This is a genomic window from Loktanella sp. D2R18, assembly GCF_003318235.1.
GTDB lineage: Bacteria > Pseudomonadota > Alphaproteobacteria > Rhodobacterales > Rhodobacteraceae > Yoonia.
Genome location: NZ_QOCG01000006.1, coordinates 1 through 57,671, shown reverse-complemented (window position 1 = coordinate 57,671; position 57,671 = coordinate 1). Strand labels below are relative to the sequence as shown.

Here is a 57,671-nt window from a genome sequence, read left to right as displayed (position 1 = left end):
CGCCCGAGGGAAAGGCCGTGGCGTTCAACCCGTCGACGGTGGCGCGCGCACCTGCACCGCCAGAGTTAAAGGCAAGAACCTCCGACCGCACGCCATCGTGCCCCGGTGCGGGGCGCAGGCTGACTTGGAAATTGCACAGGCACCCTGCCCCTTCGGCGGGCACCGTTGCGGGCAGGATTTTGTCAAGCGCATCATATACCGTGTCCGGGATCATGTGCCCTATGATATGGCGCAGCGCGACAGGAGCCGGATGCACCGCATTGACGATACTGTTGACCGGGGCCGTGACCTCAAACGGGGCAAGCGAAGCCGCATTATTCGGGATTTCGGGTGCCACCGCGCATTTGAGCGCATAACACGCATAGGCCTTTGTATAGACCAGCGGCACGTTGATCCCTTTTTTATCAAGCCCCGAAGTCCCTGCGAAATCGCAAATCATCCGATCTTTTTCGATGGTCAACTTGACCCGCAAATCAATCGGCGTATCAAACCCATCAATCGTCATGCCGCCATCCGCGCTGTCCTGTGGCAGAGCCGCGATTTTTTCAAGCGTTGCACGGCGCGAGTTGTCCAAGATAAACGCGCCGATCCCGTCCAAATCAACAAGTGCAAATTCGTCCATCATTTCGGCAAGCCGCCGCTGACCGATCTCATTGCAGGTGGCCAACGCGTACAGATCACCAATCAGTTGATCAGGTTCACGCACATTGCCACGCAACATATGGATCAAGGTTTGATCCACCGCGCCGCGATCCGCGAATTTCATGATTGGTATATAGATGCCTTCTTCATAGACGCTGGCTGCATCCGCGCCAAACCCACGCCCGCCGATATCGACGACATGGGCAGTGCAAGCAAAGAAACCCACGTGGTTGCCATTATGAAACGACGGGGTGACGACCGTGATATCATGCAGATGCCCGGTACCCTCCCATGGGTCATTGGTGATATAGACATCGCCTTCGCAGATATTATCGCGCCCGATACGCCGGATAAAGTGCGCGACAGCATCAGCCATCGCGTTCACATGCCCCGGCGTGCCTGTCACCGCTTGGGCCAACATCAATCCATCGGCGTTATAGACGCCAGCGGACAGATCGCCAGCCTCTCGGACGCTGGTGGAAAACGCGGTGCGCACAAGGGCCTGCGCCTGTTCCTCGACCACCGAAATCAGGCGATTCCACATGACTTGGTAAGCGACGGCTAAAGGCGTTGTCATTGAGCGGGCTCCTTTACAGTGATGTCCACGCAACCATCGGGTTGGATGACGGCCTGACGGCTACCGGGGATGATGATTGTGGTTTCGGGTTCGGTGATTTTTCCGGGGAAGGTGATGTGATCGCCAGGTGCCAATCTGGTGCGGTCGTAGCTGTAGCCATGCAAGAAGCAGTCATGCGCGGGGTCAAAGACAGAGCATTTTCCACTTATCACGGCGGTTCTCCGGGTTATGACCTCTTTGGTGCGGGTGGCTGGCTCTGGCGGGGTTGTGGCGTTGACGGACCAGACGGTGATTTCGATGTCCATGCCCGCGACGGTGCGCGAAAAGAGCTTGGCGTATTCGTCCTCAAAGCGTTGTTTGAAGGTGGCGGCGTCGGGGTTTTGTGCCTGTTCCTCTGTCAGTGTGATAGGGATTTCCCAGCCTTGCCCTGTGTAGCGCATGTAGACTTTGAATTCCGACAGGATCGGGCTTTCGGCGTCGCAGCTGCGCACGAAACCGGTGGCCTCGCCCTGCAGATCGGCGAGCAGGGCGGTGATGGCGGCGGGGTCGAAATCGGCGAGGCGTATGTAGACGGAGCGGTTTGCCTCGAAGGAAAAGGGTGCCCGCAGGAAGCCGATTGCGCTTCCAACGCCTGCGCCCGGCGGGACGAGCAGGCGGTCAATGCCAAGCTTTTCGCACAGGCGCGCGGCATGGAGGGGAGCCGCGCCGCCAAAGGCGATCATGGTATATTCTGAGAGATCTTCACCGTTTTCGACGGCGTGCACACGGGCGGCGTTGGCCATGTTTTCATCCACAACCTCAGACAGGCCATGGGCAGCCTCGCGCGCGTCCATCGACAGGGTGTCGCCGATGTGGGATTTAAGGGCGGCCTCGCAGGCGGTGCGGTCCAGCGTCATGGTGCCGCCAGCAAAATCCTTGGCATCAAGGCGGCCAAGGATCAGGTCCGCATCGGTGACGGCGGGGCGCGCGCCACCGCGCCCGTAGCAGGCCGGGCCGGGTTCTGACCCGGCGCTTTCGGGGCCAACTCGGATTTGGTGCATCGCATCGACATGGGCAAGACTGCCGCCCCCGGCACCAATTTCAACCATGTCGATCACCGGGATGGAAATCGGCATACCGGACCCTTTTTTGAACCGATAGGTGCGCGCGACCTCAAATACACGACTGGTTTTGGGGGTCTGGTTCTTGATCAGGCAAATCTTGGCGGTGGTGCCGCCCATGTCAAACGACAGCACCTTGTCCAGCCCATAACGTGCTGCGATGTTCGCTGCGAACACAGCGCCGCCAGCGGGCCCGGATTCAACCAAACGCACAGGGAACTCTGCCGCGCTTTCGAGGCTAATAATTCCGCCGCCTGAATGCATCAAAAAGATTGGACACTCCGCCCCTTCCTCAGCCAACCGCCCTTTAAGCCGCCCAAGGTATGATTTCATCAAAGGCTTGATATAGGCATTCGCCACGGTCGTGTTGAACCGTTCATATTCGCGCATCTGCGGTGAAACCTCCGACGAAATAGACACCATCACATTTGGCAGTTTTTCCGCAAGCACCTCGCGGATCATCTGTTCATGCGAGTCATTCAAATAGGCATGGATCAACCCAACCGCGATGCTTTCAAACCCCATTGGTGCAATCTGATCAGCAAGGGCTTCGACATCCGCACGTTCAAGCGGAATCAACACATTGCCTTGCGCGTCCATCCGTTCAGACAAGGTGAACCGATGCTGGCGCGGCAGTAGCGGTTCGGGCAGTTGCAAATTCAGATCATATTGCTCAAACCGACTTTCGGTACGCATCTCAATCACGTCGCGAAAGCCTTCGGTGGTGATCAAGGCGGTCTTAGCTCCGCGCCGTTCAATCAACGCATTTGTCGCCAAAGTCGTGCCGTGAATGATCTGAGAAATCGCACCGGGAGCGATCCCCGCCTTGGCACAAACTTGATGCATCCCGTCGATAATCGCGTCCTCGGGGGCTGCGTAGGTGGTCAAAACTTTGGTCGAAAACTGCGCTGTGCCGCGCTCGAGCACGACATCTGTGAATGTGCCGCCGATATCGACGCCTAGCCTGATGTTATGTTGCATAAACGACGGGTCCCAAACTGTTGTTTAAGAGAATGCTAGCCGTAACGATAAATCACCACAAATTGTTTAATACGATCATAAGGATAACATTTTTTTATCATACGCTTGCGCAGTTTCCGCCGCGATTGCGGCGCATTGGGCTACGACACAGGGTGCCTTTTCGGCATCAAATCGGGCATAAAAATCCAACGGCGTCGGCGCCCAGTCATAGGTCATTTTTTGCAGCGCCCCGCACGCGATTTCGGCGGCCACCATCGCCGCTGGGAGCGTCGCAATGCCCATCCCATCAAGTGTCATATGCAAACAAGCCGCAAGATTACTGGAAGGCACCAAATGCACATTCAAATCACGCCGCTGTGCAAAATGTGCGGCAACCTGATCAAAAAGGCGGGTATTGCGCGCATGTGTCAGGATCGGATGGCGCGCCAAATCATCCATACAAGCCGGGCCTGTCACGGCAACATCGGGCGCAGCAACCCAGATCATGTCATAGGAACCAAGCGGGGTTTCACCGCTGGAAAGTCGTTGGAACGGCCCGTTTTGCACAGTCAAATCTAGTGTCCGTTCTTCAAGGCCACGTTCAAGATTGGCGGAAAGGTCCACGGTCAACTCGACCGATAGATTCGGGTAGCCCTCTTTGAGCGCACGCAAATAGTCACGCAACCACGTATGCACGATCATTTCGGTTACCCCAAGCCGCAACGTCCCTGACACCAGTTGCTTTTGATCGGCAGCCACAACCATCGCATCCGCCGCGTCCATGACACGCCGCGCGTGCACCAATAGGTCGCGCCCTTTGTCCGTAAGATGCACTGACCCCGCGTCGCGTGTCATCAATTGCGTGTTCAACACCGCCTCAAGCCGCGCAATACGTGCCGAGATATTCGGCTGCGTCGTATTCAACCGATCAGCCGCACGCCGAAAGCTTTGCATATCCGCAACCCAAATGAAGGCTTCAAGCTGTTTGAGGTTCAACCGCATCTTCGTCCGATCCTTGATTCATTCGCATCGCGAAATACTGCGTCTTGGTGCAGCAAATCGCCAAATAGCGGATGGGCCACCGCCAATGAAAACCGAAAGCAGCCATCCCCCAGATCGTGATGCCCAACCACTACTTTGCCCGGACTAAACACGTGCGGCAAGCGGAACCTGCGCCCGCCAATCTGTAGAAAGAAGTGGTCGCTTTTGAACAGCAACGCATCGTCAGTGGCTTCCACCTGCAAGGCCATCCCAACCCCATAGCCGATGTATTCCTCTAGCCCGGTCACGCCCGCAAACCGCTTTGAGCTATGCACAACTTGCGGAAATCCATGCGCGCGGCCGTATTGACGCATCCAAAACTGGCCATCGCTTGCCCTGTCTTCGGTCACGACAACCACGGCGGGCTGGTGTAAGCTACTGCGGTCAAACGGAAACGGCGCACCTATCACACGTGCCGCCTGCGCAAGGACCCAACCCGCCGCATTCATTTTCATTGCGGTCACGACGCCTTGGTAAGCGACGCTTTGTCCGGCGCAAAGACGTTTGCCGAAACGCTTTTGAATGGCCGCGGGCAACCGTGCCCAAGCGCGTGCGCCCAAAAGATTGCGAAACCGTAGATCGGTAGTTTGCGGGTCGATGCAGATTGGGGTTTGCTTGACCTTAGGCGCAATATGGATCGATGGCATGATGCTTCCTTCCAAATCTTCGATAATCTATCAGCGGGCTATTTCCGTTTTCCACCCGCAAAATTCAGTAGTTTAATGACCCTATCGCCAAGCCCGACCAACCGGACGAGCTGCGCCTTGGGAACTCCACGCATTTGATCATACCACCGCGTCGTATTGTCCAAAAATCCTTGCATTTCGGTCAAACGTTGCAGGACTTCGGGCGCGACAGATTGATCGTCTTGTGCAAGCTCAACACATTCTGCGATGGCTGAAATGGCGGGATCAATCTCACGCTCACGTCGCCCCTGAGCAATGCGCAAAGCCATTTCCCAAACGTCGACCTCGGCCACAAAATATTCGCGGCGATCCCCCGCGATTGGCACCCGCCGGATTAGCCTCCACGCGACCAATTCCTTGAGCGAATTCGACACATTTGAACGGGCAATCCCCAAGCATTCGGAAATCTGTTCGGCATTCATTGGATCGACGGCCAAATACAAAAGCGCGTGCACCTGCGCGACCGAACGATTAACGCCCCACTGCCCGCCCATATCACCCCAATACAGAATAAACTGATCAATTGCCTGCGTGCGTTTTATGTCTGTAATTTCTGTCATAACAGAAATATAGAAAATAGGCGACGCTATTGCAAGCCTAATCAGGCAGCGCGCGCCGAAAACCGACGTTTCCCCTCAATGGCCGAACGCGACTTCGGGTGACGCTTGCGACGATGAGACAGCGGCATGACCCACAAGTAACAACGGCAACCAAGCATCTTGCGTCGATCCGAACATGTCACAGCCCCCTTCACCTTGCGGTCCAACCGTCCAATATGGGTGTGATAATGCTGGCAAATGTTTGCGACACCATTCCTGCCAAGACTATTTCACAACCTAAGATTTTTTGGCCTTGTTTCTCAGGTTTCACGCACTTATACGCGTCGGCGGAGACGTGGCCGAGTGGTCGAAGGCGCTCCCCTGCTAAGGGAGTAGGCGGGAAACCGTCTCGAGGGTTCGAATCCCTTCGTCTCCGCCAGAGACCTAAAAGTGTTTATTAACAAGCACTTAAGGGGCTCCACTGACCAAAACTGACCACCATCACTGACCAATCAAAAATGCGATCACGCCACATGCCTGAACTAAGCAGCGCCGTTTTGAGTGTGGGCTAATAAGACAACTTCAGTTGCAAACCCAGCGTAAGCAAATACCGATCTTGCTAACTTGGCCGCCTCCTTGTCAAAAGTAACGAATACCTCGCAACGTGACGCCTCCTCAATATGCTGTGTATCCCTGAGTTGGGATCTAAACTCTCGCTGTTTACGACCAGTAAATTCTCCCTTATTCTTAGTAAGCCCCATACCAAACAACGCTAATGCAAAGCCCGCCAGCTCTCCATTTTCCAGAAGCCTGTTGGCTGCAAAGTTTTTTGGGTACGTCTCCACAAATCCTTGCCGCTCCTTATCGCTGAGCAGTGATATCAGAAAATCAACTTTTTGGATGGGGTGCATGTCCCTCATTGGGTCGCCATGCCTTGCTTCTTTCACTAGGGGGTCTATGCGCCCCCACCCACCTTCAAAATCAACGTCACGTAAACCATCAATGATTTCATCAACTTCCCCACCCATTTTCCGCAACGATTCGTTAAAGGTCACGGGCAAATTTTCTATTGGCAGGTTCTCAAGCGTATCCTTTATGTGGGTCTCTGCTGAGTTCGCTATAATCTCAATTCCGTCTTCTCTAATGCCCCCCATAAAGTGCTGGAGTGTTAGCATGATTGGGGTCATCATTTCATATGAAGACCTCTCTTCATATTGCTCTAACAGCCTAAGGGATGCCTTACCCTCTTCAACTGAACAGATCGGATGATAATAACCATCCTCACCCCCGGAATTTTGGATAAACACTGTGTCGAGATCATCCAACAACTCTCCATATTCACCGCGCTTGCTCTGCATTTCTATGATATGCACTTGCGAGAATGCTAAGCGGTCATTTGATCGGGCGAACAGAGCACGTGTTTCCGCGAATTCGGGTTCAAGAAGGCGGCTGTATACGCAATTATCTAAATATATTAAAGACTGACGCTTCATCCTGAGCAGCTACCCCCGATCTATTTGTTTTAATTAAGAAGCCGAATCCCCCGAGGGCTTCAACCTAAAGCATACCGAACTGCGCCCACATTCACTCTAAGAAAAAACCGATACACCGCATCGCTTACGTTTCACCAAAATATAAGTCAGCAATATTGACATAATCGAAAAACACTATGCAGCAAGCCGCTCAATTGTCCGCTTAACCTGCGATGCCTGCCATTCGCCACCTCTCGCAGTCTTCACACCAGCTTTATTCAACTCAGCGGCAATCTCTCGCAGGCTCTTTCCGGCGTCCCTTAACGGCTCAATAATACCCTGCACCTTCTCTGCCCTTGCCTTGGCGTTCGCCTGCACCGCTGCATTGCGTTTCATGGTCTTGTCACGGGCACCGCCCAGCTTAACGCCACGGGCCTTGGCCTCTTTCAACGCTGCCTTAGTTCTAATCGAAATGAACTCTCTCTCCTGCTCAGCAAGGGCTGCATAGATGTGCAATTGGAACTTGTCGGCATGCGGCATTGAGGCAACCCGAAGGTTCACCTTGCGGTCATCCATAAGGGTCGCGATGAATGACACCTTGCGGGAAAGGCGATCTAGCTTGGCAACAAGCAACTCAGCGCCATGCGAACGGGCCATGTTAAGGGCTTTGGTCAACTCTGGTCGATTGTCATCAGTCGCTGTGGCAACCTCCAAGAACTCACCAATGATCTCGTAAGGCTGTTCGCTGTATCCATCCAGATAAAGCCGGATGTCTCTGTCTTGGGCCTCCAAGCCTAAGCCTGACTTGCCCTGCTCAGTTGTCGATACACGACGATAGATCACATACTGTTTCATGGTCACCCCTTTCGATTGCGGGTGAGATAGCCACGACCGTTGCAAATGTCAACGAACGTTGTGAGTGTTACAAAAACTTTTACAGTTCCCCACCACTGGAAAAGATTGGGTGATGACCAACGGTGGAGAGAAAGTGTGTGTGAAGGTGTGTGTGAGGGAATGCGACCCACCCCATGTCTGGCCTTAAATGCTATCAAAGGAGCGGCATCAAACCGCGACAGGTCCAGCTTGTTATCGTTAGCCCAAATCACTGTGACAGGTCGATCAACATAGGCGTTCGCGTGACTGTTTCGTTCTCGAATTGGCTGCAAGCAGTAAGAAGCACCCCCCCCCTACAATTTACTATCTAATCACTGGCGCTTTTCGTAGCGCGGTCGGTGTCATGTCATACTGCTGGCGAAAGGCGCGGCTCATGGCGCTGGTGTTCTCATAGCCGCAGCGCGCTGCGATTTCCGTGATCGAGAGCGTCGTATTTTCGATCAGGCTGCGCACCGCGATAAGCCGCCGATACCGGTACACTTGGCCCGGTGGTGCGCCAAGGTCTGCGATAAACCGCCGGTGTAGCGCTTTCGCTGAACACCCTAGTTGCTGGGCGATGGCCGTGACCGCGAGAGGTTCTTCGATGTTTTCGTTCATCAAGACCAAGGCCCGCACAACCAGCTTTGATTGGACTGGTGCGATGCCAACCTCCCCAAAGGCTTGGTGCGCCTGATGCAAAAATAAGGCGGCAACATCCAGACGGATCGCCTCGCCGCATTGCGCCCCGATCAGGTTCAGCACCAGATCAAACGACGCCATGGCACCGCCGCAGGTAATCCGATCACCATCAATGACAAACCTTTCTTTGCGGGTATCCACCTGCGTGAACGCTTCGGTGAAACTGTCAAAAATATCCGCGTGGATGGTTGCAGCCCTACCGTCAAGCAACCCAGCCGCCGCGAGAAGCCAAGACCCGGTATCCATGCCGACAACGCATTTCGCTTTGCCACACAGAACCCGCAGCCCCGATAATAGTTTGCTTTGGCTCAATGCCTGATGACCGTAACTCGCAACGACCATCAAATAGTCGCAATCCCAATCGGCGCCGGTTGCCGCATGGGTTTCCACCAACATGTCGCTCGACGATCGCACCAACCCGCCGGCCAAAGACAGCAGTTGCCACTGGTATAGCTTGTGCCCCGACACCGTGTTTGCGGCGCGAAAGGGCTCTAACGTGTTGGCCAGGCAATGGTTCGAGAACCCATCAAAAAGCAAAACGACAATTTTGGTGGTGCCCGATGATCTTTTTGTCCATTTTTGCATATTTTCGTCTAACACAGCACATCATGGCGTTTCAATCCTTGTAGGCTTTTGCGAAATCGCAAAGGAAATCAATATGCCATTGGAAATGACCTCCGACGTTTTCATCACCTGTGCCGTGACTGGGTCCGGCAGCAGCCAAGACCGTTCACCCCATGTGCCCCGCAGCCCTGAACAGATCGCAAATTCCGCGATTGCCGCCGCCAAGGCCGGTGCTGCAATTGTGCATTGTCACGTGCGCGATCCTGAAACCGGGGTGCCGTCACGCGATCCAAAGCTATACCGCGAAGTGACCGACCGTATCCGCGATGCAGATGTTGATGTGGTTTTGAACCTTACAGCAGGCATGGGAGGCGACATGGTCTTTGGCCCCCCATCCGCCCCCCTGCCCTTAAGTGACGCAACCGATATGGTCAGCGCCGAGGAGCGCCTTGTCCATATCGAAGAATGCCGCCCTGAAATTTGCACCCTTGACTGCGGAACAATGAACTTTGCCGAAGCAGATTACGTCATGACCAACACGCCCGGGATGCTGACAGCGATGGGCGCACGTATGGAAGAATTAGGCGTAAAGCCGGAGGTCGAAGCATTTGATACAGGCCATCTTTGGTATGCAAAACAACTGGTGAAGGACGGCGTATTGTCGTCGCCCGCGCTGATCCAGCTTTGCATGGGCATCCCTTGGGGTGCGCCGAACGATCTGAATACATTTATGGCGATGGTCAACAACGTCCCAGATGATTGGAACTGGTCTGCCTTTTCGATTGGACGTGATGAGATGGCATATGTAGCCGCCTCTGTCCTAGCTGGCGGTAACGTGCGCGTTGGTTTGGAAGACAATCTATGGCTTGCAAAGGGCGAACTGGCGACAAACGAGGCGCTTGTCGCGCGCGCGGTGACCATTATCGAAGCCATGGGCGCTAAGATCATGGGCCCCGCCGCCGTTCGCGAAAAACTAGGTCTTACAAAGCAGGCCGCGCAATGACCAAATTAGCAGCAATCATCGGCGGTGGTGTTATTGGCGGCGGTTGGGCCGCGCGATTTGCGTTGTCCGGCTGGGACGTCCAAATATTTGACCCCGATCCCGAAGCCGAACGTAAAATTAGCGAAGTGCTGGCCAACGCCCGGCGGTCTTTGCCAGCCTTGTCAGAGGTTGCGTTGCCATCTGAGGGACAAATCAAAATCGTTCCAACAATTGCAGAGGCGGTGTCTGGCGCTGATTGGATTCAAGAAAGCGCACCAGAACGCCTTGAGATGAAGCACAGCATCTTGAAAGACGTTCAAACGTACTGTCGTGAAGACGCGTTGATCGGGTCGTCGACATCTGGCTTTAAACCATCCGAGCTACAGCAAGGGGCCCTGCGCCCGGCGCAAATTTTCGTCGCACACCCTTTTAACCCGGTGTATCTGCTGCCGCTAATCGAATTGGTCGGCGACGACGCGACAACGACACGCGCGCATGAAATGTTGACCGACATCGGCATGAAGCCGTTGAAGGTGCGCAAAGAAATCGACGCGCATATTGCGGATCGTTTCCTAGAAGCCGTCTGGCGCGAGGCCCTGTGGTTGATCAAAGACGGCATTGCGACAACCGAAGAAATCGATGACGCGATCCGCTTTGGCTTTGGTCTGCGCTGGGGGCAAATGGGGTTGTTTGAAACCTACCGCGTTGCGGGCGGCGAAGCGGGCATGGCCCATTTCATCGCGCAATTTGGACCTTGCCTGCAATGGCCTTGGACCAAGTTGATGGATGTGCCAGAGCTGACGGATGAATTGGTGACAATGATCGCAGATCAGTCTGACGCCCAATCCGGCGCACACTCTATCCGTGAATTGGAACGAATTCGCGACGACAATTTGGTGTCCATGATGCGGGCTCTTAAGGGGCGCGATTGGGGGGCTGGCGCGTTGCTGAATGAACATGATGTACGGCTTAGCGCCCAAACGGCACCTGATTTCACCAAGCCAATTATCAGCGTCGCACGCGCGATCCCAATTGACTGGACCGATTACAACGGCCACATGAACGAAAGCCGCTATGGGCAGGTGTGGTCTGACGCCGCCGATGCGTTGATGACTTTGATTGGGGCAGATGCTGACTACATCAAATCTGGGCTTAGCTATTTCACCGTCGATACCCACACGAAATTTCTTGATGAATGCCATGCGGGCGACACGATCACTGTAACCACCCACATTCTTGAAGGGGCAGGCAAAAAGCTGCGGCTGTTCCACGAAATGAAAAATGCGCGCGGCGATGTCGTTGCGACCTGCAATCAATTCTTGCTGCACGTCAGCTTGGAAACACGCAAATCCTGCGATCCAGCCCCACATGTTGCCGAAAAACTAGCAACGATCATCGCGGCCCAAGCCGCCCTGCCCAAGCCGGAGATTAACTGATGCATTTTGGTTTAACCGAAGAACAAGAAATGATCGTTTCTACCGTGCGCTCATTCGTTGAAAACGAAATTTATCCACACGAGTCAGAAGTCGAACGCACAGGTGAAGTCCCCACAGACGTTGCTGAGGCGATTAAACAAAAGACGTTAGATCTGGGTTTTTACGCCTGTAACTTTCCAGAAAGCGCCGGTGGCGCCGGTCTATCCCATCTTGAATTTGCGCTGGTAGAGCGCGAATTGGGACGTGGTTCAATGGCGTTGAACCATTTCTTTGGACGTCCCCAAAATATCTTGATGGCCTGCAAAGATGATCAGATCGAACGCTATCTGACCCCAGCTGTGCGCGGCGAAAAAATGGATGCGCTGGCGATGACCGAACCTGATGCGGGATCGGACGTGCGCGGCATGAAGTGTTCCGCCAAACGCGACGGCGGCGATTGGGTTTTGAACGGAACCAAGCACTTCATTTCGGGCGCTGAACACGCTGATTTCATTATCGTTTTTGTAGCCACAGGCGAAGATGACACGCCGCGCGGCCCGAAAAAACGGATCACAACATTTTTGGTCGATCGGGGCACTCCCGGCTTTACCATCCGCGATGGTTACAAATCCGTATCGCACCGTGGCTATAAGAATATGATCTTGGAATTCGACAATTGCCGCCTACCCGACGCACAAGTGCTTGGCGAAGTCGACGGTGGCTTTGCCGTGATGAACGAATGGCTTTACGCGACGCGGATCACCGTCGCCACCATGTCAGTTGGGCGCGCGCGCCGCTGCTTTGAGATGGCTTTAGATTATGCGGCCGAGCGTAAGCAATTCGGTCAGCCGATTGGTAAATTTCAAGGGATTAGCTTTCAACTGGCTGATATGATCACCGAGATTGACGCCGCAGATCATCTAACAATGGCTGCCGCGTGGCGATTGGATCAAGGGCTTCCAGCAAACCGCGAAATCGCGAGTGCAAAGCTGTATGCATCTGAAATGCTGGCGCGGGTAACCGATGCCACGCTTCAGATTTATGGCGGTATGGGGTTGATGGATGATTTCCCGATTGAACGCTTCTGGCGCGACGCGCGGGTCGAACGGATCTGGGACGGCACATCCGAAATTCAACGCCACATCATCAGCCGTGATCTATTACGTCCGCTTGGCGCGTAAGGGGCGACAATGACTGATCTTGAACGCCTGTTGCGTCCCAAAACCATCGCCGTTGTCGGCGGTGGGGCCTGGTGCGAAGCTGTCATCGCACAGAACCAGAAAATCGGATTTTCCGGCGAGATTTGGCCGGTACACCAAAAAAAAGATACGGTCGCTGGCCTGACCGCCTTTCGCAGCTTGGCAGATCTGCCCGCCGCGCCTGATGCGACCTTTATCGGCGTCAACCGCAATGCCACGATCACATTGGTTGGTGAATTGCACGAATTGGGTGCTGGTGGTGCGGTTTGTTTTGCCAGTGGGTTTAAAGAAACCGATGATGGTCAGGTTTTGAACGACCAACTGTTGGCCGCCGCGGGCGATATGCCCATTCTCGGGCCAAATTGTTACGGCGTTCTGAATGCGGTTGATCAGGTGGCCCTTTGGCCGGATCAGCACGGTCTTAGCCCGGTTGAAACAGGCGTCGCGATCCTGACCCAATCATCGAATATCGCGATTAACTTGACGATGCAGAAACGCGGTCTACCAATCACCTATGTGATCACAGCGGGCAATCAGGCACAACAAGGGTTGGCACATATTGCGCAGACGGTGATCCGTGACGAACGGGTAACGGCGCTTGGACTTTATATCGAAAGCTTTGGCGACGTGTTGGCGTTTGAAGAATTGGCGCGATTGTCACAAGAATTAAATAAACCAATCGTCGCGTTGAAGGTTGGACGATCTACTGAATCGCAAATCGCGACCATATCGCATACCGCGTCGCTTGCGGGCAGCAGCGCTGGGTCGGACGCCTTACTCGCACGACTTGGCATTGCCAGCGTGGCATCGCCTGTCGCACTGCTTGAGACGCTCAAAATACTGCATTGTCACGGCCCATTGTCCGGTCGACGGATCGCGTCGCTTAGCTGTTCGGGCGGCGAAGCAAGTGTAATGGCAGATACTGCCGCAGAGTTTGGGGTAACCTTTCCACCATTGCAGCCGCATCAAGCAACTGCGTTGGACAAGCACCTTAGCTCGCTTGTACATCTGGCGAATCCGCTGGATTACCATACTCAAATTTGGCGCGACAAAGCCGCAATGACGGCGGTCTATGCCGCGATGACCGGCGACGATATCGATCTGACGGTCATCGTGCTTGATTTCCCCCGGCTCGACATTTGTGAGGCCGATGAATGGATGATCGCGATAGAGGCCATCGAAGATGCCGCGCAACAAACAGGCCGTCCATTCGCTGTGCTCGCGTCGATAGCGGAGAATTTACCTGAAACGATTGCAAAGCGTTTGTTCGCCGCCGGGATCGTGCCACTATGTGATTTCGGGACAAGCTGTGAAGCCATTTCTGCGGCGGCGGCGGTTGGGGCTGGCGCCCATAGCCCGTTACTGACCGCACCGATTTTTGACGCGACAACCGCCCAAAGCGAAGGCGACGCAAAACGCGCCCTTGCAGGTTACGGACTGGACATTCCGCAAAGCGCAGGCGGGCTCGCATTGTCGGCGTTGACTGAACAAGCCGAAAAAATCGGGTTTCCCTTAGTTTTAAAGGGCGAAGGTATCGCACATAAAACCGAAGCCGGTGCTGTTGTGCTGAATATCATGGACAACGATCAGTTGCTTCGGGCGGCGCAGGCAATGCCTACAACCAGCTTTCTGGTCGAAGAAATGATCACCAGCACGATTGCAGAACTGTTGATCGGTGTCGTCGCTGATCCCGCACATGGGTTCGTCCTGACCTTGGCTGCGGGGGGAACCTTGACCGAATTGCTTGATGATCGACAATCGCTTTTGCTGCCGACAACAGATGGTGACATACGACGGGCGTTGGCAAAGCTCAAAATCAATACGCTTTTGACTGGCTTTCGTGGCGCTGCGCCGGCCAATCTGGACGCGATTGTAGACGCGGTTCTGCGCTTACAAACCTATGTGATCGCGCACGCTGATCAGATCGCAGAAATCGAAATCAATCCATTGATATGTACAAAAGACCGCGCAATCATTGCCGACACGCTTTTGGTGAAAGGAACATCATGACAAGCCCCGTAAAAACCCGCCGCGACGGCGCGATTTTAGAGGTGATCTTGGATCGCCCCAAAGCCAACGCCATTGATCTGCAAACCAGCCGTATCTTGGGTGAGACATTTGCCCAGTTTCGCGATGATCCCGAATTGCGGGTCGCCATTGTCACAGGTGCTGGCGAAAAATTCTTTTGCCCCGGCTGGGATCTGAAAGCAGCCGCTGACGGCGATGAGGTCGATGGGGATTACGGGGTTGGCGGCTTTGGCGGCCTACAAGAACTGCGTGACATGAACAAACCGGTCATTGCGGCCGTAAACGGCATTTGCTGTGGTGGCGGGCTTGAATTGGCCCTGTCCGCGGACATTATTTTAGCGGCAGATCATGCCAGCTTTGCCTTGCCAGAAATCACGTCAGGGACTGTTGCTGATGCCGCATCGGTGAAACTGCCAAAACGTATCCCCTATCACATCGCGATGGAAATGCTGTTCACGGGCAGGTGGTTGGATGCCGAAGAAGCCCACCGTTGGGGTTTTGTGAACCATATCCACCCAGCAGGCGATTTGATGGCACAGGCTTGGGAGATGGCCCGCACATTGGCATCAGGGCCGCCGCTGGTTTATGCTGCTATCAAGGAAATCGTGCGCGATGCCGAAGATAGCAAATTCCAAGACGCGATGAACCGCATCACTAAACGCCAACTGAAAACAGTCGACGTACTGTATGGGTCCGACGACAACGCCGAAGGCGCGCGCGCATTTGCCGAAAAGCGCGATCCTGTATGGAAAGGGTGTTAGCCCGTCCACCACAGCGAGCTACAGCGCACGAGGTCATCAAAAGTACGGCCCGCATTCTGCACATGCGGGCCATATTCAGGATCAAGCGTTGGGCGTTTCGGGCACGTCTGATACTGGTTTACTGCGCCCCCCACCGGCCCAGTTGACTGCGCGTTCGCCCAACGTTTTGAATTTTTTGGAAGCGCCATCCAGTTTGGCTTCCCATTCTGGATTTGGCGTTTGGCCATCGGTCACCTTAAAAAATGCCTGCAAAAGACAGGCAATCGCAAAGGGCTCGATCACGGCAACCTTCACGGCCCAAGCAAACAAAAGCGCAAAGCCCATGCCGCCCGCCGACCACGCGCCCGGCATCGCGTAAACAATCGCCGCTGCAGGTGCCAACATCACCAAAAACACAACCAGCGACAGCCCCCATGTGAACAGCGTCAGCCAAGCTGCATTGATCAACATTGGCTTGGCGTTTTGTCCGTAAAGCACCAGCGCCTCTTTGGCCGACGCATAGGGGTTTTCGGCGCGGGTGCGCAATCCGTGGGCCAAGATCACCTCGTCCACCAGACCTACGGCGAGTCTCAAATAGGCGCGGACCAAGGCCATCACCTTATCAAGCCCCGGAATCGGTACTATTGAAAGCAGGCCTTGGATCAACCCGGTGACGGCCCGCACCACACCTTTGATCAGCTGATCAATGCCAAACAGCACCGAGGCTTCACCAAACCGTTCTGTGATGATTGTTTTTGCATAGGCGATTTGCCCCTGCCCGTTTGGTAGTTCGCGGCCATCCAAGGCCTCAACCATCACGGCAATATGGCCTGCTTTGACGATATAAAGCAGGTATTCGCGCATCAAATAAAGCACTGTCGCCGTCGCGCCAAATCCGATCGCACCGCCCCACATTGTCGTGCTCGCTTGAAAATCATCGTCACCGAACCCACCAACGCCATAACCAATCCCTGCACCGGTCCCCGTCGCCAGAATATAGGCAAGGGCGATGCCAAAATAGACAACGATCCGAAACAACAGGAACGGCGCCGTCTTGCGCATCAATCCCAGCGCAGTTCCCATACTAAAATCCCACATGGTATATGTCCTTATTATAAAAATATCTTCAATAGGCTCAGTTATACGCGCACTATCGTCAAAACGGGCAAGTATTTTGGCGCGTACAGCAACATACGCGCAAAATCGCCACCGAAAGCCCTTGGCACCGGGGTGCGAACGCATCTCTCTTGGCAGGGATCGTAATTTTGCGTAGTCAAGAAGCAGTCGCGCGCAGCATAACGAGGTATATTTTGGACCAACAGGCACAGCTCATGCACCGTATCGCGGACGGCGACCGGACAGCATTGGCCGCGCTCTACCGCGCATTAGAAAAACCCGTCTACAGATTTATTCTCTCAAGATTGAACGATCCGCACGAGTCATCCGACATACTTCATGACGTGTTTATCGAAGTCTGGCGCTCTGCCAGCCGTTTTGAAGGGAGATCGAAAGTGCAGACGTGGATATTTGGCATTGCTTACCGCAAGGTGATCGACCGACACCGCAAGGCTGGCCGCACCAGCGTGACAGATACCCCACCCGAGGTCATTGATGACAGCGACAGCGCGGAAACCTGCATTGTCGCCAGTCAAGACGCGGCCCAAGTCCGGCACTGTATGGATGGCCTGAGCGATGAACATCGCAGCGCCATCGCATTGGCATTTTGGGAAGACATGAGCTACCGCGAAATTGCAAAGGTCTGTGACACCGCCGAAGGTACGATCAAAACGCGGATATTCCACGCGAAAAAGCTGCTGATGCGCTGCCTGTCAGCCTTTGAAACGGGGGCCGCAACATGAGCATGTCATCACAAGACGCCGCGCTAATGCTCCCGTTCCTTGCTAATGGAACGTTAGAAGGCGCAGAGCTGGCGCAGGTCCAAGCTGCCGTTGAAAATGATCTAAGCCTTGCTGCGGAACTGGCCGCGCTCAAAAACATGCGTGCAACGATGCAAGCCGAGAATACCGGATTTAGCCCCGGCGAATTGGGACTTGCGCGACTTATGCGCGACATCGATGCACCTGCAGCGCAATCCGCAGCCCCGCGCGCGCGCATCTGGCAGATCGCTGCTGCGGTCCTTCTCGCGGTGGCGGTTGGGCAAACGGCATTGCTCATGCAACCCGGTGATACCGGATCAGGGTTTGAGCTTGCAGGTGAAACCCCCGCGGCCTTCACGGTTACTGTCGCCCCTGACACGACTGAATCCGCCTTGCGCGCGCTGTTACTTGATGCTGAGGTTGAAATTGTGTCTGGACCCTCTGCGCTTGGGCTTTACCGTTTGGCCCTGATAGAAGGGGCTGACATAAACGCGGCCAAAGCCCGTCTACAAGCTGCAACAACAATTATTGAGTCGCTCGAATAGGTACTCGAAACCAAGAGGTAAGTGATGCCATCTAACCCGTTAATTCGTCTGTTACAGATCGTTGCCTTAATTATTTTTGCAGCACTGCCATCCATTGCTGCGGCGCAAATCACCGCACCCGCACCAGTACCTAACACGAGCGAGCGGGATGATCGGCCGCGCCCGATATGGCCAGAACGTGATGTCGACGTCGCCTATCTATCGCGTGACCGCGCCGAATTTGTTGTGAGCGGCCCGATCAGCACCGCACCCATCGCGATTTCTGCGCTCGAAGATGCGGGGGCGCGCCTTATTTCATCGCGCGATCTGGTCCCACTTGATCGGCGCATGATGGTGTTTGATATTGGTCGTCAGCTTGACCGTGGGGTCGCGCAGCGCTTGCTAGACCGAACAGGGTCTGGTCATCGGGTTGATTTCAACAACCTATACCAGTTCGCGCAGGGGGCACCGCGGCTTTATGCGTCAAGTCTTATCGGCGATAGCGGTGCGTGTCGCCAGCGCCAAACCCAAAAGATCGGGCTTATCGACGGCCCGGTTGATGTCACGCACCCAGCCTTGCAGCAGGCGTCTGTTACCACCCAGACCGCGCTATTTGGTGACCAACGCGCCTCTGGGGCACGGCATGGCACGGCCGTTGCAGCCCTCATTGTTGGTGAAGATCCGAATGACACCTTGTTAGGTTACGCCCCCGGCGCGCACCTGTTTGCGATGAACGCATTTGCCCGCGAACATAGTGGGGTCGCCGCAGATGTTGACCGGATCGCCGCTTCGCTCAGCTGGATGCTGTCCAACGATGTGCACCTGATCAACATGTCCTTTGCCGGGCCGCCCAATCTGGTTCTCGCAGATATTCTTACACAAGCCGAACAGGCTGGCGCGATCATGATTGCGGCGGCCGGCAATGGTGGGCGCGACGCTGACACGCTGCCTGCCGTATCGCCATCTGTGATCGCCGTAACCGCCGTTGATGCCGCGATGCGACGTTATCGCTCTGCTAATTGGGGCGATCATATCGCATTTGCAGCCCCGGGTGTGGACATCTATGTTGCGCGACCTAATGGCGGTGGCTATGCGACGGGAACGTCTTATGCTGCGCCGATCATCACCGCACTTGCCGCGCGTGTTGGCGGGAACTCTGTTGGCGTAGTGCGTGAACGACTACGCACCCAAACCGTAGACCTTGGTGACCCCGGGCATGATCCGCAGTACGGGTGGGGGCTTGTGCGCGATATCGGCTGCTAGGCGTTCACAGCAACCCGGCACTTTCAGGGACGGGTGAAATCAACGGCTGTCCGTTTTTCCACGCGATGAGGTTATCAATCGCCAAATCCCCCATCGCGTGACGCGTTTCAACGGTCGCGCTGCCGATATGCGGGGTCAAAATCACGTTTGGGAGCGCGCGCAAGGCTGCAGGGATATGCGGCTCTGCGTCGAACACATCCAAGGCGGCCGTTCCCAATCGCCCTTCCTGCAAGGCGGCAATAAGCGCGGCCTCATCAACCACAGACCCACGCCCAACGTTGATCAAAACGCCTTCCGGGCCCAGCGCATCCATCACAGCACGGTCGATCAAATGATGGGTCGCGGCACCGCCCGGTGCCACACAGATAAGCGCATCGCAATCACGCGCCATCGCCACCAAATCATCGTAGTAGGGAAACGGCACGTCTTGTTGTGAGCGCCCATAGTAGACAATCGTGGGATCAAACGGCGCAAGCTTCGCAGCAATCGCTTTGCCGATCCGCCCAAGCCCCAGAATCCCGATCTTCCGCTGGTCTGCGGAACGGGCCAAAGGCAGGTTGCCCGACTTTTCCCAATTGCCACTACGCGCATTGGCGATTTCGGCCTCAAAGTTACGTAGCGCTGCGATGTAAAGCATGAGCGCCGTCGTCGCGACCTCTTGGTTCAGCACATTTGGCGTATGGCAGACGGGCACACCGCGCGCGGTCGCGGCATCTGTATCGACCCCATCATAGCCCACCCCGTTGCTGCTAATGATCTCTGCGTTGGGCAAACGCGCAAAAATGTCTGCAGGCACACCGAGATGGCCACCCGTCAAGATAAATCGAACATCAGCACCATACTGTGCAAGCCAGGCATCCTGATCGACATCTGCAAGCACAGTTGCATCAAATGCAGCCTCAATACGGCTACGCATGTGATCCGTAATTGTGCTCAGGATAAGGAGTTCTGACATCAATGGCGTCCTTCAAAAAAGATGCGCCTGCATCGCGCAACCAGACAATTGTGTCAAATACATAGGTTGAGAGCCGTTTGAGCACCGGCGAATAAAATGTATACTAGTAACCCTGTTGCTTTACGCGAAGTGAGCCGTTACGCCAATGGCAACGACAAATTGGAGGAAACCATGACACAACCACATATTGGATTTATTGGGCTAGGCTTAATGGGCGGGGCGATGGTGTCGCGGCTACAGGATCAAGGCTATGCTGTCACCGTTCTTGGCAACCGTGACCGGACAGAAATTGACAAAGCCATCGCGCGCGGCGCGACCGAGGCGACATCTGCGCGGGACGTCGCAGCAAACTGTGACGTTGTGCTGTTGTGCATGGGCACATCAGAGCACGTCGAAGGTCGGATGCGCGGCGATGACGGTGTTATCGCGGGGATGAAACCCGGTCAGATCGTGATCGATTTTGGCACGTCCCTGCCCGGCTCTACGCGTGCTTTGGGTGAAGAAGTCGCCGCAGCGGGCGGTACCTATTTAGACGCACCGATTGGCCGCACGCCAACCCAAGCATATGACGGCAAACTGAACCTGATGTGTTCGGGCGACAAGGCCGCCTTTGATCAGGTCCTGCCCGTGCTGAACGATCTGGGCGAAAACGTCTTTCACCTTGGACAATTGGGCAACGGCCATGCGATCAAGCTGATCAACAACTTCTTTGGTCAAACAATTGGTGCTGCCTTGGGCGAAGCATTCACCATGGGCGACATCGTCGGTGTTGATCGCCGTCAGCTGTTTGACGTGATCTTTGCGGGTCCGCTCGGATCACCGTTCATGAACCTTTGGTCAGCCTACGCGCTTGAAGGCGATCCAAACAAACTGGCGTTCTCAATCCGCAACGCGACCAAAGATGTAGGCTATTACGACCAAATGGCACGCGACGCAGGTGCGCCATCAATCATGGCAGCCGGCGCGCTTGGCGCCTTGCGCGAAGCAGTTGATCAGGGGCGCGGTGATGCGATGGTTCCCGAAATGCTCGACTACTTCGCTGATCGTTTGAAACCGAGCTAATCAACGTCTGCGCCCCCCGGCATCAGTGGGGCGCAGCTACCCCCGCCCGATAAATGGCATGGTCGACGCCATCACAGTCACAAATTGCACATTCGCTGATAGCGGCAATTTGGCCATATGTACCAACGTCTCGGCAACATGCGCGACATCCATCACAGGTTCGGATTTGATCGAAAGATCCGCCTGCGGCACCCCTTTTTCAAATTGCACCGTCATTTCAGAGGCGGCGTTTCCAATATCAATCTGACCGCACACGATGTTATAGGGACGCCCATCCAATGAAACCGACCGGGTCATCCCCGTTATCGCATGTTTTGACGCCGTATAGGGGGTTGATCCCGGGCGTGGCACAGCCGCCGAAATAGATCCGTTATTGATGATACGCCCGCCTTGCGGGTCTTGTTTGCGCATCAAATTGAAAGCACCGCGCGCGGCTAGAAATGCACCGTATAGGTTCACATTCATTACGGTCAAAAAATCTTCGGGCGGAATATCCCCGATCGGCGCCGCCTTCACATTATTGCCCGCGTTATTAAACAGCAAATCCAACCGCCCATAGTCACGTTCAATCTGTGCAAATAGCGCGTCAACAGCATCGGCATCCGTGACATCGCAGACAATCGCTGCACCGCTTTGCATCATCGCCACGGTTTCCTCTAAGGCAGCGATTTTGCGGCCAGTCACCACAACTTTGAATCCGTTTTGCGCGAGCGCCACCGCGCAGGCCCGCCCAATTCCGGACCCGCCACCCGTTACCAATGCAATTTTCGTCACGCTTATTCTCCCCTATTTTACATAAACATAGCATCAAAATAAGCGCTTGGGTGCATCTAATTGTAGGACCTATATCAAACATAAGTCTTGATTGGATCGCGCTGACAGGGCATGTAACGGCCACAATATCGGGAGAACCAGTTCACTGGTGCCGAAGGAGCAACCGCCTCGGAAACTCTCAGGCCCACGGACCGATGTTGACAAGAAGACTCTGGAGAGTGGCACATAAGCGTGCCCGCCGAAGGGATAGCAATCTCAGGCGCAAGGACAGAGGGGGCATCACGCGCAAGGCTTTCGCCGTTGCGCCGAAGTGGTGCCGTTGGATATTTTTATATCTGATCGGCCGAATGGAAAGAGGCCGTTGATGTCCGAATTACTGCGCACTGCGCTTTATGACTTGCATGTAGAACTTGGGGCCAAAATGGTGCCTTTTGCGGGCTACGCTATGCCCGTACAATATCCGATGGGCGTGATGCAAGAACACACGCAGGCCCGCACCAAAGCCGGGTTATTTGACGTCAGCCATATGGGCCAAGTGATCGTCAAAGGTGACAATTTTGAAACGGCGGCATTAGCGCTCGAAGCCCTTATCCCCGTGAACATCCTTGGGCTGGAAGTTGATCGCCAGCGTTACGGTTTTTTTACCAATGACGCAGGCGGGATCATGGATGATCTCATGCTCGCAAACCGTGGCGACCATGTATTTGTCGTCGTGAACGCCGTCTGTAAGGCCGCAGATATCGCGCATATGCAATCAAACCTGACTGGCGTCACTGTTACCGAAATCACGGACCGCTCGTTGCTGGCACTTCAGGGTCCGGCAGCAGAATCAGTTTTAGCAACGCTTGATCCCAAAGCCGCGGACATGCGGTTCATGGATGTTGCGACACTCACGCTTGCCGGCGTGGAATGCTGGGTATCGCGGTCCGGATACACGGGCGAAGACGGCTATGAAATCTCTGTCCCATCAGCACAGGCCAGTGCGTTGGCCAAGCAGCTTTTGGCGCATGATGACGTCGCACCAATTGGGCTGGGCGCACGCGACAGCCTCCGGCTTGAGGCCGGACTTTGCCTTTATGGCCATGACATCGACACAGACACCACGCCAACGACCGCCGCACTAAATTGGGCGATCCAAAGGGTGCGCCGCACAGATGGGGACCGCGCAGGCGGGTTTCCCGGCGCTGACGTTATCCTCGCTGAACTCGCTAATGGTGCTGACGTAAAACGCGTTGGCCTGCGCCCCGAGGGGCGCGCACCGATGCGCGAAGGTGTCTTGCTTTTTGCGAATGCAGACGATGCGGACCCCATTGGCAAAATCACTTCAGGTGGATTTGGCCCGACTGTCGGCGGCCCTGTCGCGATGGGCTACCTGCCCACCGCATTGGCCACCAATGACACCACAGTTTACGGCGAATTACGCGGCAAGCGTCTGCCCCTGACCGTCACACAGCTGCCGTTTACCCCCGCCAATTTCAAACGTTAATCACCCCCGGAGACCTAATCATGAAATTCACCAAAGAACACGAATGGCTACGCACCGAAGGCGACGTTGTTGTAGTCGGCATCACAGAACACGCAACCACACAGCTGGGCGATATCGTCTTTGTTGAACTGCCTGAAACGGGCACAACTGTTGCAAAAGACGACGAAGTCGTCGTGATCGAAAGCGTTAAAGCCGCGTCCGACATCATGGCCCCAATCGACGGTGAAATCATCGCCGTGAACGAGGCGTTGGGCGATAACCCCGGGCTCGTTAACGAAGACGCGGTAGGCGCTGGTTGGTTCTTTAAAATCAAACCGTCCGCCCCCTCACAGATGGACAGCTACATGGACGAAGCTGCCTATACTTCCCTGATCTCTTAACGCGCGGAACCTGTCATGACCTTCACCCCTACCGATTACTTGCCTTATGATTTCGCCAATCGTCGCCACATCGGCCCTTCCCCGGCCGAGATGGATGACATGCTTGATGTCGTAGGGGCTGACGATCTTGATGCGTTGATCGCGGACACGCTGCCTGCAAAAATTTTGCAAGAAAAGCCGCTTGATTTTGGCAGGCCATTGTCTGAGCAAGAATTACTGCACCACATGAAGGTCACCGCATCAAAGAACAAGGTGCTAACCTCGCTGATTGGACAAGGGTATCACGGCACGGTCACACCGCCCGCGATCCAACGCAATATATTGGAAAATCCCGCGTGGTACACGGCTTATACGCCCTATCAGCCGGAAATCTCGCAAGGGCGGCTTGAGGCCCTGTTGAACTTTCAAACGATGGTGTCTGACCTTACCGGGCTTGAAATTTCAAATGCGTCTTTGCTGGACGAGGCGACAGCTTGCGCTGAAGCCATGACAATGGCCCAACGTATCGCCAAGACCAAGGTTAAAGGCTTTTTCATCGACGAAAACTGTCATCCGCAAAACATCGCGGTCATGAAGACCCGTGCCGCCCCGCTCGGGATTGAGATCACAGTGGGCCACCCCGATGATCTGGACCCTGACGCCGTTTTCGGCGCAATTTTTCAGTTTCCCGGCACCCATGGCCATCTGCGTGATTTCACGCCTGAAATGGAAAAGCTTCACGCAGCCAAGGCGATTGGCGTCATAGCCGCAGACCCATTGTCGCTGACTTTGCTCAAAGAACCGGGTGCGATGGGCGCTGATATTGCCGTGGGCAGCACGCAACGCTTTGGCGTGCCTGTTGGTTACGGTGGCCCCCATGCTGCCTATATGGCGACCAAAAAGAACTACGCGCGCTCTATGCCGGGTCGCATTGTTGGGGTGTCCATCGACAGCCTTGGCAATCGCGCCTACCGCCTATCGTTACAAACTCGCGAACAACACATCCGCCGCGAAAAAGCGACATCAAACGTCTGTACTGCGCAAGCGCTATTGGCTGTGATGGCCGGGTTCTATGGGGTTTTTCACGGGCCGGTTGGTCTGCGCGCGATTGCCCAACGCATCCACCGCAAAACGGCCCGCTTGGCCGAAGGGTTGCGCGTTGCTGGGTTTGAAATTCATCCCGCAACGTTCTTTGATACGATCACCGTCAACGTCGGCCCGATGCAGGCCGCCGTGATGAAATCGGCCGTGGACGAAGGCATCAACCTACGCAAAGTCGGGACAACGCAGGTAGGCATCACGCTTGATGAACGCACACGGTCAGGCACCATTGAGGCCGTTTGGCGTGCCTTTGGCATTGATCGCACCGACAAAGATTACACCCCGCATTATCATGTGCCTGAAAAACTAATCCGACGTTCAGAATTCATGACCCACCCGGTGTTTCATATGAACCGTTCTGAGACTGAAATGATGCGCTACATGCGCCGCCTTGCGGATCGTGATCTCGCGCTGGATCGTGCAATGATCCCGCTAGGGTCCTGCACGATGAAATTGAATTCAGCTGCCGAAATGATGCCCGTCTCTTGGGATGAATTTTCTCTGCTCCATCCGTATATCCCACGCGATCAGGCGGCTGGCTATACGGAGATGATCGACGATCTTTCAGCGAAGCTGTGCGATGTGACGGGCTATGACGCGATTTCCATGCAGCCCAATTCTGGTGCGCAGGGCGAATATGCGGGGCTGCTGAGCATCGCAGGGTATCACCGCGCAAATGGTCAAGGGCATCGCAATATCTGCCTGATCCCCATGTCCGCGCATGGCACGAACCCGGCCTCAGCGCAAATGGTCGGTTGGAAAGTGATCCCTGTGAAATCCGCAGAGAACGGCGATATCGACCTCGAAGATTTCCACGCCAAAGCCACGGAACACGCGAGCAACCTAGCCGCTTGCATGATCACCTACCCTTCCACCCATGGTGTGTTCGAAGAAACCGTGATCGATGTCTGCAAGATTGTGCATGACCATGGGGGTCAGGTTTACATCGACGGCGCCAACATGAACGCCATGGTGGGCCTGTCACGCCCCGGTGATTTGGGGGGCGACGTCAGCCACCTGAACCTGCACAAAACCTTTTGCATTCCGCACGGCGGCGGCGGCCCAGGTATGGGACCAATAGGCGTCAAAAGCCATCTAATCGCGCATCTGCCCGGCGATCCCACGAGCGGCGAAGGCGCGGTTTCTGCCGCCGCATTCGGGTCGCCATCCTTGCTCCCAATTTCATGGGCCTATTGTTTGATGATGGGCGGTGATGGGCTGACCCAAGCGACGCGGGTGGCCATTCTGAACGCTAATTACATCGCAAAGCGGCTCGAAGGGGCGTTTGACGTTTTGTATAGGGGCCCGACAGGTCGGGTCGCACATGAATGTATCATCGACACGCGTCCCTATGCCGAAAGTGCAGGCGTGACCGTGGACGACATCGCCAAGCGCCTGATCGATTACGGTTTCCACGCCCCAACCATGAGCTGGCCAGTCGCGGGCACCTTGATGATCGAGCCCACAGAATCCGAAAACAAAGCAGAACTCGACCGGTTCTGCGACGCGATGCTCGCCATTCGTGCTGAAATTCGCGAGATCGAGGAGGACAAAATCGACGCCACGAGCAGCCCGCTTAAACATGCGCCGCACACAATGGAAGATCTCGTCAAAGACTGGGACCGCCCCTATAGCCGCGAAACTGGCTGCTTCCCGCCGGGCGCGTTCCGGGTCGACAAGTATTGGCCGCCTGTGAACCGGGTCGACAACGCATGGGGCGACCGTAATCTGACCTGCAGCTGCCCCCCGATGGAAAGCTATGCCGACGCAGACACATAGCCTGCACGAAAAATACATCAATGGGCACGAGCGCGCGCAGGTAAAACCGCGCGTGACCCGCCAGTCTTGATGCGCACTTTGTTGTCTTTACATATTGATTGTCGCTGGCGTTTGATGGGATGAGAACAACACAGAGCTTTGCATAAGGTGGTCTTGTCGCGCTTATGTTCCGGCCTCTCAACTCATTTATGCGGCCTTTCGCTCGAAAGCCAAGGGGCTTTTGCCGCCGAGCGATGAGTCGTGGTGGCGCGGGTTATAAAAGCCATTAATGTACTGGAATATTGCGCCCTTAGCCTGACGTCGTGTTTCCCAACGGTTCCGCCAAATCAGCTCTGCCTTGAAGGATTTTAAGAACGTTTCCACCATGGAATTGTCGTAACAATTGCCCTTGCCACTCATTGAGACCTTGAAGCCATGCTTTGAAAGACGACGTTGATACTCATTGGAACAATATTGCGACCCGCGGTCCGTATGATAAATGCAGCCTTCGGGCGGCTGTCGCAAAGCAACGGCCATATCTGATGCCCTGATCGCCAGATCTCGCTTCATCCGGTTGCTGACGACCCAACCGATGACGCGGCGAGAGTACAGGTCAAGGATGACGGCCAGATAAAGCCAGCCTTCACTGGTTCAGATGTAGCTGATGTCTCCGGCCCACTTTTGATTGAGGCCAACCTTTCAGCAATGGCGATAGAACTGACTTGTTCTTCTATCTGCGCGTCCAATGCGTTGTCGATTTCGTCAGGTGTCGCAGCGCGCCGGCGAATTATGGTGCCGTTGAATCCCGCTTTGCGCACGGCGCGGGCCTCGGCATTTGACGTAATGCCGATACATCTGACGCCCTGTGCCTGCATCAAGGGCACGACCTGTTTGATCCCATGGCCATAGGCATCGGCCTTGAGCACCGCGCAGAGCCTGCGTCCTGAGGGAACAAGCCCGAGCGTCAGCTTCAAATTGCGGGAAATCCGATCGAGATGGATTTCGCACCACGACCCAAGATGATTATCTACGGTCATGATCGGGGTGGGCCTAACAGCCTTTCGACAATCCCACAGAACTGGTCGATGACGACGGGAAGCAAAGCATCAGGGAAATCATAGTCGGGGTTATGCAACTGAGGCTGTGTCTCACCTGCACCGATGTATAGCATGGTCGCTTTGGGCCCGTCATCACCGATGCGCCCAAAATCTTCGGACCAACGCATTGGCACGTCCATTTCGTTAATCGCATGTCCTAATCCCAGAGCCGTCTCTCGTGCGATGGCCGTTGCATCATTATCGTTCACGACGGACGGAAAGATATCATGCCAATGGACGTCCACCTTCAGCGTGCCCTTTCTGTGGTCCACCTCCGCCAGCGCGTCGGCGATCAACGTTTCCATGCGCGCGTTTGACATGGTGCGCAGGGTCAACCGCAACTCGCCCTCTGCGGGTGAAATGCCAAAGGTTGGCTCGCCCAAATGGGCGTGCGTCAGCGTGGATAGCGCGAAATCATCATCCCCGATCTGCCCATTTCCCAACGCCGGTAAAGAGGTCATCAGAGCGGCCATCGCACTGGCGGGTGACAACCCGTCTTCGGGTGCAGCAGCATGAGAACTTTTTCCCTCAAGCAGAATCTGCATGCCGCGCGACGCACAATTGCCAGGCCCCGAACGCAGCCCGATTTCCCCTAGCGGGCGGCCCGGTACATTGTGGTAGGCAAAGGCATAGTCAGGACGAATTTCCGCCCATCTCTCATCTTCGACGATAGCCTTCGCGCCCGCACCAGTTTCTTCGGCGGGTTGGAACAGCAAGATCACGCGGCCAGACGCAGGTCGAAGCGTGAGTCGCATACCAACGCCCAGCATGGACACCATATGGCCATCATGCCCGCAAAGGTGACCCTTGCCATCAACCATGGATTTGTGCGGCAGATCGGACAGTTCGCGGATTGGTAACCCGTCAAGTTCGCAACGCAGCAACACAGTGGGACCAGGGGCTGCACCTTTGAACTCAGCCGCGACGCCGTTTCCACCAAGATTACGCCAGATACGGTCAGACCCAAGCCCCTCAAGCTCGGCGCTGATACGCTTGGCTGTTGAGCGTTCTTCACCCGAAATTTCAGGAGTGCGGTGCAGTTCGTGCCGCAGCGATGTTAGCTGCATAAGTTGTTGCGGCGTGAGCGTTTGCATTGTCATACCTTCAGAAAATTTCGAACAGGCCAGCCGCACCTTGTCCGCCACCAACGCACATGGAAACGACGCCCCATTTCACGCCCCGGCGGCGGCCTTCGAGCAGGATATGCCCCGCCATGCGCGCCCCGGACATGCCGTAGGGGTGGCCAATGGAAATGGCACCGCCATTCACGTTCAGCCGATCATCAGGGATCGACAAAGCATCGCGGCAATGAAGCAGTTGGGCGGCAAATGCTTCATTGATTTCCCACAGATCGATGTCATCCAAAGTCAGGCCAGCGCGGGCCAAAAGGCGTGGAATAGCCACCACCGGGCCGATCCCCATTTCCTCGGGCGCAACACCCGCCACGGCAAAGCCACGCAGTGCCCCAAGAGGCGCAAGCCCGCGATGCTCCGCTTCTGTCGCTTCCATGACGACCAAAGCTGCGGCCCCGTCGGATAATTAGCTCGCATTGCCTGCTGTGACAGTCTTGCCTTCGCCTTGCACGGCGGCGAGGCTGGCCAGCCCTTCGGCTGTGGTGCCGGGGCGGTTGCACTCGTCCTGCTCAAGGTGCACCGTTTCTTCACGGGTGTCTCTCGTACCCTTATCCGTGACAAGCTTGACGGCTTCAAGCGGCACGATTTCGTCCGCGAAAATCCCCGCCCCCTGCGCTTTGGCTGTGCGCATCTGGCTTTGCAGCGCATAGGCATCCTGTGCCGCGCGGGTGACACCATACCGTTCGGCGACCACCTCGGCCGTGTCGAGCATCCCAAGGTAGTATTCCTGACGCACCAAGGGGTCGCGGTAGCGGTAGCTGTTCCAATGCGCATTCTGCACCAGTGAAATGCTGTCCACACCACCGGCCAGCGCCACATCTACGCCTTCACAGCGCACCATGTGGGATGCGATGGCAATCGCGTTCAAGCCAGAGGCACACTGACGGTCGACTGTCGCCCCTGCCACACTATCCGGCAGTCCAGCGGCCTGAACGATATGGCGCGCGACGTTGATACCAGCTGATCCCTGCGTCAGGGCCGAGCCGAAAACGGCTTCTTCCACCTCGCCGCCACTTAATCCGGCGCGGGCTAAAGCTGCCTTGACTGCAGGGGCAACTAGACTGGGAACCTCTAGGTTATTGAACGCCCCACGATAGGCTTTGCCAATCGGTGTGCGGGCGGTTGAAACAATGACAGCTTCGCGCATGAAATAGCCCCTATATCTCTTCTGTGCCGCACCAATCGGCGATAAATAGTGCGGTTGCCTTGGTGATGCGACGCATGCTTTCAAGATCGACGCGTTCGTTGAACCCGTGGATCGCTACGGCGCGCGGGCCATAGACCAATGCTGGTGTGTCCGCATAAAGTCCAAAAAAACGCGCATCTGTGGTTGCAGTTATGGCCTCGCGCTGTAAGGCTTCTCCGCTGACGCTTACGTGCGCATTGTCCAGCGCCGCAATGGCCAAGGTCGCGTTCGCAGAGCTGTCGCGCGATAGCGCGTATCCTTCGGCATGAAACCCGTGATGAGCGATCTCGGGTAGTGAGTTCCGCAGAAATGCGTTTTCACGCGCCGCATCCATGATAACTTGTTCAATTTCAGCTTTGGCGGCCTCAATCGACTGTCCCGGGAAGATCGCCATGCGGACGTCGAACACACTCCACGCGGGAACGGAACTTGTCCAGTCGCCCCCCTCAAACTTGCCAATATTGAGGTTCAGCGCGTGGTCCATATGCCCATATTCGGCGGGCCGGTTTTCCGGCGCGTTCCAACGATGCTCCATCTCATGCAAAGCGTGGATCAGCGGAAAGGCCGCCTCGATTGCGTTTGATCCGCTCCCGGCATAGGCGACGTGGGCCGGCAGGCCTTTTAGATGCACTTGAAACCAGATGACACCCAGTTGGGCGGTGACAAGGTGTTCGGAAAATGGCTCCGGGATCAGCGCTGCATCGGCGGTATAGCCGCGCGCCAAACATGCCAACGCCCCGTTGCCGGTACATTCTTCCTCGACCACGGATTGAAAATAGACATCGCCCCCCGGTCCAAGCCCGCAAGTCGTCAGCGCATCAAGCGCAAAGAGATTCGACGCAAGACCAGCCTTCATATCGCCGCCGCCGCGGCCATAAAGCCAACCGTCCGCGACCCGTGGTTCAAACGGTGGACTGTCCCACATGTCCAGCGGCCCGGCAGGGACCACGTCGATGTGACCGTTCAGGATAAGCGACCGGCCTTGCTGCGTTTTGGGCCGGTGGATGCCAACGACATTCACTGCATCCTCGTAGGGGGCCAGCACTGGCGAAAAGCCCGGTAAATGCTGGATGTCAACGATATCAATTTGCCAGCGGTCAATCTGATAGCCACGCGTGGCCAGTTCATCGGCCATGAAGCTTTGGGCCGATTGCTCGTTTCCGCGGGTCGAAGGATGCGAGGTCAGCGTGGACAAAAAAGCAATCTGTCTGTCGAACTCTTGATCGACGGCATCACACAGGCGGGTCTTCAGGTCATCTTGCATTGGACTTCTCAGAATATTGGCAGGCACGTATCAGGCACGATCAAGGGCGCATCAGTTGCCGCGACCACGTCGGCGGTGCTGATACCGTCTGCGGTTTCAACAAGGACAAAACCATCTGCGCTAACGTCGATCACCGCCATGTCGGTAAAAATCCGCGAAACACAAGCGCGGGCCGTCAGCGGCAGTGAAGAGGTCTGCCTCAGCTTAGGGTTTCCTGCGCGGTCGGTATGGGTGGTCAAAACCACAACCCGCCGCGCTTTTTGCGCAAGCTCGATTCCGCCGCCGACGCCGGGACTGAATTTGCCGGGGATCTTCCAATTGGCTAGATCGCCCGCAGCGCTGACCTCGAACGCGCCCAGCATCGTCAGATCTAGGCGACCGGACCGGACGATGGCAAAGCTGGTGGCACTATCAAAAAAGGCCGACCCCGGAACTGTGGAGACATAGGCGCCACCCGCATCGATCAAGTTTCGATCCGCTTTCTCCGGGGAGAGGGTCGGGCCGATACCAGTCAGGCCATTTTCGGTATGCAAGCACACGGGGAAATCAGCTGGCAGATGATTGACCACCTTCGTCGGCAGACCAATCCCGAGATTGACCACCATGCCCGATGTGATTTCCCGCGCGGCGCGGGCCACCATGCGTTCTCTAACGTCGGACAACAACGTATTCCTTTGATAGTTCGCCGAGTGCTGTGACGTGGTCGACAAATACGCCGGGCGTGTGAACATCGTCCGCCCGAAGCTCACCCAGTGGCAGGACAGTCTCGGCTTCGGCGATGACGCATTTGGCGGCCATTGCCATCAGTGGGTTAAAGTTCCGAGCAGTCGCGACATAGGCCAGATTGCCAAAACTGTCGGCGCGATCAGCATGGATCAGGGCGACATCGGCGCGCAGGGCAGGCTCTACCACATAGTCTTCGCCTTCCATTTCGACGACCTGTTTGCCGTTGGCCAATTCTGTCCCGATCCCGATATCGCTGAGAATAGCGCCGATGCCTGCGCCACCGGCTCGGATGCGTTCAGCTAGAATTCCTTGCGCATTGAATTCCACTGCCAGCTTACCGGTATTCATCAAGGCAATCGCGGTGCCGTTCAAACCAAGGTGTGTGGTGATCAAGCGCGTGGCCTGCCCGCTTTGCAAAAGGTGATCAATGCCCATGCCCGGCTCATTCGCATCGTTCTTGATCAGGGTCAGGTTCCGGGCACCGTGTGCGACCAAAGCATGGATCAGCGTCATGGGCGTGCCCGGTACGCCGAAGCCACCGACCATGACTGTGTCGCCGTCTTTGATCTTGGCAACCGCGTCCGGGATGGCGCATCGCTTATCAGGAAGCTTCATGCCGCCGTCTCCACTGACAAACCAACTTCATCTGCAAACGCATCCAAGGCGTCACGCAGGATTACCATCATTTCTTGGATCTGCTCTTCAGTGATGATTAGTGGGGGGGCAACAAGGAAATGGTCCCCTTCTTTTCCGCCCCTTGTGCGCCGCGAATAGATAATCAGGCCACGTGAATAGGCCAGTTCGACAAGTCGCTCGTAGGCGTTCAGCTTTGGATCAAGCGGTGCCATGGTGTGACGGTCCGCGACAAACTCGAACGCCGTCAAAAGCCCTTTGCCGCGCACATCACCGATGAAGGGGTAACGATCCATCAATGCGCGCAATTCATCCATGAGCACTTCGCCCATGCGCGCTGCGTTTTCGATCAATCCCTGGTCTTCCATCTCTTCCAGTACAGCTAGCCCGGCCGCACAGGCCAAAGGATTGCCCGCATAGGTGAACCCATGCAGGAATCCGCCTGCATCTAGAACCGGCTCGACCAAACGGGCGCCCGCAATAATTGCACCGAGTGGCGCGTAGCCCGCACCAAAGCCCTTGGACATGGCCACGATATCAGGGGTGATGCCCCAGTGTTCCGCCGCTAGGAACTTGCCTGTCCGACCCGCGCCGGTCATGATCTCATCGTAAATCAGCAGCACGCCGTATTCATCACAGATTTCACGCACGCGGCCATAATAGCTGTCGGGCGCCACAAGTGCTCCGGTCGAGGCACCCCCGACAGGCTCCATTAGGAAGGCCAGAACAGTCTCTGATCCCAATTCCTCGATCTTGTCGCGCAGAAGCTCGGCATATTTCAGGCCGCGCTCTTCCTCGGTCAGGTTGTCCCGATCCAGATAGGTCGCGGGTGCCGCGATCTTTGGCATGTCCTGCATCATGGGCGCGAAAGGATCACGCAAAGGGGCATAGCCCGTCAACTCCAGCGCGCCGAATGTGCAGCCATGATAAGATGGGAAACGGGAGATGACCCGGTAGCGTTCCGACTGCCCCTGTGTCAGCGCGTACTGCCGCGCCAGCTTTACAGCACTTTCCACCGCTTCGGACCCGCCCGAGACAAAGAACACGCGATCCAATCGGTCAGGCGTCATGGCCACGGTCTTGGCGGCCAGATCTTCGGACGGGTGTGTGCGGAAATGCAGACGGTAGCCGAACGTGGCCTTGTCCATTTGGGCCTTCATCTTAGCCAGAACACGCGGATTGGAATGGCCGATATTGGATACCATCGCCCCGGATGAACCGTCGATATACCGTTTGCCATCTTCATCGAACAGGTAGATGCCCTCGCCGTGATCAAGAAACGGGCGTGGGTTGCGCGACTGATAAAAGAGATAAGAGGTTTCGTCGGTCATTTCGCGCCTGCCAAATGCTTGCGTAGGAATTCACGGGTTCTTTCCTGAGTCGGGTTCCTGAACACCACCTCGGGCGGACCTTCTTCAACAACAACGCCTTGATCCATGAACAGCACCCGATCACAGACCGCAGCGGCAAAGTCCATTTCATGGGTAACGATGATCATGGTCATGTGTTCTTCGGCCAGCGTCTTCATGACCTGGTTCACTTCGTCCACCAATTCGGGATCAAGCGCTGATGTTGCCTCATCAAAGAGCATTAGCTTAGGCCTCATTGCAAAAGCACGCGCGATCGCAACGCGCTGTTTTTGACCGCCAGACAACTGAGATGGATAGTAATCTATACGCTCAAGCATTCCCACTTTATCAAGCTGTTCTTCTGCGAGTGCGTCGGCTTCCTCTGTGGACAATCCCTTGAGCATCTTCGGTGCCATGGTGACATTTTCGCGTGCGGTCAAATGTGGAAAAAGGTTGAAATGCTGGAACACCATACCGATCTGCTGGCGCATTTCATTGATATGCTTTTCATATTGCCGGTGTGGCAGCGTTTTGTTCACCTGCACTCCATCTAGAAGGATTTCGCCCCCTGTCAGAGGATCAAGATCGTTGATGGCACGCAGTAAAGTTGATTTCCCAGATCCTGATGGACCGATGATCGCAACGATCTGCCCGCGCTCGACGTTCAGGCTGATATCCTTGAGAACCTCGAGCTTCCCAAAGGCTTTTTGAGCGTGGCGAATTTGGACGAAGTCTTTCTGATCGGTCATATGTGGCCCCTTGAGATCAGCGCGATAAAGAGATGCGGCGTTCAATTTTCCTGAGCACCCATTCCATACCGAGGTTGATGACATAGTAAAAAGCGGCAGCCATGAGATAAAACTCAAATGGACGATAGGTTCGGCCAATCACCCGCTGCGCTGATAGAGTTAGTTCGCTCACCCCGATGACAGAGACGAGTGCGCTATCCTTAAGAAGCGCGATCATGTTGTTGCCAATTGGCGGGATAACGCTGCGCACTGCCTGTGGAATAACCACCTTGCGTAGGGCCTGACCGCGGCTAAGCCCTACAGTGCGAGCAGCTTCCATCTGGCCCTTGTCCACGGATAGAATCGCAGTCTGGATCAGTTCCGAGTTATAGACTGCGAAATGCAGTCCCAACCCGATGATGCCCGCTAAGAAAGCCGGTAGGTCGATCCCAATCTGTACAAGACCGAAATAGATAAGGAACAATTGCAAGAGCAGCGGTGTGCCCATGAAGACCCAAGCAATCAGGCGAAACGGCTGCCGAATGACCCAAGGTGTATAAAGTGCGATTACCGCAAATATGATCCTCCCGAAAAAGCTTAGCACAGCAGCGGCGAGCGTAATGCCGATCGTCCAGGCACAGCCCAGCAGGATGATATCGAGGTATTGTGGAACAACCGAAAAATCGAGACCCATCTTCTTTGTCCTTCCAGGTCAGTTGATCTGCACTTTGCGGTCCAGCCAGGCAACGCCCCGGCCGGTCACATAGATGATGATCATGTAAAGAATCCCTGCCAACAGGAACATTTCGAACGGCTTGTAGGTTGATCCGATGTAGCGCTGCGCGGTGTAAGTCAGTTCAATGACCGAAATCGCAGCAACGAGTGCGGTCGCCTTGATCAGCATATTCAGGTTGACGCCAAGTGGGCGCACCATCAGGCGAGCGGCCTGAGGCAAGGTTATTTTGTACATCGCCTGCCACTGGCTCAGGCCCAAAGTCCGGGCGGCTTCACGCTGGCCTTTGTCGATCGAGATGATTGCACCGCGGATCGTTTCGGTCATGTAGGCTCCGGCGTTGATCCCCAGCCCAATGACTCCTGCCTCGAACGCGTCCAGCTGAATGCCGATTTGAGGGCCACCGAAGTAGAGAATAAACAGTTGAACAGCGCCGGGGTGCCGCGAAACACGCTTACATAGGCTGCCCCTAGAAAGCGTACGAGTGCAAAGCGCGACAATCGCGCTGCCGCCCCCAGCGCCCCGCAGATCAGGCCAAGAATCGCCGTGAGAATCGAAAGCAAGATGGTGACCCAAGCTGCTTCGAGAAAGAACGGATAGACCCTGAGCATCAGTTCGATGTCCATTTCACGCCTCTATTGTTGATCTCGCAAGAACGAGCGCATCACCTAAGCCGGTAGGCAGCCTCTTTAATTGTCAGAGGCCTCCAAGTGGACCTCTTCAAGGATAGTTTCCCCCGCCATGAACGATGACGGGGGGAACTTTGTGCTTAGCGGATGTCCGCGCCAATCCACTCTTCGGCAAGCTGCAGGTAGGTGCCGTCTTCCATCATGGAATCCAACGCCGCCTGCATTTCAGCGGCCAGTTCAGGGTTGCCTTCGCGAATCGCAATACCTGCTCCAAAAGGCTCGGTTGTGGGATCCGCGAACATCTCGAATTCCTGTTCCTTTGCGCTCATCGCCAGAATCGCAGCGATGGAATCGTTCACGATGGCATCGACACGCCCGTTTTCCAGCTCAAGCAAAAGTTCAGGCAGGCCCTTGTAGGTATTGATGTCGTAGCCCCGCTCGCGCGCCCAGTCTTCATGTGTCTCACCAAGGGTCAAGCCTACGCGCTTACCTTCCAAATCTTCAAGGGTGCTGATGCCAGAGCCGGGGTTGGTAAAAATGGCGCGTTTATCCGAATAGTAGGGGCCCACAAAGTCAACGACCTCGTCGCGTTCATCCGTAATTGTCATGGAACCAACGATCGCGTCGTATTTGTTGGCCAAGAGGCCACCAATGATCCCGTCCCAAGCGGTGGTCACGATCTCGGCTTCCATGCCCATGCGGCGGGCGATCTCGGCGCCAACGGCTGGGTCAAAGCCCACAACTTCGTTCTGATCGTTCACGAAGTTAAAGGGCGGGTAGGCGCCCGACATCGCAATGCGGATGACGCCGTTTTCTTTGAGGGTTTCCAATTCATCTGCGGCAGCAGCATTCAGCCCGGCGACAGCAAAGCCAGCCGCGACAATGGCCGACTTTAAGAGCGTACGGCGTAATGTCATTTTTATCTCCATGTTGGTTTTTTGTTACAGGCATTTCACCTGCGGGAAATCGGCGGATTGTACCCGCTCTGAACAAAAGACTTGCATGTCCTGAGGTATTGGGCAAATAGATATTCAACATCAACAATATAGATTCAATCTATGACTTCACCCCATCGTAACCGTTTTCCTTGGAACCTTGACTGGAACTTGCTTCGCACTTTCATGGTGGTCGTGGAACAGCGCGGCATATCGAAAGCTGCAGTTTTCCTTGGTTTGAAACAGCCAACAATTTCTTCGGCCCTCCAACGTCTGGAACAAGCTGTCGGCAAGATACTTGTCATCCGCAAACCAAACGAATTCACTGTCACACGCGCAGGTCAGGTACTTTACGCTGAATGCGCCACGATTTTCGGGGCAGTATCGCAGCTTCCGACTATATTGAATGAAGACAATACCGACCTAAGGGGGCATTTGTCCGTTGCAATCACCAGTTCAGTGGTCTCTGAGCACTTTGATGATTTTCTTAATCGTTTCTCGACTGCTCATCCGGGCGTGACCTATTCGTTCTTTGTTAACGAAAGTGACGAGGTTGAGAGGATGGTCGCCCTAAATCAGTCAAGTTTCGGGATTTGCCTGCTATCGCGCAATCCCGAGAAGCTGAAAACAATGGTGCTCTATAAAGAGTATTTCGGTCTATTCTGCGGGGCACGGCACCGCTTATTCAACGCCGAAAACATTTCCGAAGAAGATCTAGAAGGCGAACCTTTCGTTGCCTTTCAAACCGAGGCTGAAGGTGGACCGCTCGAGATCATTTCCATCTTACGGTCCCGTTTGAACCTATCGCGCAACTGGCGTGGCGCCTCTTCCAGTCTGAATGAAATACGGCGCTTGATCATGGCTAATGTGGGGATCGGCGCTTTGCCGATTCATGTCGCTCGGCATGACGTTGCTGCGGGGCATATCCGCCAGCTCCCGCCCTACGAGGATCTGCCGGAAGTCAGTATTTACCTTATCAGCAATCCCGCCCGACGCTATTCCGAGGCCGAGTTGGCCTTCCTTTCTATGATCGAAACGGAGATCTCCCAGTTTGATATTGCAGAAAGAACATATGGGAAATAGCTACTTCTGAATTCCAAGATCTAGCTTGCTACGCTTGAGAGGACTGGTCAATTTGGCGTGGCGTGTCATTTTTCGGAATGGCACGACGCTTTCTAAATGTTCTTCGTTTAGTAGCCAATTTCAACGCGAAATCACCATTATATCGCTTATTGAAAAGGGCATTTTATTTGCAAGAACGCAACTTTCAACATTTTACAAAGAACGTCTGCTTCCCGCGGGGCAAACCGGTCTTATGCAGACGCGGCTATTGCTGACGCAGCATTTGCTCGCGCGCGCGGCATGGAGACTTCGGCAGCGTATTGAATTTCTTTAAACCGGTCATTCAAACGGACAAAAACGGATGGAATCCAAACTGCACTGTCGCGGCGTTCAGCCCGGACTTAATAGATACGGTCCGAGTTGTCGCCTGCCAACCAGGATTGAGTGGCCGCTATGAAGGAGCACTTGTGCACGCCATCACTGTGTATGCATCAGGCCGTGAGGAGCCCAACTATACCTCAAAGACATTCCTGCTGCATGCATTCGCCTAGGAGAACAGGTCCGCTCATGCGGCGCTAAACGCCGTTCAAAACAACATCCTCAACACCTAAGTTGATCGCGCGCACGGGGATAGACCTGCGTTCATCCACTCGGTAGATATATATGTGGATTCAACCAGTGCGTCCGCTTTTGGAATGTCGCCAAAGATCGAAAAAATGGAAAACGCCAAGTTCTTGCGCCTCCCTGCCGACTCATCGGCCAAATTGCGCGATCAAGTGTGTGAGCTGGTCAGCGCTGCCATCTCTAGGGATCTGTTTTCAGAGTCTGAGCCTTTGCCATCCTGCCGAAGTCTGGCCGAACATCTTGGTGTGTCCCGCAATACCGTCTATGACGCCTATTGCAGCTTGATGGATCTAGGGATGGTGACCGCAAAGGATCGCAGCGGCTACTTTGTTGCCGATACGTTGGGACAATTTCAGGACACGATCCCATTGGCGCAAAAAGAGCGCTCCGCAACGCTGTCCCCGCTGAAAACAATGCTTGCGTCAAAGCCACGACCCTCGGGGATGCGCAAAGTCGATCATCCTGTAGACTGGACGTCTTACACCTACCCATTCGTCTACAACCAAATCGAACCGGAACGTTTTCCAGTGGCTGGTTGGCGTGAAAGTATGCGCGTGGCAATGGCGACATCCAACATTGAACGCTGGACGCGCGATTCTGCGGGAACCGGCAGCGTGCTGTTGGTGAAGCAATTGCAACAACGGCTGTTCGGATACCGCGGAATTTCTGCCGACTATGATCAAATTTTAATCACCAACGGCGCGCAGCACTCAATTTATTTGTTGGGCTGTCTGACCGCCTATGCGGGCCGAAGCGTGGCTGTCGAAGACCCCTGTTACCCCGAAGCACGCAACGCATTCGCGGTGGCGGGGGCCCCTGTTGTGAATGTCCCGGTTGACCGGAACGGGTTGGTTGTTTCGAAAATACCAAAGGGCGTCGGGATGGTCTACACGACCCCCAGCCACCAGTTTCCCACCACAGTAACGATGCCCGAAGACAGACGGCGTCAGCTGTGCGCCCGCGCCGAGCAGGATGACTTTCTAATCTGCGAAGATGACTACGAGGCGGAGATGAATTTCGTGCAGGGTCGCGGGCGTCCGATCCAGTCGATGGAGGCCTCTGGCCGTGCGATTTACGTGGGCAGCCTGTCCAAAAGCGTCGCACCGGGCCTGCGCATTGGATACATGGTCGCCCATCCGGATATCATCAAAGAAATCAAGGCTATACGTCGTTATATGATGCGTCATCCCCCGATATTGATGCAGGAAGCCATGGCAAATTTCATCGCCACAGGCGCGCTGGATGTGCATTTGCGGAAAATGGAACGTCGGTATCGTGGGCGCTGGGAAATCACGCTGGGCGCGATCAAGGAATTTCTGCCCGAGTTCGAAATTCAGGCATCTTTGGGGGGGACGTGTTTCTGGCTGACGGGGCCGCCGGATGTCGACACAACGGTCCTCGCACAGCGGTTAAAAACACGCAGTGTGCTGATCGATGAGGGCGCTGTTTTTTTCAGCGACCCCGATCAGGGGCGGCGCAATTTCCGCATCGGATTTGCGGCTCTTCCGCGGGCTGCAATCCACGACGGCATTCAAGTCATCGCTGATGAGGTGAAACGCATGCGTGGTTGAATTTCCGGTCAATCTGTCCTGAACAATACGTTAAACTGTCCATTACTGACTCGAAATCCTTCTGACATGCTTTGATTCGAAAGGGTCAGAAGCACCGCAACGCGTGACTGTCCTACGCGCGATTTTGGCGCCTGAATTGAAGGAAACATGAGCAAATGACAACCTCGGTTGATTGGTCAACACAATCCATTATCGACAAGCGCGAGCAGTATTATGCAGCGTCCCAACGCGCCTTTGTCCCCTATCAAAAGCCGCTGATCATCAAGAAAGGACAGATGCAATATGTCTGGGACGAGAACGGAAACAAGCTGATCGACATGTTGGGCATGAACCTGTGCATCAGCGTTGGCCACTGCCACCCAAAGGTGGTCGAAGCAGTGACAGCGCAGGTGCAGGAACTGACCCATTGCACCACGATGTTTTACCATCCCGTTCCCGCGCATCTGGCAGAGGAACTGGCGGCGACCATGCCAAAGGGGCACGACTGGGTCGTGCATTTCACAAACTCTGGCACCGAGGCGATTGATCTAGCGATGATGATGGCCCGCCGTGCCACACGAAATCACGATATCCTCGCGCTGCGCTATTCCTATCACGGGGCATCCTATGGCGCGCAATCTGTCACGAGCGTTCCTGGCTTTCGCCACAATGTATCGCAGGTGCCAAACGTTAGCTTTGTCGCCGAACCCAACCAGTATCGCGGACTGTTTGGCGCAGGCACGGCCCCCTATTTGAATGCGATCGACGATACAATCGCGTCCCAAACCAGTGGTGAGCTGGCCGCGATGATCATCGAATCCGTTCAGGGCTATGGCGGGATCATCCAGATGCCGGATGGTTATCTCAAGGGTGCCGCCGAAAAGGTCCGCGCGGCTGGTGGATTGCTGATCTCGGATGAGGTTCAGTCCGGCTTTGGGAAAACCGGTGACGCAATGTGGTGCTTTGATCATCACGGCGTTGTTCCCGACATCATGGTTATCGCAAAGGGCCTTGGAAATGGCATTCCTATCGGAGCCGTCGTGGTGAAAAAAGAGGTCGCCGACACCATGGACGGCAAATTGTTGTTTCACACCTACGGCGCCAACCCGATTTCATGCTCCGCTGCACGCGCGGTGCTGCAGGTGATCGAAGAAGACGACCTGATCAATAATGTAAAAACGGTAGGGGCCGCGCTTCACGAAGGCCTTAAGCACCTTCAATCACGCTACCCAATCATCGGCGATGTACGCGGGCGCGGCTTCATGCAGGCCATCGAGCTTGTAAGCGACCGCGACACGAAAGAGCCCGCTACAGACCAAACCGCCTTTGTGTTTGAGACGACGCGCGAACACGGGCTGATCGTGTCAAAGACCGGGCCGCACAAGAATATTTTGCGTATGGTGCCGCCGCTGTGTTTGCAGATGGAAGATGTTCAGCCGGTGCTGGATGCTTTGGATCGCAGTTTTACCGATCTCGAGAAGTCGGGTTTGGTGTAACGATCATGATCACGCGCCACGCTGATAAAGACCCTGTCGACCAACCACATGTTATCGTGGTTGGCGGCGGTATGGTCGGTATCGCAACGGCGATATGGTCGTTACACGAGGGAAACGCCGTCACGTTGATCGACAAAAGTGCGCCCGAAGATCGCGCAAGTTATGGCAATGCGGGTGTTCTGGCCTCAGCGTCGGTTTTGCCTGTGACGATGCCGGGGTTGCTGACAAAACTGCCCAAAATGGTACTCAGCCGGACAGAGCCGATATTCCTGCGCTGGCTATATCTTCCGCGTATAGCCCTTTGGGCGACGCGTTATCTGTCACATGCAAACGCGACCGACGTACGACGCATATCTTCCGCCTTGTTTCCAATCGTCGGCAACAGCCTTGAGGACCACTTTGCCTTGAGTAAGGGGACTGAGGCGGAGGCATTCATCAAACCTTGCGACTTTGCGGTGTTGTATAAAGACCGCGACACGTTTCTGAAGGATGCGTTTGGCTGGAAAATCCGTTCTGATCTCGGGTTCAAGTGGTCCGAGCATGACGGCGCAAATCGTGACAGCTACGATCCAGTTTTCAACAAAAGTCTTGGTTTTTTGGCGGCTCTGGCCGGACACGGCCAGATTACCGATCCAGCCGGCTATATGGAGGCTCTTCGTAAATATTTGGTCGCCGCCGGCGGGCGTATCTTATCGGCTGAAGTCACGAATATTTTGCATGAGAACGGGCATGCAACCGGAGTGATGACAACTGACGGCCCTGTAACGGCGGACCGGATTGCGATCACAGCGGGCGCGTGGTCGCCGCTGTTGACCAAAAAGCTCGGTGTGAAAATCCCTGTGGAGGCTGAAACAGGTTACCATATCGAGTTCTGGGATCCGTCATTCGTGCCCCGTGTCCCGACCTTAGTGCCCAGTAAAAAACTGATCTTTTCCCAGATGAAAGGCCGCCTGCGGGTCGCCGGAGCGGTGGAGTTCGGCGGCCTTAAGAACAAAGGGCAGGACAAGGTCTTTGAACTGCTGAAAGCCGCGACCAAAGACGTGTTGCCCGATCTGACCTATTCCAAGGAAACACGCTGGGTGGGCCACAGGCCCGCGCCAACGGATTCGGTGCCGATCATTGATGAATTGTCCACGATCAAAGGCGTGTTCTTGGGCTTTGGCCACCAACATGTTGGTTTGACCGGATCAGCCCGCACCGGTCAAATCCTTGCGCAGCTGATAAGCGGCAAGCGCCCCAACATTGATCTGACACCCTACAGTGCCGCCCGCTTTACGATGCGTCGCCAACAGTCTGGACCGACCTTGAACACACCCCAACATAAGGAAACCGCGTAACATGGAATGGAATTTTGCTCCGGTTCTCGGCAGCATGGACATCTTACTTTTGGGGTTGCTCAACACCTTAAAGGTTACGGGTCTGGCGCTGTTGTTCGGGGTGCCCTTGGGGCTTGGCCTTGCGCTATCGCGGCTGTCCCAAATGCGCATCCTGTCGATGGTGGCCGCGTTCATCATAGAATTTTTCCGCACCACCCCGCCGCTGGTGCAGCTGTTCTGGTTCTTCTTTGCGTTTCCGATCCTGTTCGGCGTCAACATGACCCCGTTCACCACGGCAATCGTCACCTTCTCGATCCAGTCTTCGGCCTTCTTTGCGGAAATCTTTCGCAGCGGCATCCAGTCCATCGATAAGGGCCAATGGGAGGGGTCAAAGGCCATCGGCATGACCCGCAACCAGACCCTGCGTCGCGTGATCCTGCCGCAGGCCGTCAAACGGATGATCCCCGCGTTCATGGAACGCTCGATCGAATTGCTCAAGACCACCACACTGGTGTCGACCATCGCCTACACGGACCTGATGTATCAGGCCAACGACATCGCGCAGCGCACGTTCCGCCCACTTGAAGTCTACACAGTGATCGCGGTGATCTACTTTCTTTTGATCTTTGTATTCAGCCAGTTGTCCATCGTCGTCGAACGGCGCTTGGCCAAATCAGGCGAAGGGACGGTGCATTAACATGGATTATAATTGGGACTTCGCAACACTCTTTCAAAATTGGCGCGTCTTTTGGATCGGGCTTCAGGGCACCTTGTTGATGTTTGGCGTCACGGCTGTCTTGGGCATGTCCGGGGGGCTGGTGATCGGCATCATGCGCTACATGAAAACACCCATTTTAGCATGGCCCGCACGTGCTTTTGTCGAGATATTCCGCAACGTGCCGGTTCTGGTGCAGATCATCTGGTTCTACTACGCCTTCCCGATCCTCACGGGGGTTGAAACCAGCCCGTTTCTTGCGGCCGTTCTTGGCATATCTTTGAACACCATGGCGTTTTCTGCCGAAATCTACCGCGCAGGTATACAATCTGTCGAAAAGGGCCAATGGGAGGCCGGCAAGGCCATCGGCATGAGTTTTGCCCAAACCATGCGCCGCATCATCCTGCCTGTTGCCCTAAAACGAGTTCTGCCGGCCCTGACAAACCGCGGCATCGAGGTGTTCAAGATGTCAACGCTGGCGTCCGTCGTCGCCTACGTCGAAACCTTGAACCAAGCCAAGCTGATCGCGGATCTTAACTACAACCCAATCGAATCTTACACAGCCGTCGCCGTGATCTTCTTTGTGGTCCTCTACCCTGTCGTACAGGCCACCTATGTGATCGAGCGCAAACTTAGCCGGAGTGACCAATGACCGAACTTGTCAAAGTTAAAAACCTACACAAAAGTTTTGGCACGCTGGATGTCCTGAAAGGCATCAACTTGACAGTTGAGGCGGGTGAAACGGTTGTTTTACTTGGCTCAAGCGGGTCGGGGAAATCCACCCTGTTGCGCTGTATCAACTTTATGGAAACGCCGACTGAAGGGCGCGTCTATCTGAATGGCGAGGCCGTAGGCGACGACGTCAACGGCAAGATGCGCTACAAAGAGGCCGATTTGTGCAAGCTGCGCTCGCGCATCGGGATGGTGTTCCAGCATTTCAATCTGTTCCCACACATGAGCGTTCTGCAAAACGTCATGGAAGGCCAGATCACCGTTTTGGGCCGCAGGCAGGAAGAGGCAAAGGACAAGTCCATGGCGCAATTGCAACGGGTCGGCCTGGCCGAAAAGGCGAGCGAATACCCGTCGCGCCTCTCGGGCGGGCAAAAACAGCGGGTCGCAATTGCCCGTGCCCTCGCGATGGACCCCGAAGTGATGCTTTTTGATGAGGTCACATCTGCGCTTGACCCCGAACTGGTCGGCGAGGTTTTGAAAACTATGCGCCAATTGGCCGAAGAGGGCATGACGATGATTTGCGTCACCCACGAGTTGGGCTTTGCCTATCACGTCGCCAACCGCGTGCTGTTCCTTAACCAAGGCGAAATCCATGAGGAGGGCCAGCCACAGGCGCTGCTGAAGACCCCGAAAACCCAACGCATGAGAGAATTCCTGGACGGGCATGCCCTGTTCAAATTGCCGGAATAAAACCGAACTCAACAGAGAGGACTACAAAATGATCAAAACACTTCGCAAAACCGCAAGCTGGGTGGCCGCACTTGCCACCGCTGCGACACTTTCAGCGGTTCCCGCCTCGGCGCAAGAGATGTCGACATGGGATCAAATTCAGGAAACAGGCGTGCTGCGCATTGGCGTCACACAAGCCCCACCATGGTTCAGCAAAAACCCCGCTACTGGCGAATGGGACAGCGGCCTTGGCATCACCATCGGTCAGAACATGGCCGACACGCTGGGTGTTGACCTTGAGGTAGTTGAGGTCACATGGGGCACCGCCGTGGCCGCGCTGCAATCCAACAAAATCGACGCCATGCCGGTCTTGGACCCAAAACCCGACCGCGCAATGTCCGTGGCGTTCCCGTCCAACCCGCTGCTCTATATCTCCCTCGCCGTGTTGGCGAACGAAGATCTGGCCGCAGACACATGGGCTGAATTGAACAGCGAAGACGTTTCAATCGCGGTGCCGCAAGGGTCCAGCATGGACACCTATGTCACAGCCAACCTGCCACTGGCCGATATCCAGCGCTTCCCTGATAACGGCGCGGCGATTGCGGCCTATCAGTCGGGCCGCGTTGATGCGGTGTCCTTGTTCCACCCGCCCCTGTTGGCCGCACGTCAGCGTTTGGGCACAGGTCAACTTGTGATCCCGACACCTGCGTTTTCGTCGCCCACATCCATCGCGGTGCGTCAGGAAGACGACCAGCGGTTCCTGAACTGGGTCGATACTTCGATTTTTTACTGGTACGAAACCGGCCAAACGCAAGGCTGGTATGCGGACTTCCTGACAGAATTCGGTCTGGACCCAGCAGCGTCCCCTGTCATCCAGCGTGAATTGATGTTCAACAACTGATCTTGACGTCTCGGATGACCGTTTCGGGCGCACACAGCGCCCGAAACACCTTATTTCAACCAATCAGGCAAACCTTCGGCCAACCGTCCAGCTACAGCGGCGCGGGCGCAGTCGGCAAGGCTTGCAAAGCGCACCGACCGGCCAGACAGACCGGGGGCATAATGTGCATATTTACCGGAGTTTGTGACCAGATGACGCGCGTGGGGGGGGAAGACCGGTTCGGAAATCGAACACCAGCACAGGTCGCGCAGAATGCGCACGCCGCAGGTTTCCAACGCTGCAATCAAACCTTCCGTTTCGGCTTGAACAAACGTCTCGCGGCCAAGCGTGATGATGCATGCCGTTTGTGCCGCACAGGTCTGCCCCGCCATCAGATTTGCAAACCGCCGCGTTTCGGAAAGCGAGAAATGCGGGCTTCCCAGTGCCACAAGATCGACCTGCTCCGGTCCGGAGTTGAGCGTTTCCCACGCCGACGCCAACATATCCGCCGTGATAACGATCTGCGGCGCGCCCTGCATAACGGGCCGGTCGCCTTCGGGCGTGATGCCTTGAATGTGCAGCATCGGTGCCGCCGACGTGGTGCCAAAGGCCGCGCACAGCCCTTTCAGATCATCCTCATTCAGTCCAGCATCGCCAAGCCCTTCGATCAGCGGAATTTGGTCGGGCGCCTGCTGCCCCGCGACCCAACCGATCAAGGGCCAGATCGCCTCATCATAAGTTTCGGGCAAATCGACAGTCAAACGCACCCGCGCCTGCCGGTTTTTGGGCAGATACACATCCGACAGCGGCGCGCGACCCGTCAGCGCGACGAACAGATCGAAGAAGTCAGGGTGCTTTACCGACCGCGCCCCCAGCACCGAATTGGCAAAGATCACGGCGTTGGATTCCGACCAGCCGATATTTTCCCCCTCCACGGGGCGATCATCGGCCAAATAGGGCGCACAAGTGAATGTCGGCTGTGCCCCCATAGCGACATAGGCGCTAGCCAGGTTGCTGGCAGGGGTACCAAACAGGTCCGGCACGCCTTGGGACTGCCAATTGTCGAAATCTACAGAAATCGCGTTCATGGTCGTCGGCACCTTTACCCGCGCGTCCATGTCCGCCATCGCAGCGGCGAAGGTCAGATTGGCAGGGCCCGCGTAGATGCAGCCGTCGATATGGACCCGCGTGACATCGATCAACTTTGCCGCCCCTTGAGCGGTGGCCATGGTCTGGATCAGCTCCATCGCCAGTTGGACGGCAACGCCTCCTTCCCCAGCCAACATCGCCTTGTCCGCAGCGGTCAGCGTCAGCGTTTCGGCGTCCAGCTCGCTCAGATCGATGGTCAGCCCGTCTGCCACAATCTGGCGTCCTGCGATGCGGGCGTGATCTTGCTCCGCCAAATGATCATAGCTGGCCTTGGACAGACGCACGACCGCCACAGGCCGATCAAACATGCGCGCGGCAATGAGCGCGCCAAGCGTCAAAATGCCCTCTTCCTCATGAAACACCAACGCGGCGGGCGCATGACCATTCAGCGCCAGTTCCAGCAACACACCACTGCCGGAACACGACCCGCGGCTGGTCGGCATCAGAACGATCTTACCCGCCAGGGACTGCCCGTGCTGCGGGTGATGCGCGTCTTGAATGACGCCGTTTTGCGCATTTACGCCACCCCAGAAACTGACGCCCTGCGCACAGGTCAAAATTGCGCCGCCCGTGTCATGGGAAAGAATGATTTGATCCATCAGATACGTCGCCTTTTACTGTTAATCCCAAGCGCAGCTGCGCCCTGTTTCACCCATACAAGCACCACCATTCCAAAAGGACAATCCAATGAATGACGCAAAAGCCACGTCCCACGATTCCGAAGAAGACCCCCGCAACCTCGATACTAAAGTCTACGTCAACGGGGAGATTTTTCACCGCGACGAGGCAAAAGTATCCGTCTATGACAGCGGCTTCATGCTGGGTGATGGCATGTGGGAAGGTCTGCGCCTGTACAACGGCAAATGGTCGTTCTTTGACGAACATATGGACCGCTTTTTCGGGTCCTGCAAAGCGGCCTCAATCGATGTCGGCATGGACCGCGACGGCATCCTGAACGCGCTGGACATGACGGCCAAAGCCAACGGCATGACCAGCGACGCGCATTGCCGCCTGATGCTGACCCGTGGCAAAAAGATCAAACCTTACCAGCATCCGTCGCTCAGCCGGTCGGGACCGACGTTGGTCATCATCATGGAACATTCCAAACCGTCCCGTGGCCTGCAAAAAGGCATCCGTCTGGCGACGGTACCGCAGGTGCGTGGCCTGCCGATGAGTCAGGACGCCAAGTACAACAGCCATTCCAAACTGAACTGTGTATTGGCCTGTTTGCAGGCCGAACAGATGGGCGCTGACGAGGGCCTGATGTTGGACCCGCATGGCTTTGTGAACACCACCAACGCCTGCAACTTTTTCATCGTGCGCAAGGGCGCAGTTTGGACCTCAACGGGGGATTACTGCATGAACGGCGTGACCCGCCAAAAGGTGATTGATTTGTGCCACGCAAACGACATTCCCGTCTTTGAACGCAACTACTCCCTGTTCGACACCTATAGCGCGGATGAGGCGTTTATGACCGGCACCTTCGGCGCTCAAACGCCGGTTTCTGAAATTGACGGCAAACAGATAGGCACGGGGGATCGCCCCGTCATGGACCGTATCCGCACGCTCTACAAAAACCTGATCTCAGCCGAAACGGGGGCCACGTTTTGAACGACATCAATGAACGTGGCCTTGTGATGATAGGGTGCGGTTTCATGGGCCAAGCCATGCTAGAAGGATGGATGGCAAAAGGTGTGAAAGCTCATGCCATCCATGTGCAAGATCCGCAGCCGTCAGATTGGGTGTTGGCCCAAGCCGGTATTTCGGTAAATGCGCCCTTGCCCAATAGCCCCGCTGTTCTGGTCATTGCGGTCAAACCGCAAATGCTGGCGCAGGTTTTGCCAGATCTGTCCGATTTTGGCGGCGGTGAAACGCTGGTTTTGACAATTGTAACGGGCTACCCGTTATCGACATATGATGCTGCATTCGGCACCGGAACGCCCGTGGTGCGGGTGATGCCAAACCTGCCCTCGGCCGTGGGCGCGGGTGTCAGTGCTTATGCATGCAACACCTTTGTCGACGATCACCGACAGCACCTGACAAATGCGCTGTTGGGGGCGGTCGGCGTCGCGATCCCGCTTGCGGATGAAGACCAGCTTCATGCGGTGACAGGCATTTCGGGATCCGGCCCAGCCTATGTATTCGCAATGGCCGAAGCGATGGCAGAGGCAGGGGAAGCCATGGGTTTGCCTGCGGAATTAGCAGCAACACTGGCGCTTTATACGATCACGGGCGCAAGTCAGATGATGCGCGAATCCGCCGCTCCCCCGTCAGATTTGCGCGACGCTGTGACTTCCAAGGGTGGAACAACGGCGCAAGCCCTGCAGGTTCTTATGAAACCTGACACAGGTCTGTTCAATCTAATGAAAAAGGCATCGCAGGCGTCGCGTGATCGAAGTCTTGAATTGGGAGAGTAATACAATAGTCCCGAAGCTCTCATAATCAGTTGGTCCGTTTTTACCACTTGCAGTCACGCCTTGGGTGGAAAGAACCATTCGCCGTTTTACCTTCATTGTCTCGGGTGGTCTGCAGCGTGTAAATTTGAAATTTCATATTTGCTGCAAACCGTGTGAATAGGCGCTCGGGCTTTAAGTTGCCCCAGCACCTTCACAGTCCTGACACCGTGCAACGAAAGTGCGTTTCGAACGTGACAGGTCGATGGCCGCATAAGCGCTGTGAACGACGACGCAGCAGCTGAAATTTCTGCAAGCGCAGAGTAATGCTGCGTGAAATAAATACGAAAGACGGGAAGGTCCGTGACCTGTGAATGTGTCAACTGATCCTTGCTGCACATTGTCCGAATGGCCGTTTTTGCTGCTGCGTGGCAGCACCAAATTTTACGTTGCCGCAGCATTTCCACGCTCCAAGCGCATGCAGCGAGAAAACTGAATTGACACAATGGGCTCTTCGCGGCCATTAGATCGATTGCTGCATTTTGCCTGTCAAGTGCGACACCCCGGGAACGACGGCCCAAAGCCGCCATTCGTCACTTTGTCGGGATGCAGCCCGCATAGCGGACATTCGCAAGATGTATTAAGAATATAAGACACCGAAATCCGTTTTAGTCACACGGTACGCGTTTAGATCAGGAGCTGCGTCTCTGGGACAACCCCTGATCGGGATTAGCTTCTTTTAGAAACCAGCCTTAATATTTTCGAATTCGACGATCATCTGCTCACGCATCTGATTGTCCAATGGAGCCTGTGCCAATACCGGCGCGGAAACAGGTCCGAGGCCGACGCCATCCAGCGTTTCAGCGCCCAAAGCCGCAACCGCAGTTTGGTTGCCATGACCATAGCCCCATTCGTTGACGATATATTCTGCTGAAGCAGGTTCCATCCATGCGTTCAGGAAGTCATACATCAAGTCTTCGGAGTTCGGGCCGTCCACAACGTTCACATAACCACAGAACCACGTCGATGACCCTTCGGTGGCCTCGCGATTGATTGCAACTGGAACGCCTTCGCCAATCAGCGTGGTCGGTGTCTCGTTCCACGCCCATGCCACTGACGCCTCGCCCGTGGTCATCAGCTGTGCGAGCTCTGCGCCGTCCGCCCAGTATGTTACGACATTCGGATGCGCCTGACGCAGCCATGCAGAGGCGGCTTCGAATTGCTCCTGTGTCGCTTCCGTCCAGTCGGTGACACCTGTGGCCAAGAACGCCAATGCATAGATGTCATCGACGTTGTTGGGCAGCGAAACGCGGCCAGCGTATTCAGGGTCCAAGAACACCTGCAGGCTATCCATTTTGGACGCATCGACCAGATCAGTGCGGTAGACAAGAGACGTCGTGCCCCAGTCGGTCGGCAACATGTAGTATTCGCCGTCGATCGCAAAGGATTCCTTGACCTCGTTCACGTCATCCCAGCGATCAATGCGCGAGGTATCAAGCGGTTCGATCAAACCAGCCAACTGCCATTTCGATACAGACTGCGAACATGGGTGAGCCACGTCGACCTCAAAGCCTGCGCGCAATTTCTGGAACGCTTCTTCCTCTTCACCGAAGAATGAATAATTCGGTGTGCCGCCGTGCGCTTCGATGTAGGCACCGATAAAGCCTGGGTCTTCATATCCGGACCAATCCAGAACAATAAGCTCCTGCGCTGCTGCAAGGCTTGGCATGGCAGCGACAGCGATTGCTGTCGTCGTTCGTTTCAAGGTTTTTAGCATTTTCGATCTCCAGTGTTGGGTTATTATTGATCCAGCAAAAGAACCGCCGAAGCGCTCTCCCAGCCGATGCGGACTTGTTGCCCGACTTCTCTTAGTTCGCGGTTGCTGGTATTACGCATAGACACGACGACTGGCTTGCCTGAGCCCTCGATTGCGACATCGTAATAGGTCATCTCGCCGCGATACTCGACGTCGGTGACTATGGCTGGCGTCTCTTTGGCGTAAGCCTGTTCGCCGTCGTCCAAAATCGTCATCGATTCAGGGCGCACGCCGACGCAAAAGGCGCTTTCGGCGCTAGCGCCAGTTGGAATTGCAAGCTCAGCGACACCCAGCCCTTCAATCTGAGTTGTCGCGATGTCACGGTCCACCTCGATGATTTCAGCCTTGAGGATGTTCATCGCCCCGAAAAATTCTGCCACCCGTTTGGATGCGGGATGTTTGTAAAGCGCTTGCGGTGTGTCCAGTTGTCCGATCTGTCCTTCGAACATAACGGCGACGCGGTCCGACATTGTCAGTGCTTCTTCTTGGTCATGGGTCACGAGAACAAAAGTGATCCCAAGGCTGCGTTGCAGACGTCTCAGCTCGGATTGCATTTCCTCACGGAGTTGACGGTCAAGTGCGGAAAGCGGCTCGTCCAGCAGCAAGACCTTTGGCTTGAGGATCAGTGCGCGCGCCAAAGCAACCCGCTGGCGTTGTCCACCCGACAGCGCGTGGGCAGCCCGTTCGCCGTAGCCTGCAAGGCCTACCTTCCCCAACGACTCCTCTACCATCTCGGCCGTTTTGGCTTTGTCCAAACGTTGCGAGCGAAGTCCGTAGGCCACGTTTTGCGCGACACTCATGTGAGGAAAAATAGCGTAGCTTTGAAACACCATGTTCGTAGGGCGTTTGTTGGCTGGCACCCCGTCCATGGACTGTCCGCCAATCATGACCGTGCCGGAATCAATCCCCTCAAACCCCGCAATGGTGCGCAACAGCGTCGTCTTACCGCTGCCTGATGGCCCCAGAAGCGAAAAGAACTCACCTTCTTTGATGTGGCAATTCACGTCACGCAACGCGTGGTACGTGCCGTAGTATTTTTCAATTTTGGAAAGTTTGATCATCGCCCTACAAAGCCCCGCTTGTCGATGTTTGGCCAAGCCGACGCGCACTGCGCCGTCTTAAGAATTCGGAAAGTGTCAGAAGGACGACCGACAGGATCAGCAGGAGTGTACCGAGGGCCATAACGCTTGGGATTCGCTGTGGGAAACGAAGCTGCGACCAGATGTAGACGGGTAGCGTGGGTTCGGTTCCGGAGAGGAAAAAAGCGATCACAAACTCGTCCAGCGAAATCGTAAAGCCAATGAGAAGGCTGGAGATCACACTGGGCATGATCAGCGGCAATGTCACTCGACGAAAAGTCGTCGCGCGGGATTCACCAAGATCGAGCGAGGCTTCTTCCAAACTTGGATCAAGCTGCTGGAACGACGAGCGCAATATGGCGATGCAAAATGGCGTGCAGATCAGGACGTGCCCCATGATGATTGTGTAAATTGACAGTTTCAGCCCCGCCAAAAGAACGACCGTCAAAAGGGACACCCCGATGATGATTTCGGGCAGGACCATCGGCAACATGATCGTGCCGATCATCGCCCCTTTGCCGGGGAACTTGTATCTTACCGTCGCGGATGTCGCCAACAGGGCGAGCATCGTGGCGATGATGGAACTGGACGTCGCGATGATCAGGCTGGTTCCGGCAGCTTTGCGCAATTCATCCGCTGCGCCCAACGATTTGAACCAGTCAAACGTAAACCCAGACAGTGGAAACGCGATGATGCTGCTGTCATTGAACGCGAAAATCGGCAAAAGTATCGTCGGGGCATACAGAAAGATTACGAAGATGATCATAAAAATTGTCAGAATTCGTTTGCTCATGCTGCCCCCTCCGATTGCAGATAGCGGCGGTTGAGCCAGACATAGATGCCAGCAACGCTGCTCACCAAAACCAGCGCCGATAACGCAAGCGCGGCGCCCAATGGGGCATTATTGGCATTCTTGAACTGAATTTCGATCATGTTGGCGATCATCAAGCCGTCGGGTCCGCCTACCAGTCTTGGCGTCACGTAATCACCAATCGTCGGGATGAAAACAATGAGCGTGGCCGCCACAACGCCGGGCATCGACAACGGTAGCGTGATCCGCAAAAACCGCTGAAACGGGGTGTCACCGAGGTCTTGCGCGGCCTCAAGATAGGACCGGTTCACCTTTTCCATCACCACAAAGATCGGCAATACTGCAAACGGCAACCATGCGTGGCTGAGCGTGATAACAACGGCAAACTGATTGTAGCTGATCCAATCTAGTGGCGCGTCAATTATCCCCAACCCCATGAGCGATCCGTTGACCACCCCGTTGAAACCAAGAATGACCTTCCACAGAAAAATCCGCATCAAATAGGACGTCCAAAACGGTATGGTGATCAAGAACACCAGCAAAGCTTTGCGATTGTTGGGAGCCACAAACGACATGTAATAGGCCGCCGGATACGCAAGCCCGACTGTTAGCACAGTGACGATGATCGAAATCTTTAGAGACCGCAGCATCAAAGTCCGATAGACTGGGCTGGTCCACGCCTCTTTGAAATTGGCGAGCGTGAATGTGCGATCCAACGTCAAGAAGTCCTGCGTCCAGAAGCTCATCGCGAGCAAAATGGCCAGTGGTGCGGCCAGCAACAGGACCGAAAACGCAAGCGGCAAACTAATCTGCGACAACCCGCGTCGCGCATCGGAATCCAGCTGCAAGCGTTTCATCATTTGGTCGCCTGCTCTGTGCGCATTGCAATTGTAACAAGGGCACGCGTCATCGCTTCAATTCCTTCCGTTACATCTTGATAAGTTCGGTTCTCCGAACGGGTGAAATCCAAGAACATCATGTTCGCGTTGTTAAACAGCGTCCTGCCAAAAACCGTGCTATCAAGGTCGCCCCGCAAGAGGCCGCGTGACTGCAAGCCCTCAGCCAATGCAACCACATGATCACTCAGCACACGGTCCGACCGACGCAAGCGGCGAGCTTCTTCTGATGTGACGTCCGCGAAGGAGATCGCAAACCCCTTGCGCCAAAGCGCCTTGTTCAAAAGCACTGTTTCCGGTGCAAAGTATTGAAGTAGAAAGGCGCTAAAGATGTCCGCCGCAGGAGCATCAAAATCCGGCACGAATGCCCGCCCCATATCCTCAAGCCGCTCATTTTCCATGGCGATAAGCGTCATCAGGATCTCATTCTTACCTGGAAAGTAGTTATAAAGCGTCCCGACCGACACCTTAGCCAACTCAGCGATATGTTCAGCCTTCACAGCTTCAAATCCGTCGCGCCCGAATAGCTCGGCTGCGGCGTCAAGGATGAGCTGTTCTCGCTCCAGTTTTTGTTGTTCACGTAAACCCATGACCAGCATGTAAACGCGGTTCTGAGCAAAGATCAACAAATATTATAGTTGATTATAATTTTATATCTGACTACAAAAATAGCAATACTGTATAAAACGGGTGCAGCATTTGCGTCGCGGCAACGGGCACTACTCCAAAGGACACAGCATGACCGATACATCAAACATCCAAACCGACGTCCGCAGCGAAGACAGCCATATCGTGCGCCCTTGGCAGGATGTGACCGTACTTGGGCAGGATGAGGCGACAGTTCTCGAAGGAAGCTCAGGGATTTACGTCAAAGATACCGATGGCAATGACCTTATCGACGGCCCTGGCGGTATGTGGTGTGTCAACGTCGGCCACGGTCGCCGCGAAATCATTGCTGCTGTTGTGAAGCAGATGGAAGAACTTTCCTACTTTTCGCCTTGGACGATGTCCGTTCCCATCACAACGAAATTGGCCGAACGTTTGGCCAGCATTGCGCCCGGTGATTTGAACAATGTCTTCTTCACCACGGGTGGGTCTACGGCTGTTGATTCAGCGCTGCGCTTTGTCTTTTTCTACAACAACTGCCTTGGTCGTCCCGAGAAAAAGCAGATCATCTCACGTGTGAACGGCTATCATGGCAGCACGTACCTGAGCAGCAGTGTATCGGGCAAGAAAAGCGAAAAGGCCCATATGGATATGGCGCAGGGGCTGACTAACTTCATCTCCAGCCCCAAACCCAAGGATCGGCCAAAGGGCATGTCGGTTGAAGACTTCGGCAATATGTTGATTGCGGAACTGGAAGCTAGAATTCTTGAGGTCGGTGCGGACAAGATCGGTGCCTTTATCGCGGAACCGGTCATGGGTTCTGGTGGTGTCATTGTTCCGCCTGAGGGTTATTTTAAGCGCTGCCACGAGGTCTGCAAAAAACACGACATTCTCTTTATTGCGGATGAAGTCGTCACATCCTTCGGGCGGTTGGGATACCACTTTGCATCCAAAGACGTGTTTGGCGTCGAGCCCGACATGATCACTACAGCCAAGGGCCTGACATCAGGATACTTGCCGATGGGCGCACTACTAATTTCGGACCGGCTGATGAACGATGTCAAAGCATCCACCAATGAGTATCGCGCGTTCACGTCGGGCTTTACCTATTCTGGCCACCCCGCGTCGGCGGCCTGCGCCATGGCGAACCTCGACATCTTTGAAGACGACAAATTGCTGGAACATGTGCGCAATATCGCCCCGTATTTTGCCGAGGCCATGAATTCCCTAAGCGATCTATCGGTTGTAACCGACGTGCGTGTGATTGGCCTTATGGCAGGCGTTGAATGCGAGCTGGACGCGGATAACCCCGATGAGGATCGCGACTGCGCCTTCGCCACAAAGGTGGACGAAGCATGTCAGGACCTCGGATTGCTCGTGCGCCCAATCTACAACTCCTGCGTCATGTCACCGCCACTTACGATAACGAAACCTCAAATCGATGAAATGGTTTCGATCCTGCGTGCGGGAATTACGAAGGCCGCCGCAGGGGAGTGAAAAACCATGTAATTCTCTCAAACATCATGACTGGCATCGCTTTCTGCGCAGTGGGAATTCGACCATTGACCCTTTCTACGGTCTTAGGGCAAGGCATGATCGCATGGGTTGACCGTTGCGAGCGTCCAGCGGTCCATAGAACTTATCTATGCTCCTACGGTCGCGGCAAAGCCTTGGTAGCCCCAAACAAGATGATGTTATGCGGCGGAAATCGCGGTCGCGCGTGAAGAGGGAGAAGCCGTCTTGGCTGATCTTCAATCTGATCTTGCTCGGCGGAGCGAAGTTGCCGATGAACAGCTTACGTAAATTGGGACAGACCTTGCGGCGATGTCCCAAGAAAGGGATGCCGTACAACAAGAACTTGAGCATTTCATCACACTTCGGGATCGGGTCGGCATTGAGTTGGTTGATTTCCGTGGCCGTACCGTGGTTGTCGCGCCTGAAGGTGCCCGTTTGAGGCGCTGGCGGGCGGCGGGCCTGTCGGAAGTCGCGCATTTGAATAGGCGCATGTATCGGCTTTCAGATTGATGAATTCACAAGATGATATGGGATAACTGCAGCACTAACTATATTATCTTAATTCTGGATCGTCGCACCTAACCATCGGGCTCAACCCCTCTTCGCGTTGCCCATCTGGGCAGACCGCTACTAGCATTCCTCTAGGTGGATTCTTTGGCGGTTTGGACCTGTCACGGTTTGATGCCGCTCCTTTGATAGCATTTATTGTAGCAAAGGATACTGACTATGGGACTGAAACGGACGGATGAATTCCGCCAAGATGCGGTGCGTATCGCGTTGACCAGTGGGCTAACGCGTAAACAAGTAGCCGACGATCTGGGTGTCGGCATGTCGACGCTGAACAAATGGTGAGGTGCCCCTAGTTCCCTAGACGCCTGCCTCGTTCATTTTCTGTTGTTTCATTTCATAGTCAACCGGCGACAGCATGCCATTGTTGGTGTGCTTGCGTGTCGGGTTGTAGAACATCTCGATGTAGTCGAACACGTCCTGCCTTGCTGCGTCGCGTGTGAGGTACGTCTGCCGCCTGATCCGTTCGCGTTTCAATAGGTAGAAGAAGCTTTCTACAACTGCGTTGTCGTGACAATTCCCACGGCGGCTCATGCTGGCATCTAGGGTGTGTTTGCTGAGAAATGATTGCCACAGGGAACGCAGCGAAAACATATCAAGAATGTGTGGCAAGCAGAAATCTGTCCTTCAATCGGCACTTCCGGCCCAAAGCCGCCGTTGGCCGTGACGATAAAATGCTGCGGCGCGGCCTGTCGAAGCGGACATT

49 protein-coding genes, 1 tRNA gene, 6 pseudogenes and 1 riboswitch (1 of these 57 running past the window's edge) are annotated in these 57,671 nt (G+C 55.3%); of the genes and pseudogenes, 26 read left to right on the top strand and 30 right to left on the bottom strand.

Translation table 11 applies throughout. The features are described from left to right. The 5 genes from DS901_RS02925 to DS901_RS02905 form a co-directional block, all read right to left on the bottom strand. A protein-coding gene (locus tag DS901_RS02925; protein ID WP_113775441.1) for a hydantoinase B/oxoprolinase family protein crosses the window boundary here: on the bottom strand, nt 1–1,219 show its 5' portion. The gene continues 476 nt to the left of window position 1, outside the view; only the first 1,219 of its 1,695 coding nucleotides appear in the window; the start codon lies at nt 1,217–1,219; its stop codon lies off the left edge, out of view. Then, nucleotides 1,216–3,300 carry a hydantoinase/oxoprolinase family protein gene (locus tag DS901_RS02920; RefSeq protein WP_113775440.1) on the bottom strand — a complete coding sequence of 695 codons (2,085 nt, stop codon included), beginning with the start codon at nt 3,298–3,300 and terminating at the stop codon, nt 1,216–1,218. Before DS901_RS02920 ends, DS901_RS02925 begins: the two co-directional genes overlap by 4 nt. 75 nt (nt 3,301–3,375) lie before the next feature. Further along, nucleotides 3,376–4,281 (bottom strand): LysR family transcriptional regulator, encoded by a 906-nt coding sequence (locus tag DS901_RS02915; RefSeq protein WP_113775439.1) that lies wholly within the window; start codon nt 4,279–4,281, stop codon nt 3,376–3,378. Beyond that, nucleotides 4,272–4,967: a DUF4166 domain-containing protein gene (locus DS901_RS02910; protein ID WP_113775438.1), complete on the bottom strand. Its 696-nt coding sequence runs from the start codon at nt 4,965–4,967 to the stop codon at nt 4,272–4,274. The genes DS901_RS02915 and DS901_RS02910 overlap by 10 nt, the downstream gene beginning before the upstream one ends. Nucleotides 4,968–5,005: 38 nt before the next feature. Further along, complete coding sequence (locus DS901_RS02905) at nt 5,006–5,566, bottom strand: GbsR/MarR family transcriptional regulator (RefSeq protein ID WP_113775437.1); 561 nt, start codon at nt 5,564–5,566, stop codon at nt 5,006–5,008. 328 nt (nt 5,567–5,894) lie between these two features. Between DS901_RS02905 and DS901_RS02900 the strand changes: the two genes are divergently transcribed. Beyond that, nucleotides 5,895–5,984, top strand: a tRNA-Ser gene (locus tag DS901_RS02900). Nucleotides 5,985–6,087: 103 nt separating this feature from the next. Here DS901_RS02900 and DS901_RS02895 read toward each other — a convergent pair. The 3 genes from DS901_RS02895 to DS901_RS02885 form a co-directional block, all read right to left on the bottom strand. Next, nucleotides 6,088–6,870, bottom strand: coding sequence for a hypothetical protein (locus tag DS901_RS02895; protein ID WP_147249837.1), 783 nt, complete (start codon nt 6,868–6,870; stop codon nt 6,088–6,090). 342 nt (nt 6,871–7,212) lie between these two features. After that, on the bottom strand, nt 7,213–7,872 hold the full coding sequence (locus DS901_RS02890) for a recombinase family protein (protein WP_113775435.1): 660 nt from the start codon (nt 7,870–7,872) through the stop codon (nt 7,213–7,215). Between the two features lie 342 nt (nt 7,873–8,214). Next, nucleotides 8,215–9,174 (bottom strand): GlxA family transcriptional regulator, encoded by a 960-nt coding sequence (locus DS901_RS02885; RefSeq protein ID WP_113775434.1) that lies wholly within the window; start codon nt 9,172–9,174, stop codon nt 8,215–8,217. 73 nt (nt 9,175–9,247) lie between these two features. Between DS901_RS02885 and DS901_RS02880 the strand changes: the two genes are divergently transcribed. From DS901_RS02880 to DS901_RS02860, 5 genes are read left to right on the top strand one after another with little or no spacing between them, the layout of a single operon-like run. Then, nucleotides 9,248–10,156, top strand: a complete 909-nt coding sequence (locus DS901_RS02880) for a 3-keto-5-aminohexanoate cleavage protein (protein ID WP_113775433.1) — start codon at nt 9,248–9,250, stop codon at nt 10,154–10,156. Continuing rightward, entirely contained in the window at nt 10,153–11,571 is a 1,419-nt protein-coding gene (locus tag DS901_RS02875) for a carnitine 3-dehydrogenase (protein WP_113775432.1), read from the top strand. The genes DS901_RS02880 and DS901_RS02875 overlap by 4 nt, the downstream gene beginning before the upstream one ends. Next, nucleotides 11,571–12,731: an acyl-CoA dehydrogenase family protein gene (locus tag DS901_RS02870; RefSeq protein WP_113775431.1), complete on the top strand. Its 1,161-nt coding sequence runs from the start codon at nt 11,571–11,573 to the stop codon at nt 12,729–12,731. Before DS901_RS02875 ends, DS901_RS02870 begins: the two co-directional genes overlap by 1 nt. A gap of 9 nt (nt 12,732–12,740) precedes the next feature. Further along, a complete protein-coding gene (locus DS901_RS02865; RefSeq protein ID WP_113775430.1) occupies nt 12,741–14,759 on the top strand; it encodes an acetate--CoA ligase family protein in 2,019 nt (672 codons plus the stop codon). Beyond that, nucleotides 14,756–15,538 (top strand): carnitinyl-CoA dehydratase, encoded by a 783-nt coding sequence (locus DS901_RS02860; RefSeq protein ID WP_113775429.1) that lies wholly within the window; start codon nt 14,756–14,758, stop codon nt 15,536–15,538. Before DS901_RS02865 ends, DS901_RS02860 begins: the two co-directional genes overlap by 4 nt. An 81-nt stretch (nt 15,539–15,619) precedes the next feature. On the opposite strand, the gene DS901_RS02855 is transcribed toward DS901_RS02860, so the two are convergent. After that, nucleotides 15,620–16,615: a hypothetical protein gene (locus DS901_RS02855; RefSeq protein ID WP_113775428.1), complete on the bottom strand. Its 996-nt coding sequence runs from the start codon at nt 16,613–16,615 to the stop codon at nt 15,620–15,622. A gap of 233 nt (nt 16,616–16,848) precedes the next feature. On the opposite strand from DS901_RS02855, the gene DS901_RS02850 reads away from it, so the two are divergent. The 3 genes from DS901_RS02850 to DS901_RS02840 are packed head-to-tail and all read left to right on the top strand — an operon-like array spanning nt 16,849 to nt 19,181. Next, the gene (locus tag DS901_RS02850; RefSeq protein WP_113775427.1) at nt 16,849–17,376 is read left to right on the top strand and encodes an RNA polymerase sigma factor; all 528 of its coding nucleotides are present in this window, start codon (nt 16,849–16,851) and stop codon (nt 17,374–17,376) included. Continuing rightward, nucleotides 17,373–17,939, top strand: coding sequence for a hypothetical protein (locus DS901_RS02845; RefSeq protein WP_147249836.1), 567 nt, complete (start codon nt 17,373–17,375; stop codon nt 17,937–17,939). The genes DS901_RS02850 and DS901_RS02845 overlap by 4 nt, the downstream gene beginning before the upstream one ends. Before the next feature lie 24 nt (nt 17,940–17,963). Next, nucleotides 17,964–19,181 carry a S8 family serine peptidase gene (locus DS901_RS02840; protein WP_113775425.1) on the top strand — a complete coding sequence of 406 codons (1,218 nt, stop codon included), beginning with the start codon at nt 17,964–17,966 and terminating at the stop codon, nt 19,179–19,181. 4 nt (nt 19,182–19,185) lie between these two features. On the opposite strand, the gene DS901_RS02835 is transcribed toward DS901_RS02840, so the two are convergent. Then, nucleotides 19,186–20,136 (bottom strand): 2-hydroxyacid dehydrogenase, encoded by a 951-nt coding sequence (locus tag DS901_RS02835; RefSeq protein ID WP_113775424.1) that lies wholly within the window; start codon nt 20,134–20,136, stop codon nt 19,186–19,188. Between the two features lie 96 nt (nt 20,137–20,232). Between DS901_RS02835 and DS901_RS02830 the strand changes: the two genes are divergently transcribed. Then, entirely contained in the window at nt 20,233–21,198 is a 966-nt protein-coding gene (locus DS901_RS02830) for an NAD(P)-dependent oxidoreductase (protein WP_113775423.1), read from the top strand. A gap of 36 nt (nt 21,199–21,234) precedes the next feature. Here DS901_RS02830 and DS901_RS02825 read toward each other — a convergent pair whose 3' ends face one another. Then, the gene (locus tag DS901_RS02825; RefSeq protein ID WP_220150213.1) at nt 21,235–21,972 is read right to left on the bottom strand and encodes an SDR family oxidoreductase; all 738 of its coding nucleotides are present in this window, start codon (nt 21,970–21,972) and stop codon (nt 21,235–21,237) included. A 119-nt stretch (nt 21,973–22,091) separates the two neighbouring features. Further along, nucleotides 22,092–22,176: riboswitch (glycine riboswitch) on the top strand. A gap of 160 nt (nt 22,177–22,336) precedes the next feature. Between DS901_RS02825 and gcvT the strand changes: the two genes are divergently transcribed. The 3 genes from gcvT to gcvP are packed head-to-tail and all read left to right on the top strand — an operon-like array spanning nt 22,337 to nt 26,697. After that, nucleotides 22,337–23,458 (top strand): glycine cleavage system aminomethyltransferase GcvT, encoded by a 1,122-nt coding sequence (gene gcvT, locus DS901_RS02820; protein WP_113775421.1) that lies wholly within the window; start codon nt 22,337–22,339, stop codon nt 23,456–23,458. A gap of 20 nt (nt 23,459–23,478) precedes the next feature. After that, nucleotides 23,479–23,838: a glycine cleavage system protein GcvH gene (gcvH, locus tag DS901_RS02815; RefSeq protein ID WP_113775420.1), complete on the top strand. Its 360-nt coding sequence runs from the start codon at nt 23,479–23,481 to the stop codon at nt 23,836–23,838. A gap of 15 nt (nt 23,839–23,853) precedes the next feature. Continuing rightward, nucleotides 23,854–26,697 (top strand): aminomethyl-transferring glycine dehydrogenase, encoded by a 2,844-nt coding sequence (gene gcvP, locus DS901_RS02810; RefSeq protein ID WP_113775419.1) that lies wholly within the window; start codon nt 23,854–23,856, stop codon nt 26,695–26,697. A gap of 186 nt (nt 26,698–26,883) precedes the next feature. Here gcvP and DS901_RS02805 read toward each other — a convergent pair. From DS901_RS02805 to DS901_RS02750, 12 genes and pseudogenes are all read right to left on the bottom strand, one after another. Then, nucleotides 26,884–27,363: pseudogene (locus DS901_RS02805) on the bottom strand (IS3 family transposase); the annotation flags it as partial. A gap of 50 nt (nt 27,364–27,413) precedes the next feature. Beyond that, nucleotides 27,414–27,713 (bottom strand): annotated as a pseudogene (locus DS901_RS18945) (alanine racemase); the annotation flags it as partial. After that, the gene (locus DS901_RS02795) at nt 27,710–28,867 is read right to left on the bottom strand and encodes an amidohydrolase (protein ID WP_309472522.1); all 1,158 of its coding nucleotides are present in this window, start codon (nt 28,865–28,867) and stop codon (nt 27,710–27,712) included. The gene DS901_RS02795 and the pseudogene DS901_RS18945, both read right to left, overlap by 4 nt. Nucleotides 28,868–28,877: 10 nt before the next feature. Then, nucleotides 28,878–30,053 (bottom strand): annotated as a pseudogene (locus DS901_RS02790) (thiolase family protein). 10 nt (nt 30,054–30,063) lie between these two features. Continuing rightward, nucleotides 30,064–31,356 carry an ArgE/DapE family deacylase gene (locus tag DS901_RS02785; RefSeq protein ID WP_113775416.1) on the bottom strand — a complete coding sequence of 431 codons (1,293 nt, stop codon included), beginning with the start codon at nt 31,354–31,356 and terminating at the stop codon, nt 30,064–30,066. Between the two features lie 8 nt (nt 31,357–31,364). Continuing rightward, nucleotides 31,365–32,018, bottom strand: a complete 654-nt coding sequence (locus DS901_RS02780) for a CoA-transferase subunit beta (RefSeq protein ID WP_258546635.1) — start codon at nt 32,016–32,018, stop codon at nt 31,365–31,367. Further along, a complete protein-coding gene (locus DS901_RS02775; RefSeq protein ID WP_113775414.1) occupies nt 32,005–32,697 on the bottom strand; it encodes a CoA transferase subunit A in 693 nt (230 codons plus the stop codon). The genes DS901_RS02780 and DS901_RS02775 overlap by 14 nt, the downstream gene beginning before the upstream one ends. After that, nucleotides 32,694–34,046, bottom strand: a complete 1,353-nt coding sequence (locus DS901_RS02770) for an aminotransferase family protein (protein WP_113775413.1) — start codon at nt 34,044–34,046, stop codon at nt 32,694–32,696. The genes DS901_RS02775 and DS901_RS02770 overlap by 4 nt, the downstream gene beginning before the upstream one ends. Then, nucleotides 34,043–34,813 (bottom strand): amino acid ABC transporter ATP-binding protein, encoded by a 771-nt coding sequence (locus DS901_RS02765; RefSeq protein WP_113775412.1) that lies wholly within the window; start codon nt 34,811–34,813, stop codon nt 34,043–34,045. The genes DS901_RS02770 and DS901_RS02765 overlap by 4 nt, the downstream gene beginning before the upstream one ends. Before the next feature lie 16 nt (nt 34,814–34,829). Beyond that, entirely contained in the window at nt 34,830–35,486 is a 657-nt protein-coding gene (locus DS901_RS02760; protein WP_113775411.1) for an amino acid ABC transporter permease, read from the bottom strand. 18 nt (nt 35,487–35,504) lie between these two features. Continuing rightward, nucleotides 35,505–36,136: pseudogene (locus DS901_RS02755) on the bottom strand (amino acid ABC transporter permease). Between the two features lie 158 nt (nt 36,137–36,294). Next, entirely contained in the window at nt 36,295–37,071 is a 777-nt protein-coding gene (locus DS901_RS02750; RefSeq protein WP_113775780.1) for a transporter substrate-binding domain-containing protein, read from the bottom strand. A 141-nt stretch (nt 37,072–37,212) separates the two neighbouring features. On the opposite strand from DS901_RS02750, the gene DS901_RS02745 reads away from it, so the two are divergent. The 8 genes from DS901_RS02745 (at nt 37,213) to DS901_RS02705 (ending at nt 46,154) form a co-directional block, all read left to right on the top strand. Then, nucleotides 37,213–38,172: a LysR family transcriptional regulator gene (locus DS901_RS02745; RefSeq protein WP_113775410.1), complete on the top strand. Its 960-nt coding sequence runs from the start codon at nt 37,213–37,215 to the stop codon at nt 38,170–38,172. A 695-nt stretch (nt 38,173–38,867) separates the two neighbouring features. Further along, nucleotides 38,868–40,346, top strand: coding sequence for a MocR-like pyridoxine biosynthesis transcription factor PdxR (gene pdxR / locus DS901_RS02735; RefSeq protein ID WP_181820741.1), 1,479 nt, complete (start codon nt 38,868–38,870; stop codon nt 40,344–40,346). Nucleotides 40,347–40,501: 155 nt separating this feature from the next. Continuing rightward, on the top strand, nt 40,502–41,821 hold the full coding sequence (locus DS901_RS02730) for an aspartate aminotransferase family protein (RefSeq protein ID WP_113775407.1): 1,320 nt from the start codon (nt 40,502–40,504) through the stop codon (nt 41,819–41,821). A 5-nt stretch (nt 41,822–41,826) separates the two neighbouring features. Then, nucleotides 41,827–43,158, top strand: a complete 1,332-nt coding sequence (locus DS901_RS02725; RefSeq protein ID WP_113775406.1) for an NAD(P)/FAD-dependent oxidoreductase — start codon at nt 41,827–41,829, stop codon at nt 43,156–43,158. 1 nt (nt 43,159) lies between these two features. Next, a complete protein-coding gene (locus DS901_RS02720) occupies nt 43,160–43,834 on the top strand; it encodes an amino acid ABC transporter permease (RefSeq protein ID WP_113775405.1) in 675 nt (224 codons plus the stop codon). Nucleotide 43,835: 1 nt separating this feature from the next. Continuing rightward, complete coding sequence (locus DS901_RS02715) at nt 43,836–44,504, top strand: amino acid ABC transporter permease (protein ID WP_113775404.1); 669 nt, start codon at nt 43,836–43,838, stop codon at nt 44,502–44,504. Further along, nucleotides 44,501–45,274 carry an amino acid ABC transporter ATP-binding protein gene (locus tag DS901_RS02710; protein WP_113775403.1) on the top strand — a complete coding sequence of 258 codons (774 nt, stop codon included), beginning with the start codon at nt 44,501–44,503 and terminating at the stop codon, nt 45,272–45,274. Before DS901_RS02715 ends, DS901_RS02710 begins: the two co-directional genes overlap by 4 nt. Nucleotides 45,275–45,302: 28 nt before the next feature. After that, complete coding sequence (locus DS901_RS02705; protein ID WP_113775402.1) at nt 45,303–46,154, top strand: transporter substrate-binding domain-containing protein; 852 nt, start codon at nt 45,303–45,305, stop codon at nt 46,152–46,154. A gap of 50 nt (nt 46,155–46,204) precedes the next feature. Here DS901_RS02705 and lhpI read toward each other — a convergent pair whose 3' ends face one another. Continuing rightward, entirely contained in the window at nt 46,205–47,881 is a 1,677-nt protein-coding gene (lhpI, locus tag DS901_RS02700) for a cis-3-hydroxy-L-proline dehydratase (protein WP_113775401.1), read from the bottom strand. An 88-nt stretch (nt 47,882–47,969) separates the two neighbouring features. Here lhpI and DS901_RS02695 point away from each other — a divergent pair, with 88 nt between their 5' ends. Then, nucleotides 47,970–48,893 (top strand): aminotransferase class IV, encoded by a 924-nt coding sequence (locus tag DS901_RS02695; protein WP_113775400.1) that lies wholly within the window; start codon nt 47,970–47,972, stop codon nt 48,891–48,893. After that, nucleotides 48,890–49,699: a pyrroline-5-carboxylate reductase gene (proC, locus tag DS901_RS02690; protein WP_258546634.1), complete on the top strand. Its 810-nt coding sequence runs from the start codon at nt 48,890–48,892 to the stop codon at nt 49,697–49,699. Before DS901_RS02695 ends, proC begins: the two co-directional genes overlap by 4 nt. 715 nt (nt 49,700–50,414) lie before the next feature. Here proC and DS901_RS02685 read toward each other — a convergent pair. The 5 genes from DS901_RS02685 to DS901_RS02665 all read right to left on the bottom strand — a co-directional run bounded on the left by DS901_RS02685 (nt 50,415) and on the right by DS901_RS02665 (nt 54,867). After that, on the bottom strand, nt 50,415–51,404 hold the full coding sequence (locus DS901_RS02685; protein WP_303396716.1) for an extracellular solute-binding protein: 990 nt from the start codon (nt 51,402–51,404) through the stop codon (nt 50,415–50,417). Nucleotides 51,405–51,475: 71 nt separating this feature from the next. Continuing rightward, entirely contained in the window at nt 51,476–52,552 is a 1,077-nt protein-coding gene (locus DS901_RS02680) for an ABC transporter ATP-binding protein (RefSeq protein ID WP_113775397.1), read from the bottom strand. 4 nt (nt 52,553–52,556) lie between these two features. Then, nucleotides 52,557–53,363, bottom strand: a complete 807-nt coding sequence (locus DS901_RS02675; RefSeq protein ID WP_113775396.1) for an ABC transporter permease — start codon at nt 53,361–53,363, stop codon at nt 52,557–52,559. Next, entirely contained in the window at nt 53,360–54,241 is an 882-nt protein-coding gene (locus DS901_RS02670; RefSeq protein ID WP_113775395.1) for an ABC transporter permease, read from the bottom strand. The genes DS901_RS02675 and DS901_RS02670 overlap by 4 nt, the downstream gene beginning before the upstream one ends. After that, nucleotides 54,238–54,867 carry a TetR/AcrR family transcriptional regulator gene (locus tag DS901_RS02665; protein ID WP_181820739.1) on the bottom strand — a complete coding sequence of 210 codons (630 nt, stop codon included), beginning with the start codon at nt 54,865–54,867 and terminating at the stop codon, nt 54,238–54,240. The genes DS901_RS02670 and DS901_RS02665 overlap by 4 nt, the downstream gene beginning before the upstream one ends. A gap of 148 nt (nt 54,868–55,015) precedes the next feature. Here DS901_RS02665 and DS901_RS02660 point away from each other — a divergent pair, with 148 nt between their 5' ends. The 3 genes and pseudogenes from DS901_RS02660 to DS901_RS02650 form a co-directional block, all read left to right on the top strand. Beyond that, nucleotides 55,016–56,380, top strand: coding sequence for an aminotransferase (locus tag DS901_RS02660; RefSeq protein ID WP_113775393.1), 1,365 nt, complete (start codon nt 55,016–55,018; stop codon nt 56,378–56,380). 327 nt (nt 56,381–56,707) lie between these two features. Further along, complete coding sequence (locus tag DS901_RS02655) at nt 56,708–56,908, top strand: hypothetical protein (protein WP_113775392.1); 201 nt, start codon at nt 56,708–56,710, stop codon at nt 56,906–56,908. 216 nt (nt 56,909–57,124) lie between these two features. Then, nucleotides 57,125–57,247: pseudogene (locus tag DS901_RS02650) on the top strand (transposase); the annotation flags it as partial. Between the two features lie 18 nt (nt 57,248–57,265). Here the strand turns inward: DS901_RS02650 and DS901_RS02645 are convergent. Next, a pseudogene (locus tag DS901_RS02645) lies at nt 57,266–57,538 on the bottom strand (IS3 family transposase); the annotation flags it as partial. Nucleotides 57,539–57,671: the final 133 nt, after the last annotated feature.

Excerpts from the sequence above, each read along its gene's own strand:
- DS901_RS02655 (WP_113775392.1), top strand. The coding sequence starts at position 56,708 with ATGTCCCAAGAAAGGGATGCCGTACAACAAGAACTTGAGCATTTCATC.
- pdxR (WP_181820741.1), top strand. The coding sequence starts at position 38,868 with ATGGAAAACGCCAAGTTCTTGCGCCTCCCTGCCGACTCATCGGCCAAA.
- DS901_RS02875 (WP_113775432.1), top strand. The coding sequence starts at position 10,153 with ATGACCAAATTAGCAGCAATCATCGGCGGTGGTGTTATTGGCGGCGGT.
- DS901_RS02885 (WP_113775434.1), bottom strand. The coding sequence starts at position 9,174 with ATGCAAAAATGGACAAAAAGATCATCGGGCACCACCAAAATTGTCGTT.
- DS901_RS02705 (WP_113775402.1), top strand. The coding sequence starts at position 45,303 with ATGATCAAAACACTTCGCAAAACCGCAAGCTGGGTGGCCGCACTTGCC.
- DS901_RS02715 (WP_113775404.1), top strand. The coding sequence starts at position 43,836 with ATGGATTATAATTGGGACTTCGCAACACTCTTTCAAAATTGGCGCGTC.
- DS901_RS02695 (WP_113775400.1), top strand. The coding sequence starts at position 47,970 with ATGAATGACGCAAAAGCCACGTCCCACGATTCCGAAGAAGACCCCCGC.
- DS901_RS02760 (WP_113775411.1), bottom strand. The coding sequence starts at position 35,486 with ATGGGTCTCGATTTTTCGGTTGTTCCACAATACCTCGATATCATCCTG.
- DS901_RS02830 (WP_113775423.1), top strand. The coding sequence starts at position 20,233 with ATGTATACTAGTAACCCTGTTGCTTTACGCGAAGTGAGCCGTTACGCC.
- DS901_RS02730 (WP_113775407.1), top strand. The coding sequence starts at position 40,502 with ATGACAACCTCGGTTGATTGGTCAACACAATCCATTATCGACAAGCGC.
- DS901_RS02765 (WP_113775412.1), bottom strand. The coding sequence starts at position 34,813 with ATGACCGATCAGAAAGACTTCGTCCAAATTCGCCACGCTCAAAAAGCC.
- DS901_RS02890 (WP_113775435.1), bottom strand. The coding sequence starts at position 7,872 with ATGAAACAGTATGTGATCTATCGTCGTGTATCGACAACTGAGCAGGGC.
- gcvT (WP_113775421.1), top strand. The coding sequence starts at position 22,337 with ATGTCCGAATTACTGCGCACTGCGCTTTATGACTTGCATGTAGAACTT.
- DS901_RS02850 (WP_113775427.1), top strand. The coding sequence starts at position 16,849 with ATGCACCGTATCGCGGACGGCGACCGGACAGCATTGGCCGCGCTCTAC.
- DS901_RS02870 (WP_113775431.1), top strand. The coding sequence starts at position 11,571 with ATGCATTTTGGTTTAACCGAAGAACAAGAAATGATCGTTTCTACCGTG.
- DS901_RS02840 (WP_113775425.1), top strand. The coding sequence starts at position 17,964 with ATGCCATCTAACCCGTTAATTCGTCTGTTACAGATCGTTGCCTTAATT.
- DS901_RS02855 (WP_113775428.1), bottom strand. The coding sequence starts at position 16,615 with ATGTGGGATTTTAGTATGGGAACTGCGCTGGGATTGATGCGCAAGACG.
- lhpI (WP_113775401.1), bottom strand. The coding sequence starts at position 47,881 with ATGGATCAAATCATTCTTTCCCATGACACGGGCGGCGCAATTTTGACC.
- DS901_RS02915 (WP_113775439.1), bottom strand. The coding sequence starts at position 4,281 with ATGCGGTTGAACCTCAAACAGCTTGAAGCCTTCATTTGGGTTGCGGAT.
- DS901_RS02910 (WP_113775438.1), bottom strand. The coding sequence starts at position 4,967 with ATGCCATCGATCCATATTGCGCCTAAGGTCAAGCAAACCCCAATCTGC.
- DS901_RS02725 (WP_113775406.1), top strand. The coding sequence starts at position 41,827 with ATGATCACGCGCCACGCTGATAAAGACCCTGTCGACCAACCACATGTT.
- gcvH (WP_113775420.1), top strand. The coding sequence starts at position 23,479 with ATGAAATTCACCAAAGAACACGAATGGCTACGCACCGAAGGCGACGTT.
- gcvP (WP_113775419.1), top strand. The coding sequence starts at position 23,854 with ATGACCTTCACCCCTACCGATTACTTGCCTTATGATTTCGCCAATCGT.
- DS901_RS02865 (WP_113775430.1), top strand. The coding sequence starts at position 12,741 with ATGACTGATCTTGAACGCCTGTTGCGTCCCAAAACCATCGCCGTTGTC.
- DS901_RS02745 (WP_113775410.1), top strand. The coding sequence starts at position 37,213 with ATGACTTCACCCCATCGTAACCGTTTTCCTTGGAACCTTGACTGGAAC.
- DS901_RS02905 (WP_113775437.1), bottom strand. The coding sequence starts at position 5,566 with ATGACAGAAATTACAGACATAAAACGCACGCAGGCAATTGATCAGTTT.
- DS901_RS02675 (WP_113775396.1), bottom strand. The coding sequence starts at position 53,363 with ATGAGCAAACGAATTCTGACAATTTTTATGATCATCTTCGTAATCTTT.
- DS901_RS02770 (WP_113775413.1), bottom strand. The coding sequence starts at position 34,046 with ATGACCGACGAAACCTCTTATCTCTTTTATCAGTCGCGCAACCCACGC.
- DS901_RS02665 (WP_181820739.1), bottom strand. The coding sequence starts at position 54,867 with ATGGGTTTACGTGAACAACAAAAACTGGAGCGAGAACAGCTCATCCTT.
- DS901_RS02845 (WP_147249836.1), top strand. The coding sequence starts at position 17,373 with ATGAGCATGTCATCACAAGACGCCGCGCTAATGCTCCCGTTCCTTGCT.
- DS901_RS02660 (WP_113775393.1), top strand. The coding sequence starts at position 55,016 with ATGACCGATACATCAAACATCCAAACCGACGTCCGCAGCGAAGACAGC.
- DS901_RS02710 (WP_113775403.1), top strand. The coding sequence starts at position 44,501 with ATGACCGAACTTGTCAAAGTTAAAAACCTACACAAAAGTTTTGGCACG.
- DS901_RS02680 (WP_113775397.1), bottom strand. The coding sequence starts at position 52,552 with ATGATCAAACTTTCCAAAATTGAAAAATACTACGGCACGTACCACGCG.
- DS901_RS02750 (WP_113775780.1), bottom strand. The coding sequence starts at position 37,071 with ATGACATTACGCCGTACGCTCTTAAAGTCGGCCATTGTCGCGGCTGGC.
- DS901_RS02920 (WP_113775440.1), bottom strand. The coding sequence starts at position 3,300 with ATGCAACATAACATCAGGCTAGGCGTCGATATCGGCGGCACATTCACA.
- DS901_RS02835 (WP_113775424.1), bottom strand. The coding sequence starts at position 20,136 with ATGTCAGAACTCCTTATCCTGAGCACAATTACGGATCACATGCGTAGC.
- DS901_RS02880 (WP_113775433.1), top strand. The coding sequence starts at position 9,248 with ATGCCATTGGAAATGACCTCCGACGTTTTCATCACCTGTGCCGTGACT.
- DS901_RS02685 (WP_303396716.1), bottom strand. The coding sequence starts at position 51,404 with ATGCCAAGCCTTGCAGCAGCGCAGGAGCTTATTGTTCTGGATTGGTCC.
- DS901_RS02670 (WP_113775395.1), bottom strand. The coding sequence starts at position 54,241 with ATGATGAAACGCTTGCAGCTGGATTCCGATGCGCGACGCGGGTTGTCG.
- DS901_RS02795 (WP_309472522.1), bottom strand. The coding sequence starts at position 28,867 with ATGCAAACGCTCACGCCGCAACAACTTATGCAGCTAACATCGCTGCGG.
- DS901_RS02785 (WP_113775416.1), bottom strand. The coding sequence starts at position 31,356 with ATGCAAGATGACCTGAAGACCCGCCTGTGTGATGCCGTCGATCAAGAG.
- DS901_RS02860 (WP_113775429.1), top strand. The coding sequence starts at position 14,756 with ATGACAAGCCCCGTAAAAACCCGCCGCGACGGCGCGATTTTAGAGGTG.
- DS901_RS02720 (WP_113775405.1), top strand. The coding sequence starts at position 43,160 with ATGGAATGGAATTTTGCTCCGGTTCTCGGCAGCATGGACATCTTACTT.
- DS901_RS02775 (WP_113775414.1), bottom strand. The coding sequence starts at position 32,697 with ATGAAGCTTCCTGATAAGCGATGCGCCATCCCGGACGCGGTTGCCAAG.